The organism is Kribbella ginsengisoli, assembly GCF_039537185.1.
GTDB classification, from domain to species: domain Bacteria; phylum Actinomycetota; class Actinomycetes; order Propionibacteriales; family Kribbellaceae; genus Kribbella; species Kribbella koreensis.
This window is the reverse complement of sequence record NZ_BAABAA010000006.1, coordinates 111574-167843: the sequence shown is the minus strand read 5'-3', so window position 1 is coordinate 167843 and position 56270 is coordinate 111574. Positions and strand designations below refer to the sequence as shown.

General features: G+C 67.7%; 55 protein-coding genes, 2 tRNA genes and 1 pseudogene (2 of these 58 only partly in view). 34 read left to right on the top strand and 24 right to left on the bottom strand.

The window, feature by feature from the left end:
* Nucleotides 1-359: the 3' portion of a GNAT family N-acetyltransferase gene (locus ABD768_RS21745; protein WP_344843325.1), read on the top strand. The gene continues 97 nt to the left of window position 1, outside the view; only the last 359 of its 456 coding nucleotides appear in the window; its start codon lies beyond the left edge, outside the window; it ends in the stop codon at nucleotides 357-359.
* Here the strand turns inward: ABD768_RS21745 and ABD768_RS21740 are convergent.
* Nucleotides 356-973 (bottom strand): hypothetical protein, encoded by a 618-nt coding sequence (locus ABD768_RS21740; protein WP_343968010.1) that lies wholly within the window; start codon nucleotides 971-973, stop codon nucleotides 356-358. The two genes, ABD768_RS21745 and ABD768_RS21740, sit on opposite strands and share 4 nt — an antisense overlap.
* 53 nt (nucleotides 974-1026) lie before the next feature.
* On the opposite strand from ABD768_RS21740, the gene ABD768_RS21735 reads away from it, so the two are divergent.
* Nucleotides 1027-1830, top strand: a complete 804-nt coding sequence (locus ABD768_RS21735) for an aminotransferase class IV (protein WP_344843322.1) — start codon at nucleotides 1027-1029, stop codon at nucleotides 1828-1830.
* Here ABD768_RS21735 and ABD768_RS21730 read toward each other — a convergent pair.
* Nucleotides 1805-3241: a CCA tRNA nucleotidyltransferase gene (locus ABD768_RS21730; protein ID WP_343968214.1), complete on the bottom strand. Its 1437-nt coding sequence runs from the start codon at nucleotides 3239-3241 to the stop codon at nucleotides 1805-1807. The two genes, ABD768_RS21735 and ABD768_RS21730, sit on opposite strands and share 26 nt — an antisense overlap.
* 63 nt (nucleotides 3242-3304) lie before the next feature.
* Between ABD768_RS21730 and ABD768_RS21725 the strand changes: the two genes are divergently transcribed.
* From ABD768_RS21725 to ABD768_RS21685, 9 genes are all read left to right on the top strand, one after another.
* Nucleotides 3305-5638, top strand: a complete 2334-nt coding sequence (locus ABD768_RS21725; RefSeq protein ID WP_344843319.1) for a hypothetical protein — start codon at nucleotides 3305-3307, stop codon at nucleotides 5636-5638.
* On the top strand, nucleotides 5631-7280 hold the full coding sequence (gene murJ / locus ABD768_RS21720; protein ID WP_344843317.1) for a murein biosynthesis integral membrane protein MurJ: 1650 nt from the start codon (nucleotides 5631-5633) through the stop codon (nucleotides 7278-7280). Before ABD768_RS21725 ends, murJ begins: the two co-directional genes overlap by 8 nt.
* A gap of 180 nt (nucleotides 7281-7460) precedes the next feature.
* Nucleotides 7461-9137 (top strand): protein kinase family protein, encoded by a 1677-nt coding sequence (locus ABD768_RS21715; RefSeq protein ID WP_343968002.1) that lies wholly within the window; start codon nucleotides 7461-7463, stop codon nucleotides 9135-9137.
* 71 nt (nucleotides 9138-9208) lie between these two features.
* Nucleotides 9209-9811 (top strand): RNA polymerase sigma factor SigM, encoded by a 603-nt coding sequence (gene sigM, locus ABD768_RS21710; protein WP_343968000.1) that lies wholly within the window; start codon nucleotides 9209-9211, stop codon nucleotides 9809-9811.
* Between the two features lie 109 nt (nucleotides 9812-9920).
* The gene (locus ABD768_RS21705; protein WP_343967998.1) at nucleotides 9921-10682 is read left to right on the top strand and encodes an anti-sigma factor family protein; all 762 of its coding nucleotides are present in this window, start codon (nucleotides 9921-9923) and stop codon (nucleotides 10680-10682) included.
* Between the two features lie 154 nt (nucleotides 10683-10836).
* Nucleotides 10837-11823, top strand: a complete 987-nt coding sequence (gene trxB, locus ABD768_RS21700) for a thioredoxin-disulfide reductase (protein WP_344843313.1) — start codon at nucleotides 10837-10839, stop codon at nucleotides 11821-11823.
* Between the two features lie 51 nt (nucleotides 11824-11874).
* Nucleotides 11875-12204, top strand: a complete 330-nt coding sequence (gene trxA, locus ABD768_RS21695) for a thioredoxin (protein ID WP_343967994.1) — start codon at nucleotides 11875-11877, stop codon at nucleotides 12202-12204.
* 59 nt (nucleotides 12205-12263) lie between these two features.
* Nucleotides 12264-13391 carry an N-acetylmuramoyl-L-alanine amidase gene (locus tag ABD768_RS21690; protein ID WP_343967992.1) on the top strand — a complete coding sequence of 376 codons (1128 nt, stop codon included), beginning with the start codon at nucleotides 12264-12266 and terminating at the stop codon, nucleotides 13389-13391.
* A gap of 67 nt (nucleotides 13392-13458) precedes the next feature.
* The gene (locus tag ABD768_RS21685; protein WP_344843310.1) at nucleotides 13459-14409 is read left to right on the top strand and encodes a DUF6528 family protein; all 951 of its coding nucleotides are present in this window, start codon (nucleotides 13459-13461) and stop codon (nucleotides 14407-14409) included.
* On the opposite strand, the gene ABD768_RS21680 is transcribed toward ABD768_RS21685, so the two are convergent.
* Nucleotides 14400-16538, bottom strand: a complete 2139-nt coding sequence (locus ABD768_RS21680) for an MMPL family transporter (protein WP_344843307.1) — start codon at nucleotides 16536-16538, stop codon at nucleotides 14400-14402. The two genes, ABD768_RS21685 and ABD768_RS21680, sit on opposite strands and share 10 nt — an antisense overlap.
* A gap of 70 nt (nucleotides 16539-16608) precedes the next feature.
* Here ABD768_RS21680 and ABD768_RS21675 point away from each other — a divergent pair, with 70 nt between their 5' ends.
* A complete protein-coding gene (locus ABD768_RS21675) occupies nucleotides 16609-16947 on the top strand; it encodes a PadR family transcriptional regulator (RefSeq protein WP_343967985.1) in 339 nt (112 codons plus the stop codon).
* On the opposite strand, the gene ABD768_RS21670 is transcribed toward ABD768_RS21675, so the two are convergent.
* The 4 genes from ABD768_RS21670 to ABD768_RS21655 are packed head-to-tail and all read right to left on the bottom strand — an operon-like array spanning nucleotide 16933 to nucleotide 18855.
* Nucleotides 16933-17598, bottom strand: coding sequence for a permease prefix domain 1-containing protein (locus tag ABD768_RS21670; RefSeq protein ID WP_344843304.1), 666 nt, complete (start codon nucleotides 17596-17598; stop codon nucleotides 16933-16935). The two genes, ABD768_RS21675 and ABD768_RS21670, sit on opposite strands and share 15 nt — an antisense overlap.
* Before the next feature lie 30 nt (nucleotides 17599-17628).
* Nucleotides 17629-18009 carry a DUF2784 domain-containing protein gene (locus tag ABD768_RS21665; protein WP_343967981.1) on the bottom strand — a complete coding sequence of 127 codons (381 nt, stop codon included), beginning with the start codon at nucleotides 18007-18009 and terminating at the stop codon, nucleotides 17629-17631.
* A complete protein-coding gene (locus ABD768_RS21660) occupies nucleotides 18006-18662 on the bottom strand; it encodes a GNAT family N-acetyltransferase (RefSeq protein WP_344843301.1) in 657 nt (218 codons plus the stop codon). The genes ABD768_RS21665 and ABD768_RS21660 overlap by 4 nt, the downstream gene beginning before the upstream one ends.
* A gap of 16 nt (nucleotides 18663-18678) precedes the next feature.
* Nucleotides 18679-18855, bottom strand: coding sequence for a hypothetical protein (locus tag ABD768_RS21655; protein ID WP_328331468.1), 177 nt, complete (start codon nucleotides 18853-18855; stop codon nucleotides 18679-18681).
* A 215-nt stretch (nucleotides 18856-19070) separates the two neighbouring features.
* On the opposite strand from ABD768_RS21655, the gene ABD768_RS21650 reads away from it, so the two are divergent.
* The 8 genes from ABD768_RS21650 (at nucleotide 19071) to ABD768_RS21615 (ending at nucleotide 25757) form a co-directional block, all read left to right on the top strand.
* On the top strand, nucleotides 19071-20381 hold the full coding sequence (locus ABD768_RS21650) for an aminotransferase-like domain-containing protein (RefSeq protein WP_343967976.1): 1311 nt from the start codon (nucleotides 19071-19073) through the stop codon (nucleotides 20379-20381).
* 107 nt (nucleotides 20382-20488) lie between these two features.
* Entirely contained in the window at nucleotides 20489-21436 is a 948-nt protein-coding gene (locus tag ABD768_RS21645; protein WP_344843298.1) for a D-alanine--D-alanine ligase family protein, read from the top strand.
* Nucleotides 21437-21524: 88 nt separating this feature from the next.
* On the top strand, nucleotides 21525-22367 hold the full coding sequence (locus tag ABD768_RS21640; RefSeq protein WP_344843296.1) for an SURF1 family protein: 843 nt from the start codon (nucleotides 21525-21527) through the stop codon (nucleotides 22365-22367).
* Nucleotides 22364-22705: a DUF3817 domain-containing protein gene (locus ABD768_RS21635; RefSeq protein ID WP_344843293.1), complete on the top strand. Its 342-nt coding sequence runs from the start codon at nucleotides 22364-22366 to the stop codon at nucleotides 22703-22705. The genes ABD768_RS21640 and ABD768_RS21635 overlap by 4 nt, the downstream gene beginning before the upstream one ends.
* A 102-nt stretch (nucleotides 22706-22807) precedes the next feature.
* On the top strand, nucleotides 22808-23581 hold the full coding sequence (locus ABD768_RS21630) for a class I SAM-dependent methyltransferase (protein WP_344843290.1): 774 nt from the start codon (nucleotides 22808-22810) through the stop codon (nucleotides 23579-23581).
* Between the two features lie 102 nt (nucleotides 23582-23683).
* A complete protein-coding gene (locus ABD768_RS21625; protein ID WP_344843288.1) occupies nucleotides 23684-24166 on the top strand; it encodes a nuclear transport factor 2 family protein in 483 nt (160 codons plus the stop codon).
* Between the two features lie 90 nt (nucleotides 24167-24256).
* The gene (locus ABD768_RS21620; protein WP_344843285.1) at nucleotides 24257-24811 is read left to right on the top strand and encodes a DEAD/DEAH box helicase family protein; all 555 of its coding nucleotides are present in this window, start codon (nucleotides 24257-24259) and stop codon (nucleotides 24809-24811) included.
* 124 nt (nucleotides 24812-24935) lie between these two features.
* On the top strand, nucleotides 24936-25757 hold the full coding sequence (locus ABD768_RS21615; protein ID WP_343967963.1) for an SCO6745 family protein: 822 nt from the start codon (nucleotides 24936-24938) through the stop codon (nucleotides 25755-25757).
* Between the two features lie 1417 nt (nucleotides 25758-27174).
* On the opposite strand, the gene ABD768_RS21610 is transcribed toward ABD768_RS21615, so the two are convergent.
* The 8 genes and pseudogenes from ABD768_RS21610 to rpmH form a co-directional block, all read right to left on the bottom strand.
* Entirely contained in the window at nucleotides 27175-28149 is a 975-nt protein-coding gene (locus tag ABD768_RS21610; protein WP_343967960.1) for a ParB/RepB/Spo0J family partition protein, read from the bottom strand.
* A gap of 310 nt (nucleotides 28150-28459) precedes the next feature.
* On the bottom strand, nucleotides 28460-29398 hold the full coding sequence (locus ABD768_RS21605) for a ParA family protein (RefSeq protein WP_343967958.1): 939 nt from the start codon (nucleotides 29396-29398) through the stop codon (nucleotides 28460-28462).
* A 1109-nt stretch (nucleotides 29399-30507) separates the two neighbouring features.
* Nucleotides 30508-31182, bottom strand: coding sequence for a 16S rRNA (guanine(527)-N(7))-methyltransferase RsmG (gene rsmG / locus ABD768_RS21600; protein ID WP_344843283.1), 675 nt, complete (start codon nucleotides 31180-31182; stop codon nucleotides 30508-30510).
* 52 nt (nucleotides 31183-31234) lie between these two features.
* Nucleotides 31235-31759, bottom strand: coding sequence for a Jag family protein (locus ABD768_RS21595; RefSeq protein ID WP_425558443.1), 525 nt, complete (start codon nucleotides 31757-31759; stop codon nucleotides 31235-31237).
* Nucleotides 31760-32097: 338 nt separating this feature from the next.
* A pseudogene (gene yidC, locus ABD768_RS21590) lies at nucleotides 32098-33015 on the bottom strand (membrane protein insertase YidC); the annotation flags it as partial.
* 66 nt (nucleotides 33016-33081) lie between these two features.
* On the bottom strand, nucleotides 33082-33393 hold the full coding sequence (yidD, locus tag ABD768_RS21585; RefSeq protein WP_328331490.1) for a membrane protein insertion efficiency factor YidD: 312 nt from the start codon (nucleotides 33391-33393) through the stop codon (nucleotides 33082-33084).
* Nucleotides 33390-33731 (bottom strand): ribonuclease P protein component, encoded by a 342-nt coding sequence (gene rnpA, locus ABD768_RS21580; protein WP_343967950.1) that lies wholly within the window; start codon nucleotides 33729-33731, stop codon nucleotides 33390-33392. Before rnpA ends, yidD begins: the two co-directional genes overlap by 4 nt.
* A gap of 30 nt (nucleotides 33732-33761) precedes the next feature.
* Nucleotides 33762-33899, bottom strand: coding sequence for a 50S ribosomal protein L34 (gene rpmH / locus ABD768_RS21575; protein ID WP_083933330.1), 138 nt, complete (start codon nucleotides 33897-33899; stop codon nucleotides 33762-33764).
* Nucleotides 33900-34540: 641 nt separating this feature from the next.
* On the opposite strand from rpmH, the gene dnaA reads away from it, so the two are divergent.
* From dnaA to ABD768_RS21545, 6 genes are all read left to right on the top strand, one after another.
* Complete coding sequence (gene dnaA, locus ABD768_RS21570; protein WP_344843280.1) at nucleotides 34541-36250, top strand: chromosomal replication initiator protein DnaA; 1710 nt, start codon at nucleotides 34541-34543, stop codon at nucleotides 36248-36250.
* Nucleotides 36251-36761: 511 nt separating this feature from the next.
* Nucleotides 36762-37907 (top strand): DNA polymerase III subunit beta, encoded by a 1146-nt coding sequence (gene dnaN / locus ABD768_RS21565; protein WP_343967948.1) that lies wholly within the window; start codon nucleotides 36762-36764, stop codon nucleotides 37905-37907.
* A gap of 34 nt (nucleotides 37908-37941) precedes the next feature.
* Entirely contained in the window at nucleotides 37942-38862 is a 921-nt protein-coding gene (gene gnd / locus ABD768_RS21560; RefSeq protein ID WP_344843277.1) for a phosphogluconate dehydrogenase (NAD(+)-dependent, decarboxylating), read from the top strand.
* 76 nt (nucleotides 38863-38938) lie between these two features.
* Entirely contained in the window at nucleotides 38939-40081 is a 1143-nt protein-coding gene (recF, locus tag ABD768_RS21555) for a DNA replication/repair protein RecF (RefSeq protein WP_343967944.1), read from the top strand.
* On the top strand, nucleotides 40074-40628 hold the full coding sequence (locus tag ABD768_RS21550; protein ID WP_343967942.1) for a DciA family protein: 555 nt from the start codon (nucleotides 40074-40076) through the stop codon (nucleotides 40626-40628). The genes recF and ABD768_RS21550 overlap by 8 nt, the downstream gene beginning before the upstream one ends.
* A gap of 636 nt (nucleotides 40629-41264) precedes the next feature.
* On the top strand, nucleotides 41265-42599 hold the full coding sequence (locus ABD768_RS21545; protein WP_344843273.1) for a hypothetical protein: 1335 nt from the start codon (nucleotides 41265-41267) through the stop codon (nucleotides 42597-42599).
* A gap of 11 nt (nucleotides 42600-42610) precedes the next feature.
* Here the strand turns inward: ABD768_RS21545 and ABD768_RS21540 are convergent, their stop codons facing one another.
* From ABD768_RS21540 to ABD768_RS21530, 3 genes are read right to left on the bottom strand one after another with little or no spacing between them, the layout of a single operon-like run.
* Complete coding sequence (locus ABD768_RS21540; protein ID WP_343967938.1) at nucleotides 42611-43168, bottom strand: hypothetical protein; 558 nt, start codon at nucleotides 43166-43168, stop codon at nucleotides 42611-42613.
* Complete coding sequence (locus ABD768_RS21535; protein WP_343967937.1) at nucleotides 43165-43761, bottom strand: hypothetical protein; 597 nt, start codon at nucleotides 43759-43761, stop codon at nucleotides 43165-43167. Before ABD768_RS21535 ends, ABD768_RS21540 begins: the two co-directional genes overlap by 4 nt.
* Nucleotides 43758-44384 carry a hypothetical protein gene (locus ABD768_RS21530; RefSeq protein WP_343967935.1) on the bottom strand — a complete coding sequence of 209 codons (627 nt, stop codon included), beginning with the start codon at nucleotides 44382-44384 and terminating at the stop codon, nucleotides 43758-43760. The genes ABD768_RS21535 and ABD768_RS21530 overlap by 4 nt, the downstream gene beginning before the upstream one ends.
* 281 nt (nucleotides 44385-44665) lie before the next feature.
* On the opposite strand from ABD768_RS21530, the gene gyrB reads away from it, so the two are divergent.
* The 6 genes from gyrB (at nucleotide 44666) to ABD768_RS21500 (ending at nucleotide 50969) form a co-directional block, all read left to right on the top strand.
* Nucleotides 44666-46744, top strand: a complete 2079-nt coding sequence (gene gyrB / locus ABD768_RS21525; protein WP_425552082.1) for a DNA topoisomerase (ATP-hydrolyzing) subunit B — start codon at nucleotides 44666-44668, stop codon at nucleotides 46742-46744.
* Nucleotides 46745-46888: 144 nt separating this feature from the next.
* Entirely contained in the window at nucleotides 46889-49477 is a 2589-nt protein-coding gene (gene gyrA, locus ABD768_RS21520; RefSeq protein WP_425558446.1) for a DNA gyrase subunit A, read from the top strand.
* The gene (locus ABD768_RS21515) at nucleotides 49477-50535 is read left to right on the top strand and encodes a DUF3566 domain-containing protein (protein WP_343967928.1); all 1059 of its coding nucleotides are present in this window, start codon (nucleotides 49477-49479) and stop codon (nucleotides 50533-50535) included. Before gyrA ends, ABD768_RS21515 begins: the two co-directional genes overlap by 1 nt.
* A 109-nt stretch (nucleotides 50536-50644) precedes the next feature.
* Nucleotides 50645-50718, top strand: a tRNA-Ile gene (locus ABD768_RS21510).
* Nucleotides 50719-50751: 33 nt separating this feature from the next.
* Entirely contained in the window at nucleotides 50752-50883 is a 132-nt protein-coding gene (locus ABD768_RS21505; RefSeq protein WP_425552081.1) for a DLW-39 family protein, read from the top strand.
* 13 nt (nucleotides 50884-50896) lie between these two features.
* Nucleotides 50897-50969: transfer RNA gene (locus ABD768_RS21500), tRNA-Ala, on the top strand.
* A 68-nt stretch (nucleotides 50970-51037) separates the two neighbouring features.
* Here ABD768_RS21500 and ABD768_RS21495 read toward each other — a convergent pair.
* From ABD768_RS21495 to ABD768_RS21485, 3 genes are read right to left on the bottom strand one after another with little or no spacing between them, the layout of a single operon-like run.
* The gene (locus tag ABD768_RS21495; RefSeq protein WP_344843265.1) at nucleotides 51038-51352 is read right to left on the bottom strand and encodes a hypothetical protein; all 315 of its coding nucleotides are present in this window, start codon (nucleotides 51350-51352) and stop codon (nucleotides 51038-51040) included.
* 26 nt (nucleotides 51353-51378) lie between these two features.
* Entirely contained in the window at nucleotides 51379-52590 is a 1212-nt protein-coding gene (locus tag ABD768_RS21490; protein WP_344843263.1) for an RNA polymerase sigma factor, read from the bottom strand.
* Nucleotides 52590-52991: a YciI family protein gene (locus ABD768_RS21485; RefSeq protein WP_343967922.1), complete on the bottom strand. Its 402-nt coding sequence runs from the start codon at nucleotides 52989-52991 to the stop codon at nucleotides 52590-52592. Before ABD768_RS21485 ends, ABD768_RS21490 begins: the two co-directional genes overlap by 1 nt.
* A gap of 165 nt (nucleotides 52992-53156) precedes the next feature.
* Between ABD768_RS21485 and ABD768_RS21480 the strand changes: the two genes are divergently transcribed.
* A complete protein-coding gene (locus ABD768_RS21480) occupies nucleotides 53157-53522 on the top strand; it encodes a nuclear transport factor 2 family protein (protein WP_344843259.1) in 366 nt (121 codons plus the stop codon).
* On the opposite strand, the gene ABD768_RS21475 is transcribed toward ABD768_RS21480, so the two are convergent.
* The gene (locus ABD768_RS21475) at nucleotides 53519-54412 is read right to left on the bottom strand and encodes an AraC family transcriptional regulator (protein WP_344843254.1); all 894 of its coding nucleotides are present in this window, start codon (nucleotides 54410-54412) and stop codon (nucleotides 53519-53521) included. The two genes, ABD768_RS21480 and ABD768_RS21475, sit on opposite strands and share 4 nt — an antisense overlap.
* A 141-nt stretch (nucleotides 54413-54553) precedes the next feature.
* On the opposite strand from ABD768_RS21475, the gene ABD768_RS21470 reads away from it, so the two are divergent.
* Nucleotides 54554-55636 carry an aldo/keto reductase gene (locus ABD768_RS21470; protein ID WP_344843251.1) on the top strand — a complete coding sequence of 361 codons (1083 nt, stop codon included), beginning with the start codon at nucleotides 54554-54556 and terminating at the stop codon, nucleotides 55634-55636.
* On the opposite strand, the gene ABD768_RS21465 is transcribed toward ABD768_RS21470, so the two are convergent.
* A complete protein-coding gene (locus ABD768_RS21465; RefSeq protein WP_344843249.1) occupies nucleotides 55630-56055 on the bottom strand; it encodes a GNAT family N-acetyltransferase in 426 nt (141 codons plus the stop codon). The genes ABD768_RS21470 and ABD768_RS21465 overlap by 7 nt on opposite strands.
* Before the next feature lie 187 nt (nucleotides 56056-56242).
* A protein-coding gene (locus ABD768_RS21460; protein WP_344843246.1) for a PIG-L family deacetylase crosses the window boundary here: on the bottom strand, nucleotides 56243-56270 show its 3' end. It continues 1088 nt past the right edge of the window; only the last 28 of its 1116 coding nucleotides appear in the window; its start codon lies off the right edge, out of view; it ends in the stop codon at nucleotides 56243-56245.

Here is a 56270-nt window from a genome sequence, read left to right as displayed (position 1 = left end):
TCTACGGCGAAGACCAGCCCCTCGTCGCCCTGCATCCCTACATCGAGTTCATCCTGCTCACCCTCGACGGCACCCCCGTCGGCTGCGTCGGCCTGCAACCGATCTCCCCCGGCCTCGGCGAGATCAAGCGCATGTACGTCGAACCGACGTCCCGCGGCTGGGGCCTGTCCCGCCTCCTCCTGGCCGAGATCGAGGCCCACGCCCGCACCCGGGGCCTGACCACCCTCCGCCTCGAAACCGGCACCAGACAACTCGAAGCCATCGCCCTCTACACCCACCACGGCTACGCCGAGACCCCGCGCTACCCACCCTTCGAGAACGAAGCAGTCTCCCGCTGCTTCGCCAAACACCTGGACTAGTCGGGCAAGTCCAGGACGAGGTGGTTGCCTTCGGGGTGGAAACCGAGGTTCTTGAGGTAGCCGTCGGAGGCGTTCATCCGGGGTGGGGCGAGGACCTGGTGGAAGCCATGGTCGGTGAAGACGTCACTGCGGCGGTAGACGAACTCGCCGGGGGTGAAGTCGCGGTACTCGGGGAGGACGTAGTCGAGGTCGATCTGGGCGCGGCCGGAGCCGGCGTCGTGGGCCAGGACTACGCCGACGGTGCGTTCGCCGCGTTGGACCAGGAAGGCGTAGGGGCTGGTGGCTGACGTGAAGCCCGGGTTGAACTTGGAGATGTCCTTCTGGTGCGCGGTCAGCACGTGAGTGAGGTAGGCGTCGCCACTGTTCACCTCGAGGACCGCGTACTCCAGGTCGTCGTGACGATGCCGGAGCAGCCGCCACATGTGCACGAGGTTGATCACGGCGAGGACGGCGTTCATGCCGACCATCGGCCACACCGGGATGGCGAGATTGAAGCCGACCAGGATGACGCAGCCGATCAGGTTCAGCACCCGCAGTCGCAGGATCCGGGTCTGCAGCAACGACACGACGACCAGGGCCGACCCGCCCCACCCGATGATGCTCAAGAGGTCCACGGCGTGAGACTAGACCAGGTAGCGCAGTGGACTGATGCCAGCAGACTGGGCCTGTGACCCACCTCGTACAGCTGAACGACACACCGCTCGCGCTCGACGACCCAGCGTTGCTGAGCGCGGCCGGCTACGGCCACTTCACCTCGATGCAGGTCCGCGACGGCAAGGTCCGCGGCCTCGACCTGCACCTGGACCGCCTCGACCGCAGCTCCCGCGAGCTCTTCGGCCACGGCGTCGCCGCTGACCGCGTGCTGACCTACCTCCGTACTGCGCTCGCAAGCTCGCCGTCAGGAGACCTCTCGATCCGCGTCAACGCGTTCACCAGGGACCGCTCCTTCATCGACGGCACCCCGGTCGAACCCGACCTGCTGCTGACGCTGACCGACCCCATCGAGCCCACCTCCGAGCCGCCGCGCCTGCTAGCCGTCGAGCACGAGCGGACCGCGCCGCACCTCAAGCACACCGGTACCTTCTCGCTGACCCACGAGATCCGCCGAGCCCGCCTGGCCGGGTACGACAACGCGCTCTTCTACAACCGCGCGGGCCACGTCTCCGAGGCGTCCATCTGGAACATCTGCTTCGCTGTCGACGACCGAATCGTCTGGCCGGCCGCCGAGGTGCTGCCCGGCATCACCATGCTCAGCCTCCGGGCAGCCCTCGATGTTGCACGTGAAACTGTCGACATTCCGCTGTCAGCCCTCGGCGACTACCGGGCCGCGTACCTGACCAACTCGATCGACCCGGCGCTCCCGGTCGCCTCCATCACGAGCCCGGCCGGCAGTACGGAGTACAAGCCGGACCCGGCGTCGGCCGACCTGATCGCGAACGCCTACCTCAGGATCCCGTGGCAGGAGATCTAGTGCTCCACCACTCCAGGAGCTTCTGGCCGGCGACTTCCTCTCCGAGCGGGCCCTCGTCCATCCGGAGTTCCATCAGGAACTTGTAGGCCTCGCCGACTTCACGGCCGGCGGCGATGCCGAGCAGTTGCATGATCTGGTTGCCGTCGAGGTCGGGGCGGATGGAGTCGAGTTCCTCCTGCTCCTGCAGGCGCTCGATCCGCTTCTCCAGATCGTCGTACGCCGTCCGGAGCGCCTCGGCCTTGCGCCGGTTGCGGGTGGTGGAGTCGGCCCGGGTCAGCACGTGCAGGCGGCTGAGCAGGTCGCCGGCGTCGCGGACGTACCGGCGTACGGCGGAATCGGTCCACTCGCCGGTGCCGTAGCCGTGGAAGCGCAGGTGCAGCTCGACCAGCTTGCCCACCTGGTCGATCTGCTCGTTGCTGAACCGCAGCGCCTTCATCCGCTTCTTCGCCAGCTTCGCGCCGACCACGTCGTGGTGGTGGAAGGTGACTTTGTTGCCGTCCTCGAACCGGCGGGTCTTCGGCTTGCCGATGTCGTGGATCAGCGCGGCGAACCGGACCACGAAGTCGGGCAGCTCGACGCCGAGCCGGGGCTCCAGGTCGATCGCCTGCTCGAGCACGGTCAGCGAGTGCTCGTACACGTCCTTGTGCCGGTGGTGCTCGTCCAGCTCCAGCCGCAGCGCGGGCAGCTCGGGCAGCACGTGATCGGCGATCCCGGTCGAGACCAGCAGGTCGAGACCGATCCGCGGGTACGGCGCGCAGACCAGCTTGATCAGCTCGTCGCGGACCCGCTCGGCCGACACGATCGTGATCCGCTCGGCCATCTCCTTCATCGCGGTCACCACGGCCGGGTCGGGCGTGAAGCCGAGCTGGGCGGCGAACCGGGCCGCGCGCATCATCCGGAGCGGGTCGTCGGAGAACGAGTCCTCGGGCGAGCCAGGGGTCCGGATCACCTTGTTGGCGACGTCCTCGAGCCCGCCGTACAGGTCGACGAACTGGTGCGACGGGAGCATCACCGCCATCGCGTTCATGGCGAAGTCGCGGCGGGCCAGGTCGCCCTGCAGGCTGTCGCCGTAGGCAACCTCCGGTTTGCGCGAGGTGGGATCGTAGGACTCCGACCGGTAGGTCGTGATCTCCAGAACCCAGTCGTCCTTCTGACAACCGATGGTGCCGAACGCCTTGCCGATGTCCCAGACGTGGTCCGCCCAGCCGGCCAGCAACCGCTCCACCGCGTCCGGCCGGGCCGACGTGGCGAAGTCGAGATCCTTGCTCCCACGACCGAGGAGAATGTCCCGGACAGGACCTCCGACCAAGGCGATCTCATGGCCGGCCGCGGCGAACCGGGCACCCAGTTCGTCGACCACCGGAGCGATCTTCAGCAACGACTGGACACCTTGCCGCTGTACCGCGGACAACGATCCGGCAGAGGCTGAGCGGTCGGGAGTAATGGACACGGGAGACTAGGTTACGGTGACGGCGTGTTCAGACGGCGACTGAGGCTCTCCGCGGCGGCGGGCGCGAGCCTGCTGATCGCTGCGTCGGCCGCCGCGCTGGCCCCGGCGCAGGCGGCCGCGACCGCGGCGGAAGACAACCCGATGGTCGATGTCACCATCGATTCCTTCAGCCCGTCGACCCCTGCGCCCGGCCAGGCGGTCACCATCACGGGACGCGTCACGAACACCAGCCAGACCACCTTCGAGGGCTCCCAGGCGACCGCCTGTATCGAGCGCGACCGGCTGTCGACGGCCGCCCAGGTCGCGGCCATCCCGACCGAGGCGGACGTCCCGGTCAAGGACCGCAACGACTGCTCCGGCCTGACCAACCCCGAAGCGTCCACCTTCCAGGAGTTCGACGCTCCGCTGGCCCCCAAGGACTCGGTCCCGTTCACCTTGGTCGTGCCGTGGAGCGAGTGGAAGATCTCGAGCGAGCCCGGCGTCTACTCGGTCGGCGTCCGGTTCCGTGGCAACGTCAGCAAGACGGACCGGACCACCGCCGGGCTGACCCGGATCCTGATGCCGGTGATCCCGAAGACGCCGTTGCCCGGCCGCGTGAACACCGCTGTGGTGCTGCCGTTGACGCATCGGCCGACGCTGCTCGCCGACCACCTCTTCGCCAACGACTCGCTCGCCGAGGCGATGGCGCCGACCGGCCAGCTCGGCAGGCTGCTCGCCCTCGGCCAGAAGCGGCTCGTCACCTGGCTGGTCGATCCGGCGATGATCGACGAGGCGCGCACGATCGCCGAGTCCGACAGCTACAAGGTCGCGGCCGGCCCGGGCCAGACGAAGGCCGGTACCGGCCGCGCGATCGTCAAGGCGTGGCTGGAGGCGTTCGACAAGAGCCGCAACGTCAACCCGACCGTCCTGCTCCCGTACGGCGATCCCGACATCGCGAGCCTCGCCGCCGCCGGTGACGCAGCCGACAAGATCATCAGCAGCGCCCGGTCGGCCAGCGAGCGGTACAACCTGCGGATGCCGCTGTCCGAGCAGGGCAACCCGTCCGGCCTCTGGCTCGGGGACCGGCAGGTCGACTCCAAGACGCTGGCCGCCGGCTCCTTCGGGTTCGCCGCGCAGCGCGACGACGACGTGAACATCCTGCCGAGCTCGGCCTGGGCCGCCAACGAGCGGCCGAAGCTGCAGCCCAGCCCGGTGTACAAGGTGCTGACTCCAGAGGCGCCGGCCCCGAAGTACGTCAAGGCAGTGATCGCGGACTCCGCTCTGCTGGCCGGCGGTCCCGACCCTGCGAGCGCGAAGCAGCCGCTCCAGTTGCAGCAGCGGTTCGCGGCGGAGACCTCGCTGCTCGCCGGCAAGGCCGGTACGTCGACAGTGGTCGTCGTACCGCCTCGCGGCTGGGACAACGACGGCCTGTCGACCTCTGCCGTCCTGCAGACGATGTCCACCTCGCCCTGGATCACGCCGGTCGGGATCAACCAGGTCACCAGCCTTGCTGCCGGCCAGACGAAGGCTCCGGCCGCTCCGGCTGAGACGTCCGGCCTCTCGGGCGGGCAGCTGGACAAGATCCGGGACCTGAGCAGCACGACCTCGACGTACGAATCGCTGCTGTCGGACCCGGCCGCGCAGACCCCGTTGAGCATGACCCAGGGACTGCTCCGGTCGGCCTCGCTCGAATGGAGCGCCACTCCGAACGAAGCGCAGCGCTTCGTCAACTACCAGCGCAACGCCGTCGCCGCGCAGCTGAAGAAAGTCCACCTGGTCACCAACAAGAGCAAGGGCCAGCACGACGGCATCAAGGTCAACCTCTCCGGCAGCAAGGGCAGTTTCCCGCTGACCGTCGAGAACGGGCTGGACGTGACGATCCGGGTCGGCCTGGAGGTCACCGCGACCGGCAACCGGAACGACCTGAAGATCGCCCAGCTGCACACCTTGCTGCTGCCGGCCGGTCAGAAGGGCACCTTCCAGGTCAAGGCGAGCGCCGAGCAGAACGGCGTCATCAACGCCACCGCGCAGCTGGTGACGGCGGGGAAGCAGCCGGTCGGCGACTCGCAGCCGCTGGTGATCCAGGCGGCGCAGTACGGCAGCGTCGGCTGGATCCTGGTCGGCGCCGCGGTCGCGCTGCTGTTCGGTACGTCGATCGTCCGGATCTACCGGCGAGTGCGCTCCGAACGCCGCAACCCGACGCCGAAGCCCGAGGCCGACGCGCTGCATCCGGAGCCGCTGCCGCTCGAGGACCTCGGCCAGGACGACCCGGCCACCAGCCCGAACGGCGCCTCACACTCTGACGCCCCGGCACCGCTCGTGCCTGGGCAGAGCGATCTCGAAAGCCTGAAAGAAGGAGTCGGAACGAAGGATGGCTGACCGCACCCTGCGCTCCGCGGCGGTGATGGCAGCCGGAACGGTGCTGTCCCGCCTGCTCGGATTCGTCCGGATCGCCCTGCTCGCCGCCGCCATCGGCACCGCGCTGCGCGGCGACATCTTCACCGCCGCCAACACGATCCCGAACAGCCTCTACATCCTGCTGGCCGGCGGCATCTTCAACACCGTGCTGGTGCCGCAACTGGTCCGCGCGATCAAGAACCACGACGACGGCGGCCAGGACTTCACCAACCGGCTGCTGACCTTCGGCTTCCTGGTGCTGGCCGTGGTCACCGTGGCCTGTGTGGTGCTGGCGCCGCAGATCTCGGAGCTCTACCTGCCGAAGGAGCTGCACGACCCGTCGCGGCTGGCCGAGAAGAACTCGATGATCATGTTCGCCCGGCTCTGCCTGCCGCAGATCTTCTTCTACGGCGCGTTCGTCCTGGTCGGCCAGGTGCTGAACGCCCGGCGCCGGTTCGGCCCGATGATGTGGGCGCCGATCGCGAACAACGTGGTCGCGTGCGCCTCGATCGTGATCTTCCTGCTGGTCTACCGGGCCGGCGACAACCCGCCGACCTTCAGCCACGGCGAGGAGCTGCTGCTCGGCCTCGGCCACACGCTGGGCATCGCCGTGCAATTGCTGGTGCTGCTGCCGTACCTGAAGGCCAGTGGCCACACCTATGTGCCTAAGTTCGGGCTGCGCGGCACCGGCCTCGGCCAGACCGCCAAGCTCGGCACCTGGACCGTTCTCTTCGTCGCGGTCAACCAGGTGACGCTGGTGGTCGTCACCAAGCTGGCGATCGCCGGTAGCGCCTCGAACGATCCCGGTGCCAAGGCCGGTCTGTTCGCCTACAGCACCGCCATGCTGATCATCCTGGTGCCACACGGCATCGTCACCGTCTCACTGGCCACGGCCGCGCTGCCGCAGATGTCGGCGCTGGCGGCGGCGGGTGACGTGACCGAGGTGGCCCGGCTGTCGGCCCGGTCGATCCGCCAGACGCTGGCGATCGTCGTACCGGCGGCCGCGGCGATGATCGCCTTCGCCTATCCGATCGTGACGGTGATCGCCGGCTACGGGTCCGGTAAGAACAACCTGCAGTTGATGGCGTACACGCTGATGACGCTCGCGCTGGGGATCGTGCCGTTCACGGTCCAGTACTTCCAGCTGCGCACCTTCTACGCGTTCGAGGACACCCGGACGCCGTTCTTCATGCAGTGCGCGATCGCCGCGACGAACATCGCCGCCGCGCTGATCGGCGTACGGGTCCTGCTGGACGAGCAGCACCTGAGGTTCAGCGGCGTGGTGCTCGGTGCCGCGTATGCGCTGGCGTACCTGGTCGCCGTGCTGATGTCCCGCCGCGTGCTCCGCCGCCGGGTCCCCCGGGTGGCCGGCTCGGGCATCGGGCTGCCGCTGCTCGCGATGGTGATCGCCGCCGTGGCCGGGGCAGGCATCGGCCGCGGGGTGCTGACCGTGTTCGACTCCGCCGTCGACTGGACCGGCCCGCTCGCGGCGGTCGTCCAGCTCGCCGTCGGCGGCGTCGTGATGCTCCCGGTGTACGTCGGTGTGGCGCGGGTACTCCGTATCCACGAGGTCACCGACGTGGTGGCCGCGGTCACATCGAAGCTCCCCGGCCGCTCCCGGTAGGCCCTGATCGGCCGCTTGTGCACTCGTGCACCACTTGTCCGGTCAGCGGGGCACTAGCATGGGGGCTGCGATCGGACCGCCAACCGTTCGCACCTGCCTGGATCAGCCGAATTCGGCCGCCGACCGGATCCAGGGCGGAGACGCAGGACGACCAGTGCATCGAGGAGGGCGAGAGACACCGTGTCGAACCAGACCGTCAGTCCTGGTGCCCTGCTCGCCGGCCGGTACCGGATCGCCGAGTTGCTCGCGGAGATCGACGGTGCGCGGGTGTGGCGAGCAGTGGACGAGGTGCTCAGCCGGGCAGTGGTCGTAGACGTCCTGCCGGTTGGCGACCCGAGGACGAACCAACTCTTCGACGCGGCCCGGCGTGCCGCGGCAGCAGCGGACCCGCGGTTCCTCCGGGTGCTCGACTGCGACATGCACGAAGGCGTGACGTACTGCGTCCGTGAGTGGGCCGGTGGCCGGCCCCTCGAGCGGATGCTCAGCGCTGGACCGCTGACCGGCCAGCAGGCCGGCTGGCTGGCCCGCGAGGTCTCCGAGGCACTGGAGAACCTGCACCGCACCGGCCACTCGCACGGCTCAATCAGCCCCTCCACCGTCGTCGTGACCGACGCCGGAGCCATCAAGGTCGTCGGACTCGCCACTGAGGCCGCCCTGCGCTCCACCGGGCCCGGTTCGCCGGAGGAGGACGTCCGGGCGCTCGGCGAGCTGCTGTACGCCTCTCTGACCGGGCGCTGGCCCGGTCCGGCCCCGGCCTGGGGTCTCCAGCCCGCTCCGGTCGAGCACGGTCGGCTGCTGAGCCCGCGCCAGGTGCGCGCCGGCGTACCGCGCTCGCTGGACGACATCTCGGACCGGTTGCTCGGTGACCCGCCGCGGCACCACTCCGTCCCGATCACCAGCGCGGCAGGCCTGTCCGCTGCGCTGTCCGGGGTCATCGGCAGTTCGCACGAGCCGCCGAGCCAGATGGACGAGACGGTCGCGGTCGCCCGGCAGAACGGCAGCGTCGACGACGCCACCCAGATCGCGCCGCCGATCCAGGCGCCGCCCGCACTCGACCCGACGCCGCAGATCCCGGAGTACCAGCAGAGCGCCTACGCCGAGAACAACGGCCGCGTCCCCGCTCAACCGGCCTACGCCGCAGCAGCGGAGACCCGGCCGGTACGCCGCCAAGCCCCGCCCCCGCAAAACGGTGGCCGGCGTAAGCCGCCGGCCGACGAGCCGAAGCAGCGCGGCAGCTGGGGTGGCCGGATCCTGATCCTGCTCGCCGTCCTGGCGCTGCTGTCCGTGGTCGCGATGGCGCAGTTCCTGGTCAAGGGCGCGATCAACAAGGACCAGGGCAACGACAGCAAGACCAACCCGCCACCCGCGGCCAGCTCGCCACCGCCGTCGGCGTCCGGCGCCCCGGCGAAGATCGTCGCCGCCAAGGACTTCGACCCCGAGCCACAGGGCAACGGCGAGGAACACCCCAAGGACGTCGGCAAGACCTACGACGGCGATGCCAGTACGACCTGGACCACGATGTCGTACAAGAACAAGCCCAACTTCGGCGGCAGCAAGGACGGCGTCGGCATCATCTACGACCTCGGCGCGCTCACCGATGTCTCCAAGGTGACGGTCACTCTGGTCGGCGACGGCACCAGTCTCGAGCTGATGGTGCCGAAGGCGGACCCGAACGTCTCCGCACCCGCGGTCAGCGGCTGGAAGTCGGTAGCGTCACTCGGGGATCAGGGCGAACAGGCTGTGCTGACGCCGGCCGCGCCCGTCAAGACCCGCTATGTGCTGGTGTGGCTGACCAAGATCCCGAAGGACGGTACCGGGTACCGCGGCGAGATCGCGGAGGTCTCGGTCCAGAAATGACCTCTGACATCACTCGGATAGGCCCCCCTGTAGATGGCGGGCCCTCGGCTCTGCCGCCGGGCTACGACACGATGGACGACCACGAGCTGCTCCGGCTGCACGTGGCCGGCAACCCGGACACCTTCGGCATCCTGGTCAAGCGGCACCGCGACCGGATGTGGGCGGTCGCGATCCGCACCCTCGGCGAGCCCGAGGAGGCGGCCGACGCGCTGCAGGAGGCGTTCATCTCGGCGTTCCGCCGGGCCGACTCGTTCCGTGGCGACGCCAAGGTGACCACCTGGCTGCACCGGATCGTGGTGAACGCCTGTCTGGACCGGATCCGCCGCCGGCAGGTCCGCCAGGCCGACCCGCTGCCCGAGGACGAGGACCGCGCGGCCGAGCTGGCGGGGCCGGTCGAGGAGGACGCGGCCGAGGTCCGCGAGCGCCGTCTCGACGTACTGAATGCTTTGAAGCAGATCAACGTCGACCAGCGCAGCGCGCTCGTCCTGGTCGACATGGAGGGCTACTCGATCGAGGAGGCGGCCGCGATTCTGGGCTGTGCGCCGGGCACGGTGAAGAGCCGCTGCGCCCGCGGGCGGGCCCGGTTGCTGCCGTTGCTGCGCCATTGGCAGACCACCCGCGGCGGCTCCGACGTACCGGCGAAGACTGCCGCGGAATCAGTGGGAACCGAATGACCGCCGTCCCCGTCGAAGCAGAGTCGCCATCCTGCGACCCCGTGATCGCCGACCGGAGCTTTTCACCGATGACCACTCTGCGCACCTCCCGTGAGGAGGCGAGTTCCCGATGACCGAATCCGGTCTGCCGACCAGTGAGCACCTCGAGCACCTGGACACGGACACCATCGCCGACCTGATCGAGAACCTGCTCCCCGCACCCGACGCGCATCGCGCTCGTGAACACGTGAAGGCCTGCCCGGACTGTCAGCAGACGTACGACGCGCTGCTGCAACTGACCGAGGACCTGGCCGACGAGGGCCGCGCCGACATCCCGATGCCGACCGCCGTCGCCGAGCACCTCGACTCCGTCATCGTCTCCGAGTCCGTACTCCGCGCCTCCACGGTCGGCGTCCACTCGCTGGTCCAGATGCGCGAAGAGCCACGTCGTCATCTCCCCAAGCTCGTGCTGGCCGCCGCCGGCGTGCTCGCGATCGCGGGGATCGGCGTCGGCGTCGCGCTCGGCACCGCCGGCCACGGCAACGAAGGCGCCGCCGGGATCAACCCGACCGTGCCGATCGACTCGATCCCGTCGCTGTCGACCGACCAGGTCGGACCGAACGTGCAGCGCTGGCTCGAGAACGCCAACGGCCCGCTGCTGCACGCCACCCCGACCGAGGTCGACTGCGCCCGGAGCTTCGCGGCCGGCCGGTCCAACCCGGACCTGCGGCTGGTCCAGCAGGCCAAGGTCGACGGCAAGCGGGCGACGGTGATCGGCGTCCAGGGCAGTTCGCCGAGCGACATCCAGATCACCGTGGTCACCGGTTGCAACACGTCCGGTGGCGTCGCCACGCCGGTTTACGAGACCACGGTGACGTTGCGCAACCGTTGATTCCAGGCGGTGAGCCGATTGGGTAGCCGATCACGTCCATGGGTACCGTGTTTTCTACATTCCCACCCCACCACCCCGGTCAGGGGGGAATGGTCGGCCTCAAGGATCCGTTGAGTACGACGTACCCAGTCTCGACGACCCGAGGAACGCCTGAATGAGCGAGGCAGAAGTCCGCAACGTCATCATCATCGGTTCCGGCCCAGCCGGTTACACGGCTGCCGTCTACGCCGCGCGCGCCCAGCTGGCGCCGCTGGTCTTCGAAGGTTCCGTCACGGCCGGTGGCGCGTTGATGACCACCACCGAGGTGGAGAACTACCCGGGCTTCTCCGCAGGCATCATGGGCCCCGCGCTGATGGACGAGATGCGCACCCAGGCGGAGCGCTTCGGCGCCGAGCTGGTCGCCGACGACATCGTCGCGGTCGACCTGACCGGTGAGATCAAGTCCGTCACCGACTCGGCCGGCACCGTGCACCGCGCCAAGGCCGTCATCCTCGCGATGGGCTCCGGCTACCGCAAGCTCGGCCTCGAGCACGAGGATCGGCTGTCCGGACACGGAGTGTCCTGGTGTGCGACCTGTGACGGGTTCTTCTTCCGTCAGCACGAGATCGCCGTGATCGGCGGTGGCGACACCGCGATCGAGGAGGCGACCTTCCTGACCCGGTTCGCCGACAAGGTCACCATCGTGCACCGTCGCGACGAGCTGCGCGCCTCGAAGATCATGGCCGAGCGGGCCTTCGCGAACGAGAAGATCGAGTTCGCGTGGAACTCCGAGGTGGCCGAGATCAAGGGCGACGAGAAGCTGACCGGCATCGTGCTGCGCGACACCGTCACCGGTGAGACCCGCGAGCTGCCGGTGACCGGCCTGTTCATCGCGATCGGGCACGACCCGCGCTCGGAGCTGGTCAAGGGCCAGGTGCACCTGGACGAGGACGGCTACGTGCTGGTCCAGCCCGACAGCACCCGGACCAACCTGCCCGGTGTGTTCGCCGCGGGCGACCTGGTCGACCACACCTACCGCCAGGCCATCACGGCGGCCGGCACCGGCTGTTCCGCGGCTCTGGACGCCGAGCGCTTCCTGGCCACGCTGGAGTTCGAGGCGACCGCCGCGGCCGCTGAGGCCACCGAGCCGGTCACGGTCTGACTCCGAACCACCCTTCGCCACTTCGAGCAGCAAACCCTTAAGGAGATCGCCATGGGCGACAAGATGAACGCAGTCACGGACGCCGAGTTCGACGCCACCGTGCTGAAGAGCGACAAGCCGGTGCTGGTGGACTTCTGGGCCGAGTGGTGCGGACCGTGTCGTCAGGTCTCGCCGATCCTGGAGGAGCTGGCCGGCGAGCACAGCGACAAGGTGACCTTTCTCAAGATGAACGTCGACGAGAACCCGGTCACCCCGAGTACTTACCGCGTCACCGGCATCCCTACCATCAATGTCTACGTGAACGGTGAACTGGCCAAGTCCATCGTGGGCGCGAAGCCGAAGGCTGCGCTGCTCCGGGAGCTGGCTGACTTCACCGGCTGAGACACTGCTTTAGGCGCCCCCGTGAGGGGACGTTTTCCGCCGCATGGCAAGGAGCATTGATGGCAGCCTCCCAAGGCATCTACCGAATCGGCGACAGTGGTGAAGCCGTCGCAGAGATCATCGGAAAGCTGCAGCGACTGGGGCTGCTGCAGCCGGGCGGTCACGACGTCTACGACGAAGCGACCGCCCATGCCGTGCGGGGGTTCCAGCAGCAACGCGGGCTGATGATCGACGGCATCGTCGGCCCGCAGACGTACCGCGCGATCGACGACGCCCGTTGGCGGCTGGGTGACCGGCTGCTGACGTACGTCGTCTCGCACCCGCTCACCGGCGACGACGTCCAGGCCCTGCAGGCGAAACTGCAGGAGCTGGGCTTCGCGGTCGCCCGGGTGGACGGCATCTTCGCGGCCGACACCCAGCGCGCGGTGACCGAGTTCCAGCGCAACATGGGCCTGCCTGCCGACGGCACGTGTGGCCCCTCGACGTTCAAGGCGCTGCAGCGGATCCGCCCGATGGCGACCGGCGGTCGTCCTGACGCTTTGCGCGCCTCGGAGGCGGTCCGCGCGGCCGGCCCGCGTCTGTCGGGCAAGACGGTCGTGATCGACCCCGGCCATGGTGGTTTCGACTACGGCTGGGAAGGCTTCGGGCTGCGCGAGTCGGACGTGGCGTACGACCTGGCTTCGCGGATCGAAGGCCGGCTGGGCGCTACCGGCGTACGGGCCTATCTTTCGCGGGGTCGCGATCAGGGGCCGGACGAGTTGGCGCGGGCTGCTTTCGCCAACGAGACGGACGCGAATCTGTGCGTCTCGCTGCACACCGACGGGTCGATGAACCCGGAGGCGCAGGGCATCGCGACGTACTACTACGGCAGCGACCTGCACGGCGCTTCCTCCAGCGTCGGCGAGCAGTTCGCCGGGTTGGTGCAGCGCGAGATCGTCGCTCGCACCGATCTGCTGAACTGCCGCACCCACCAGAAGACCTGGGACCTGCTGCGGCGGACCAAGATGCCCGCGGTCCGGCTCGAGATCGGGTACGTGACGAACCCGCACGACTCGTCGCGGCTCGCGGATCCGGCCTTCCGCGACGTGATCGCCGAGGCGATCGTGGTCGCGATCCAGCGCGTCTACCTGCCGCCGGAGCAGGACGCGTCGACCGGCATGCTGCACTTCGGTCAACTCACCGTCTGAGATCGCCAGTTTCTGACGTCTCCACTACCGTTGTTGGTAGGAAACCAACCTGGGGTGGTGGAGAACTGTGGTCCGGATTCTCGGCGCGGTCGGCCTGCTGGCGGCCCTCCTGGTACCAGTTGGTCAACCGGCCCAAGCAGCTGAGGCAGGTCGTCTGGTCGCGGTGACCGACCAGCAGTCCGAGAACGGCCCGGATGCGCGGATCCGCTTGCTGGACCCTGCTGTCTACAACTGGAACACCGCCGCGGCTCTGAAGTGGTCCTGGTCGCCGACCACCGCCAACGGCTTCAGCGGCCTCACCTCCGCCTGGGGACTCCCGTCCGACGTGAAACTGCGGATGGACCGCGCCGGCGCCTACGTGGCCGTGGTCTCCGACTCCCGGGGCCTCGCCGGCCTGATCACCTATCCCGGCGGCCAACGAATCTGGGCTCTCAACGTCGGCTCCGCGAACAACCCGCACAGCGTCGAGCTACTCCCCGACGGCAACGTCGCAGTGGCCGCGAGCGCCGGCGGTTTCCTCCGCGTCTACACAGCGTCGCAAGGCTCGTCTTCCAGCAAGTACGCCTCGTACCCGCTGCCGGACGCGCACGGCGTGACCTGGGATCCGACTCAGCAGGTCCTCTGGGTGCTCGGCGGCAATCGTCTGGCGGCGTTGAAGATCAAGGGCACCGCCGCGGCGCCGGTACTGGAGGAATCGAAGGTGGTGACGCTGCCGACCGGCGGTGGCCACGACCTGACGCCGGTACTGGAGAACCACGACCTGCTCTGGGTCTCGACCGGCTCGAAGGTCTACCAGGTCAGCAAGTCGTCCGGTGCGATCGTGTCCACCGAGAACGTCGGCGGTATCAAGAGTGCGAACAGCATGCCCAATGCCCAGCAGGTCCGCACCACACCGAAGGCCGGGTGCTACACGTCCTGGTGCACGGACACGGTGCAGTTCGCAGTACCGGCGGCGACGCGGACCTTGGCCGGCGCACAGATCTACAAGGCCCGCGTCTGGAGCTCCCGCTACGAGTGAACGAGCTGCTCGGCCGGTACTGCGTCCGCCTCCTCCGCGCGCTCGAGCGCTATCACCGGAAGCAGCCGGTCCAACCAGCGAGGCAGCCACCACGCGCGAGCGCCCATCAGGCGTAGTACCGCCGGAACGATGACGCACCGGATCAGCAACGCGTCGAGCAGGACGGCCACCGCGAGCCCGAGGCCGAACTGGTTCAGCATCCGATCCGGGCTGAGCAGGAAGGCGCCGAAGACGACGATCATGATCGCCGCTGCCGCCGTGATCACGCTGCCGGTGTTGGCGAGACCCTCACGGACCGCCTCCCGGGCATCACCGCTCCGCCGCCACTCCTCGTGGATGCGGGAGATCAGGAACACCTCGTAGTCCATCGACAGGCCGAACACGATCGCGAAGATCATCACCGGCACGAACGCCTCGATCGGCCCTTGCTGCGCGCCGAACCAGCCGTGCTGGAAGACCAGCGTGATGACGCCCAGTGAAGCGCCGATGCTGAGCAGGTTGAGCACTGCCGCCTTCAACGGGATCAGCAGCGAGCGGAAGACCGCCATCAGCAGCAGCGCGGACAGACCGACCACGACCAGGACGAAGATCGGCAGCCGCTTGCTGACCGCACTGGCGAAGTCATCCGCGGCGGCCGTCGATCCACCGATCAGGTAGGTCGCCTTGGTCTCGTTCGCGAGCGGCGGCAGCGTCTCGTCGCGCAACCGCTGGACGAGGTCACTTGTCTCCTTGTCCTGCGGTCCCGACTTGGGGAAGGCAAGCATCGTCGCGACTTTGCCATCGGCCAGGAGTTGCGGAGCGGTGACACCGGCGATGCCCGGATCCTTTGCCAGCAAGGCGTTGAGGTCCTTGGCCGCCTTCGGGGTGCCCTCGGACATCACGATCAGCGGACCGTTGAAGCCGGGGCCGAAGCCGCTCGCCAGCAGGTCGTACGCCTTGCGGCTGGTCTTGGCCGGAGCGTCCGTACTCGCGTCAGCGAACCCGAGTCGCAGGTCGAGGGCCGGCAAGCAGAGCGCGACGAGCGCCACCGTCCCGAGCACGAGCGGCACCCACGGTCCGCGCTGGACTGTCGTCGCCAGTTTGCGCCAGCCGTCGCCCTGGTGGCGGCGCGACTTGGCCGCGTGCTTGCGGATGCTGCGTTCGATCCGCTTGCCGAACAAGGTGAGCAACGCCGGCAGCAGACTGACGGCGGCGAGCATCGTCATCAACACGGTGACCGTGACGCCGAGCGCGAGGCCTTGCAGTGACCCGAGTCCGAGCGCCAGCAGGCCGAGGAGGGCGATCACCACAGTGCAGCCGGCGAAGATCACCGAGCGGCCGGCGGTGTCGAGGGCGATCCGGGCGGCCTTCGCCCGGTCGGCGCCCTTGAGCAGCTCACCGCGGTACCGGGAGAAGATCAGCAGCGCATAGTCGATGCCGACGCCGAACCCGACCAGCATCATCACCGGAGCCGTGTAGCTGGGGATGGTGAAGACGTGCGAGGCGATCACGAGCAGACCGAGCGTGCCGCCGACCGCGAAGACGGCGGTCAGGAGCGGGAGACTCGCGGCGAGCAGTGAGCCGAAGAGGAAGACGAGAATCACCAGCGCAGCAAGGATTCCGGCGCCTTCGGAGGCTCCGCCCGCACTCTCCTCGGCGCTGCGGACCAGGTCACCACCGAGCTCGACCTGCAGCCCGTCGGTCGCGATCCCCTGCGCCTTGTGGATGATCGCCCGTACGTCCGCGGCGGGCATGTCCGCCGCGGCGACGTCGAGGTCGACCGTCGCGTACGCCGTCTTGCCGTCGGCCGACAGGGAGCCCTTCGCCGTGAAGGGATCGGCGACGGCCGCGACGTGCGGCAACTCGCCGACCTCGGCCAGCATCCCGGCGATCCGGGTCTTGGCCGACGAGGCAGCCAAGCCGTTCTCGTCGTACAGGACGATCTGGACCGAGTCGGTCGCGCCCTGTGGCTGGTGCTCGCGGAAGATGTCGATCACCCGTTGCGAGTCCGTCCCCGGCAGCGAGTTCGTGTTCTTGTAGGCGCTCCCGATCAGCGTCGCTCCCGCGGTCACCACGATCAACGCGACCAGCCACAGCGTCACGGCCAGCCCCGCCCGCCGCATCGCCCACCCCGCTACCCGGTGCACCATCGTTTCTCCCTACATGTAGCGCGTCTACTTATACACACGACGGTAGCACCTGTATGAGTAGACTGACTACATGAAGGCGGATGCGCTCCGAGGGCACCTGGACCCGATGATCCTGGCGGTGGTCGAGTCAGAACCGCTGCACGGCTACGCGATCATGGAAGCGCTGCTGGAGCGCAGCGGCGGCGAGCTGGACCTGCCGACCGGCACGCTCTACCCGGCGCTGCGGCGACTCGAGCGAGCCGGCTACCTGGCCAGCGAGTGGAGCACTGTGGGCGGCCGCAAGCGGCGGACGTACCAGCTCACGTCAGCCGGTCAGAAGATGCTCGCCACCGGCAAGACCGAGTGGGAGACGTTCCGCGCCGTCGTCGAGGGCGTACTCCGGCCCAAGGGCGCGTCAGGCCAGGCGTAGACAGCGGTGGGCCGCACGGCTCACCAGCAGCAGCGGCCCGACCACGAACACGAAGACGACCAGCAGTCCGGTCGCGTCGGTCTCGTTGACGATCGCGCTGGCCGTGCTGAGCAGCAGCGCGACGATGCTCACCGCGGCACAACTCGACAGCGCGAATCGGGCCGTCACCCTGGTCACGCGCTCACGGACCGCCGGGTAGCGCAGCCCGATGCCGGTGGCGATCAGCGCGAGCATGCCGCCCGCGATCGACAGTCCGCCGGCCAGCATCACCAACTGGTTGAGGAAGAGGACGACCGGGGCGTCAGAGTCAGGGTGCTGGTTCCAGACCCAGAGACCCTCCTGCCAGACGATCGGCTGGGCGATCATGACGAGCAGGAGCAGTACCGCCGTACGCCGCCCTTGCGCGATCCCCAGTTCGGACCGGTACCCCGGTACGACCTCGGCCAGGTCGCCGAAGTCTTCGACAGCTCGCTCAGCAGCCTCCGCTGGGCTCAGCCCGTCGGCTTCGTAGGCCTCGGTGGCGTCGACCAGGCTGTCCCGCGCCTCCGCCATCAGGTCGGCCTTACGCCGGCGCGGTCCACTCAGCGCGCGGCTCAGACCGGTCAGGTACGTCTCGACCGGGTCCTGGACGACGGTTCCGTGACTGGACACAGCTACCAGTATGGGGACGAGCGGACCGGATCACGTCCGGGTCTCCACTGAGCGAGCCCTGGTTCGCCGGCTGACGAAGTACAGGCCGAGGTAGGAGATGACCAGCAGCGCGAAGCCGACCTTCTCCGCGACCCAGGTGTAGCCGGCCGGGTAGACGGTGCCGTCGATGTAGTGCTGGATGAAGCCGCCGGCGTACGGCTGCTCGCCACCCTCGCGGCGCCAGTGCTTCTCCAGCGCCGTGATCGGGCAGCCGAAGTCGAGGATCACGATCGCCAGGTTCCAGGCGCCGACGAACAGATGCGCCCAGATCACCCGCCGCCACTTCCACGCCAGGAAGCCGCCGATCAGGAAGAACACCAGCAGGGCACCGTGCACGATCGCGACCAGATCGGCGAGCACCCGGTAGATCATGACGACGGTTTGCGGGTCAGGGTGTCGCGCACGGCCGCCGGCGCGGGCCGGGCGGGCTCGGGCCGGATCGCGCCCATCAGGCGCTCGACCGCGGCCTCCATCTCGCTGCGCCAGGTGATGACGGAGCGGAGATCGAGCCGGAGTCGCGGATTGCGCGGATGCTCGCGTACTACGCCGAACCCGACTGCCTGGAGGAAGTCGGTCGGCCAGACGCAGGCCGGTCCGTGCCACTGGGAGTCGCCGAAGGCCTCGACCGCCCGGAAGCCGCGCTTGAGCACATCCTTGGCGACGGCCTGGATGAGGACCTTGCCGAGTCCCATGCCCAGGTACCGAGGCAGGATGCGCCCTGTTGCCAGTACGACGGCGTCGGGGCTCGGTGGAGCGGTGGGGAAGGCCTGGATCCGGGGCAGGTACGCCGCGGGGGCGTAGAGGGCGAACCCGGCGGGTGCGTCGTCGACGTACAGGACGACTCCGGCCGTACCCCAGTCCAGCAGCAACTGGGAGAGCCAGGCTTCCTTCTCGAGATGGGTGTCACCGGTGCGGCTCGCCTGGCGCGCTGCGACCGGATCGAGCTCCCAGAAAACACAGGAACGGCATGGCACCGGCAGCTCGTCGAGGTTGGCGAGCGTGAGCGGTTCCAGCCGTCGTGCCATCAGCGCATCCGGTCGGTCACCGGGCAGCCGGCGCCGGGGTCCTGGCGTCGGGGGTCTCCGCCGCCTCCGGAGCGACGTACCGCTGTTGCACCTTGGCCGCCGGCTGCCGTCTGAACAGCTCGCCCGCGAACCCGGCGAGGACGCCGAACAGTAGTCCGCCGAGCGCCAGTCCGATCGCCTTGCCCATGCTCATCCGATCCCGCCTTCCGCACCACTCCAGGTCGTGCTCCAGGGCCAGTGGTCATCTCAGCCACCAGTCGGCACCATGGTCGAACCTGCCCCTATAAGGCATGGTAGTGAGAGGTAGCGCCGATCGGCAGTCCGGGCACGCGAACACGCTCGGCTACTTCGGCGTAGCCTGGTGCCTTCCCCGGCATGCCCCTCGTCGCCTGTTCTTGGAGCCGCTCCGTGAGTGCTGACCTGCCTGATGTCCGGCAGACCCGTCTCGACAACTACGTCGACCGGTACGCAGCACGGACCAAGGGTATGACCGCATCGGAGATCCGGGCGCTGTTCTCGGTCGCGAGCCGCCCGGAGGTGGTCTCGCTGGCGGGCGGAATGCCCAATATCGCAGGGCTTCCGCTCGATGTGGTCGGTGGCGCGGTCCGCGATCTGGTGGTCGACAACGGCGCGGTCGCGATGCAGTACGGCTCCGGCCAGGGCGACCCGACGCTGCGCGACCAGATCTGCGACGTGATGCGGCTGGAGGGTATCGACGCGCATCCGGACGACATCGTCGTCACTGTGGGTAGCCAGCAGGCGGTCGATCTGGTCACCCGCGTGTTCTGTGATCCTGGCGACGTGGTGATCTGCGAGGCCCCGTCGTACGTCGGTGCGCTCGGTGTTTTCCGGGCGTACCAGTGTGAGGTCGTTCACGTTGCGATGGACGACGACGGTGTGGTGCCGGAGGCGCTGGAGCAGGCGATCGCCGCGGTCCGGGCGGCCGGCAAGAAGATCAAGTTCTTCTACACGATCCCGAACTTCCACAACCCGGCCGGCATCTCGCTGTCCGACGAGCGCCGCCGGCGGGTGCTGGAGATCTGTCAGCGGGCCGATCTGCTGATCCTCGAGGACAACCCGTACGGGCTGCTCGGGTTCGACGGTGAGCCGCAGCGCGCGTTGCGGGCCGACGATCGCGAAGGGGTCATCTATCTCGGCTCCTTCTCCAAGACCTTCGCCCCGGGCTTCCGGGTCGGCTGGGCGGTGGCGCCGCATGCGGTGCGGGAGAAACTCGTGCTGGCGCAGGAGTCCGCGACGCTGTGCCCACCGATCTTCAGTCAGCTGGCGATCTCGTCGTACCTGATGCGGCACGACTGGCTCGGCCAGGTGAAGCAGTTCCGGGAGATGTACCGCGAGCGCCGGGACGCGATGCTCGCGGCGCTGGCCGACAAGATGCCTGCGGCAACGACCTGGACCCGGCCTGGTGGTGGGTTCTATGTCTGGCTGACCCTGCCGGACGGGCTCGACTCGAAGGCGATGCTGCCGCGCGCGGTCACCGCCCGGGTCGCGTACGTCCCCGGCACCGCCTTCTTCGCCGACGGTTTCGGCTCCCAGTGCATGCGGCTGTCCTACTGTCATCCGACGCCTGAGCGGATCACCGAAGGGGTCGCCCGGCTCGCCGCGGTGATCAACGAGGAGCTCGAGCTGCGGCAGACGTTCGGTCCGCTGAAGCCCGGCGCGGGCCGGGACTACGACGCGCCAGGGCCAGAGCTTAGTTAAGGATTTGCCGGGCACCGGTCTGACCGGCCCGGTGGTGGCGGTACCGTTCAAATGGGCCTCGGGACCGGCGCCCGCCGGAGTCGCCCACTAGCGATCGGGAAGTTTCTATGAGTGATCTGGGTCGAGTGCTGGTACTGGCCGGCGGACTGTCGCACGAACGGGATGTCTCGCTGCGCTCCGGCCGGCGCGTCGCCGACGCTCTGCGCAGCGTCGGGGTCGAGGTCGAGCAACGCGACGTCGACGCGAGCCTGGTCGAACGACTGCGCAACGACCCGCCTGACGCGGTCTTCCCGGTCCTGCATGGCGTCACAGGCGAGGACGGCGCGCTCCGCCAGGTGCTCGACCTGTATCGGGTGCCTTACGTGGGTGCCGATGCGGAGGCTTGCCGGACCGCCTTCGACAAACCGGTTGCCGCGACGATGGTGACCTCGGCCGGGCTGCACACGCCGCCTTCCGTCGTACTGGGTCATGACACTTTCCGCGAGCTGGGCGCCGCCGCGCTGATGGAGGCGGTGATCGGTCAGATCGGGCTGCCGCTGGTGGTGAAGCCGGCTCGGGGTGGATCGGCGCTCGGGGCTTCGATCGTGCGGGCGGCCGATGAGCTGCCTTCGGCGATGGTGAATTGCTATGCGTACGGGCCGGTCGCGTTGATCGAGCGGTACGTCGATGGCGTCGAGGTGGCTGTCACCGTGGTGGACACGGGTGATGGCCCGCGCGCGTTGCCGGCTGTTGAGATCCGGCCTGACTCCGGGTTCTACGACTACGAGGCTCGGTATACGGCGGGGGCTACGCAGTTCGTCGTACCGGCCCGGCTCGAGGCCTCGGTTGCGCAGGCTTGTGCTGCGGCGGCCGTGACTGCCCACACTGCTTTGGGATTGCGGGATCTGTCGCGCTCGGACCTCGTCGTCGACGCTGACGGGGTGCCGTGGTTCCTCGAGGTGAACGTGGCGCCGGGGATGACCGAGACGTCGTTGGTGCCTTTGGCCGCGGAGGCAGCCGGTATCGAGCTCGGGGTGCTGTGTCGCGATCTGCTGGCCGCGGCCGCTGCTCGTTGAGTCACTGATGTCTGTCGCGCCTCCTACCTCGCCTGTGGCCTCGTCGCTGGCGCGACCCTTGTGGAGAACGGTCTTCACGCCGCGTTGGATGGCGCTGCTGCTCCTTGCGCTCGCGATCGCCGCCACCATGTCGGTACTCGGCGTTTGGCAGCTGGACGTCTATCACTCGAAGACCGCGGCAGCGACGGCGAAGCGGGCCGAGGGTGCGCCGGTACCGCTGAACACACTCTTCTCGATCGACGAAGGACTGACCTCGAAGGCCGTCGGGCGGAAGGTGACCGTCACTGGGACCTGGGGACCGGCCGCTGACCAGCTATACATCTCAGACCGCCGGCTGGGTGACAAGAACGGCTTCTGGGTGGTCTCGCCCGTCATGCTGGATTCGACCGGGAGTGCCGACGCCTCGACCGGTGCCGTGATGGTCGTCCGTGGCTGGGTACCGACTGTCGCGGACCCTGCGGTGAAGCCACTGACCGGCCGGGTCGAGCTGACCGGCGCCGTTGCCCAGTCCGAGGCCCAGGACGCATCCGGCGACGCAGCCAAAGGCCGCACTCTTCAGTCCCTGCGGATCCCGACCATCGTGGACCTGGTCGACTACCGCATCTACGACGCCTTCGTCGTGCTCTCCTCGATCGACAAGCCCGCTGCTTCCTCGGCTGCTCTGTCTCCCGCGATCGTCCCCGCTCCATCCCCGCCGACCGACCACGCCGGTCTCCGCAACGTCGCTTACGCCTTCCAGTGGTGGATCTTCGCCGCCTTCACCCTGTGGATGTGGGGCCGCATGGTCCTCGACGCCCACCGCTCCGACGACAGCGACGCGGCTGGGTCGGACGACGCTGACGAGCGCGACCCGGACGACGACCGGCCTCGCTCGGGCGAGTCGGACCAGGCCGATGGCCGGCTGGAGTCAAGCGGTACCGTTTCAGCGTGACCTCCCCCGCAGACCCCGCCACGTCCGCCCTGTCCCCAGCAGTGAAGGGCGCACTCACCCGGTACCGCGTGATCGCCTACGTCGTCGGCGTCATGCTGCTCGTTCTGGTGTTCGTCGCGATGCCGCTCAAGTACCTCGGCGACAACCCCTCGGCGATGAACGTGGTCGGCCCGCTACACGGCTTCCTCTACGTCGTCTACCTGCTCGGCGCCTTCGACCTCGCCCGCCGGGTCCGCTGGAGCCTCCCCCGCCTCGTCCTGGTCGCGCTCGCCGGCACCATCCCCTTCCTCTCCTTCTACGCGGAGCGCAAGGTCACCCACGAGCTCACCCGTTCCTGACCCACCGCGGGGGCGGCAGCTTCGCCTCACCCGCGGTCCCCGGCGCCAGCCTCAGCGGTAAATGCAGTGCGGCGTCTCCAGCTCTGACCTAGCTTCAGCCGCATGACCGACTCACTCGAGCAAGTCACCGAAGCCAACCGCGCCAGCTGGAACCAGATCGCCCCCGTCCGCCAAGGCCAACCCGCCGAGTTCTTCGGAGCGGGCGGCCTGGCCCTCGAAGACTTCGAGCTGGCCCTGGCCGGCGACGTCCGCGGTAAACGCGTCCTCCAGCTCGCCTGCTCCTGCGGCGACCAGGTCCTCTCCTGGTCCGCCCTCGGCGCGACCGCCGTCGGCGTAGACATCTCTGAAGTGGCCCTCGCCATCGCTCGGCAGAAGTCCACCGACGCAGGCATCCCAGCCGATTTCCGCCGCGCCGACATGTTCGACCTGCCGGCCGACCTCGTCGATCTCGACCTCATCTACTTCAGCTGGGGCGCGATCTGCTGGGCCCCCGACCTCAGCCGTCTGGCCGACATCCTCGCCACCCGTCTCCGTCCCGGCGGCTCAGTCCTCATCGCGGACCACCACCCCCTCTGGGAAGTCCTGGCAGTCCGCGGCGACAACCACCTCGCGGTCACCGGCGACTACTTCGGCCGCACCACTCCCCGCGCCGAAACCGACGACGCCAAACTCCCCTTCGGTGCCCGCGGCACTGCCACCCCGCCACCCTTCAACGCCTTCGTCTGGCCCACCAGCGACGTGGTCATGGCCCTCCTCAACGCCGGCCTCCGCCTGGACGCCTTCACCGAACACTCCACCCCCGACGGCTACGCCGGCCTAGGACCGACCACCGCCCACCTCCCGGCCTACTACGTCATCAAAGCCACCAAACCCTGACCCCAACCGCGATGTTTCACATGAAACATTCCGGCCGATACGTCGCCAAGTAGCTATGTCGACAAATCCCGCAGCCACCCTCCCGACTAGGACCCCCCTCAGATGTCGAGCCGAGAAGCCATCAAAACCCTCATCCTCAGGTACGCCGAACTGGTAGACGCCGGCGACTTCGAAGCCCTAGGAGCCCTACTCGCCAACGCCACCTTCACCGGCACCACCTCCGTGACCGGCGCAGCAGCCATCACCCAGAACTTCACCAACACCGTCATCCGCTACCCCGACGGCACCCCCCGCACCCGCCACATAGTCACCAACTTCTTCATCGAGGTGGACGAGCCGTCCGGCACCGCCACCTCCCGCAGCACCTTCACCGCCTACCAAGCCCTCCCCGACTTCCCCCTCCAACCCATAGCCGTCGGCCACTACGACGACACCTTCACCAGAACCACCACCTGGCACTTCACCACCCGCCAGGTAACCATCGACCTCCCCGGCACCCTCACCCACCACATCAAGTCCGGGCCCACCCACCAGTCCTCCGCCAGCTCCTCCACACCCGCGAATGGCTCACAGGCCTCCCGATGACCAACTCTCAAAGCCGCCGCGCAGTCCCAGCAGACGCACCAGCAGTGGCGAAACTCCTAGTTCCCGCTCCCCCCGGCCCTGTGACAGCCGATGCCTAGGACCGTCTTCCTTTCCGGGCCTGCCGGCTCCGGGAAGACGACCGTCCTCCGACTGAGCTACGCGGAGAAGGTCGCGACGTGGGGTCGCACCGCTGCGGTCGACACCGACCAACTGTTCCTCATGGTCGATCCCCAGTGGGACCTGCCGTATGACGACGCACGTACCGCACTGGTCCTGCGCCAGTGCGTCCAGCTCGCCGAGTCGTTCTTCGCGGCCGACTACGAGAACGTGCTCATCGCAGGCAACAGCATCCACGACGCCATCGACCTGAACGCGGTCATCCCGGACCTGCTGCGCCTCGGCCAGGTCTTCCACTGCTCCCTGACGCCCACCACGGAAGCGGTGCTCCGCCGAACAGCCAACGATCCAGACCGCTCACCGGCCCATCTACTGGACGACCACCGCAATCTGCGGACCAAACGGTCCCCTTGGTCGGCTCCCGTCGACAACTCAGTCCTCACTCCGCTGGAAACTCTCCAGGAGGTCGCACATCTGGTCGCATCCGGCGAGGGCCAGATCCATGGCCTGCTGCCAACCCCTCGCTGACGTTCCACGTGAAACGGCGGCGCTTCGGTGGGGAGATTCGGGCACTTTGTCGAAAGGGCGTGAGGTGGTTCGTAGAGAGGGTGAGGGACCGGCAGCGGGCCGGTTCGGGATGAGGAGAACTGCGATGGCGAGCGTGGCGCAGCAGCTGAAGGACTTGTTCGTTCCGATTCACGAGGTCGCCTATATGGCGGACGAGCCGAACGAGGAGCTGCAGGCGCTGGGCTACGAGGGCTACTGGCCGCTGTACTTCGCCTCGCGGTCGGCGCCGCTCGGCCGGGTGCCTGCTGAGGTGGTGGACGCGCTGTTCTACAACTTCGCTCCGGGCGAGGTCGCCGCCTGCATCCCCGCCGTCTGGGACGTCGCAACACCGGAGGCCGTACTCGCCGCCCGCCAGCGCGGCTGCGTCGCCGCACTCCGCAACATCCTGGGCGAGCTGGCCCACAGCCCGGTGGTCGCCCGGGCAGCCGAACTCTTCCTGAAGGCGGCGGTGAGCGTTCCCGTCGAGGGCAGGATGCTCTTCGCCGGCCTCCGTTCCCTCCCCGTACCCGAGGAGCCGCTCGCTCGTCTCTGGCACGCAGCCACGCTCCTTCGTGAACACCGCGGCGACGGCCACCTGGCCGCGTTGATCGCCAACGGCATCAACGGACAGGAGTCGCACGTACTCCTGGCCCTCTTCTGGGACATGAAGCCCCGCGACTTCGGCCGCCTCGATCCCCTCAGCGACGCGCAACTGGAAGAAGTCATCGACGGCCTACGCCAGCGCGGCCTGGTCGACAACGACGGCTGGTTCACCCCAGCCGGCCGAAAGCTCAGGACCGACATCGAAGACCTCACCGACGAACTAGCCGCCCCGGCGTACACCTGCCTCTCAGCCCAAGAAATAGCAGAACTCACCACCGGCCTCGCTCCCCTAGTCGAAAAGATCAAAGCCGCCAGCCCGTTCTGACCAGCCACCCCACTCCCCGTCGCCCCACCCAAGCGTCGCCCCCACCCCCGCACCCACCCAAGCACCGACCCGCGCCGCCCCACATATCGAAGCTCCGGCCCGCGCTGTCCCACCCAACGAAGCGCTGATCCGCGCCAACGCCCCAAACGGAGCGGGTCCTGTGCCGTCGCACCCAATGGAGCGCCGGCCCACGCAGCGAAGCGCTGGTCGGCGTCGACGCCCCAGACGGTCCGGGTCCTGTGCCGTCGCACCCAACAGAGCGCCGGCCTGTACCGTCGCACCCGCGGAGCGCTATCCGTGTCGACGCCCCAACCGGAGCGCCGGCCCGCGCCGTCCCACCTACTGAGGCGCTGGCCTCCGTCGACGTACCTCACCGCGCGCTGGCGTGGGTCGTTGCACTACCTGCCTCGCCGACCCTGCTGAGGCGCCGTGGCCGCTACCGCGCCGATCGTCTCCGCCGTCACCCTTGAGAGAGCCGCGCGACTAGCGGCAACCAGAGCCCCGCCAGTCGCGGGCACAGACGCCCGAGCTAGCTGCGACCAGAGGCCTAGCTCGTGATGTTAGTGCGCCACTCATCAAGCAGGCCGTTCGTGCAGGCGGCAACCTCAGCGAGGAGGAAGTGGCGCGGCAACAATCTCAAGCAGTTCCGGCAGCGTGGCAGCCCGAGCTCATCGGGCGGGTTCCAATGGAGCGGTACACAGGTCGACGGCGACACAGAAGTTCACAGGCCGCCGGACCCGCGATCGTCGGGAACCGACGGTGTCAACACCGTCAAGCAAACCGTCCCGTAGGACGCCGTGTGGCATTGACGGGACCGCACATGGCGTTGGGTTGTCGAGCGCGGCGGGGCCCGCACCGAGGTAGCGGCCGGTCAGACGGCGGTCCATCCGAAGCCCAGACCCGACTGAAGCCGTGCCCAACCACGGCTGTACCAGATCGAAGCCGGGCCTGATCGACGCCGGGCCTGATCGAAGCCCGTTCTCGAGGCGGCGGGTCTGACCGAAGCCCGAACCCGATTGAAGCCGTGCCCTCCGCGGCCGTGCCAGATTGAAGCCTGGCCCTGATCGAAGCCGGGACCCGACCGAAGCCTGGCCCTGATCGAAGCCGGGACCCGACCGAAGCCGGACCGAGGGAAGCGCGGACCTGACGGGAGCCCGGGGCCGATTGAAGCCGGGCCCGGTTTAGGCCGGTCTCGATCGTGGCGGCGGGTCTGACCGAGGCGGGAGCCGGGCTGACGTTGGGGCCGCACCGGCGTGGGGGCCGCTGGCAAGGGTTGGGATCGGCGGGAAGAGGGCGCCCAGTTGGGGGGTTGATCGTCCCGGCGCCCGGCCAGACTGGGTGAATGGCGTCGGGTTGTGGTCGGGCGGGGGCGGATCCTCGGCGAGGCGCGGTTCTTCGGACTCGGGGAGTTCTGTGGTTAGGACTCGGGGGAATCTGTTGGGTCGGTGGAAGTCTTGTTCGGGTCCATCAGGGTGACGATTCGTTCCAGGTCGTCGATGGTGGCGAACTCGACGGTGATGCGGCCCTTGGTCTTGCCCAGGTCTACCTTGACTCGGGTTTCGAACCGGTCGGAGAGACGGTCGGCCAAGTCGACCAGGCGCGGGGCTACCGGCTTGTTGCGGCGGCGGGCGGGGGTCGGGTCGTCGGCGGACATGTCGCCCATCGCGACGATCTCTTCGACGGTACGGACCGACATGCCTTCGGCGACGATTCGCTGGGCTAGGCGTTCGATGGCGTCGCCGCTGGGCAGGCCTAGGAGTGCACGCGCGTGGCCGGCCGAGAGGACACCGGCGGCTACTCGGCGCTGGACCGATGCCGGGAGCTTCAGCAGGCGCAGGGTGTTGGAGATCTGCGGGCGGGAGCGGCCGATCCGGCTGGCCAGGACCTCCTGGGTGCAGTCGAAGTCGTCGAGCATCTGCTGGTAGGCCGCGGCTTCTTCCAGCGGGTTCAGCTGGCTGCGGTGCAGGTTCTCCAGCAGCGCGTCACGGAGCATGACGTCGTCTGAGGTGTCCCGGACGATCGCCGGGATCGTGGTGAGGCCGGCCAGCTGGGTCGCGCGCCAGCGGCGTTCACCCATCACCAGCTCGTACGTCGTATCGGTCAGCCGCCGGACGACGATCGGCTGCAGCAGGCCGATCTCCTTGACCGAGTGCACCAGCTCCGCCATCGCGTCCTCGTCGAAGACACTGCGGGGCTGCTTCGGGTTCGGGGTGATCTTCTCGACGTCGATCTCGGCGAACTCCGCACCGGGGACGGCAGCGAGCTCGGGGCCGGCCTGGACCGGCGGTGCCCCCGGAATCGAGCTGGACTTGCTGCCCAGGCTGTTGGTTGTGCCGGGAGCAGGCGTGCTGGGAATCAGCGCACCGAGTCCGCGTCCGAGTCGGGTGTTCATCGCTGCTCCCTCGAGTTCAAGTGCTTCGGATCGATCAAGTGTCGTCGACAGCAACTGCGCCACGGTAGCTGGTCTCAGGTGACGGCCGCAGAGCCGGTCCCCCTCCTGTGGAGAACTCCGTCACCAGGAACCCGTTTCACGTGGAACACCAGCTCCCTCGATGGCCGGGTTTCACGTGGAACCTCAGTCGAGCCGTGGTTCGGTTTCACATGGAACACCCACTGGATCACCAGTCCGGTTTCACGTGAAACGCCTAGTAGTACAACGAACGGCTCGCCAGCAGGGCCGGCGAGCCGTCAGTCAGTTCTGGTCAGGAAGCGTTGTTGCGCATCGCGATCTCGCGCGACGCCTCCAGGTAGGACAGCGCGCCGGCCGAGGCCGGGTCGTACGCGAGTACGGTCTGGCCGTGGCTCGGCGCTTCAGAGATCCGGACCGAGCGCGGCACGGCCGTGCGCAGCACCGAGTCCTGGAAGTGGTTGCGTACTTCGGTCGCCACCTCGCCGGCCAGCTTGGTGCGGGCGTCGTACATGGTGAGCAGGATTGTCGACACATCGAGAGTTGGGTTCAGGTGCGACTTCACCATGTCGATATGGCGGAGCAACTGGGACAGACCCTCGAGCGCGTAGTACTCGCTCTGGATCGGAACCAGTACCTCACGGGCCGCGGTCAGCGCGTTCACGGTCAGCAGGCCGAGCGACGGCGGGCAGTCGATGAAGACGTAGTCGTACCTCTCGCCCGCGGCCTCGGTCTCGGCCAGGTGCTGATCGAGCGCCTTCTTCAGCCGGCTCTCGCGAGCGACGATGCTGACGAGCTCGATCTCCGCGCCAGCCAGGTCGATCGTGGCCGGGACGACCACGATGCCAGGGTGCTCGGCGCAGGGAGCCAGCAGCTTGCTCAGCGGCTCCCCCTCGATGACGGCCTCGTAGACACCGGGGGTGCCTTCCGAGTGCTCGATCCCGAGGGCCGTCGAGGCGTTGCCCTGGGGGTCGAGGTCGATCACCAGGATGCGCGCGCCGTACAGCGCGAGGCCGGCGGCGACGTTGACGGTTGTTGTGGTCTTGCCGACGCCACCCTTTTGGTTGGCGACCACGAAGACCCGGGTCTCTGCGGGCAGCGGGAACTCGCGGCCCATCGTGCGTCCTTCATTCACCAGCAGGGTCCGTTCGGTGGCGGCGGCGATCGGAGTTTCGAGAAGTCGTCGCTGAAGCTCGTCCGAGGTGGCCCGCGCGGCGATCTGTGCGGCAGTCATAGCGCCCATTCCGATAGGTGCGGTACTTGGCCCGAAGAGGATGTCGGTGGGGGTCGGAGCGGCTCTGCCCCCAGGTTTATCCACAGCCCTCTGTGGATGAGTTCCCGCGTAGGGAGGCGTTTCCAGGGGGTAGTCATCCACAGGCCGGGGCGATTCGGGGAACTCTTCCTCAGACCGCTCGGCGGCGGCCGTTTCGGACGAAACGGCCTCTGGAGTTTCACGTGAAACGGCTTCTGACGGCGTCGCCTCCGGCTCGTCACCGAGCCCGATCGAAGCGGCCGCCTGAAGCGCGGACTGCCCTTCCGGGGTCCTGTCAAAGTCTCGCTCGCCCGACCCGTCCAACTCAACCTGTCCGCCAGAATCAACCGACGATTCCGGCCGCGCCGGCGGGGTGAACACCGGAGCCGCCGGCAACCCGTGCGCCGGCGCATCCCTAGTAGGCTCCGCCTCGGCAGGTCCGGCGCTGGTGGGCTCGGCCTCCACAAGTCCCGCGTCGCTGGATGCAGCGGTGGGCGCCGGGGAAGGCTGGGTAGCTTGTCCGCCCGAACTAACGGCGGGCACGGCACCGGATGCAACTCCGGGGAGGGCGGGTACCTCGGCGGCTTCAGGTGTCTCGGCCCGTGCGGCGGCCGTACCGGCGGCGGGCACAGGCCCGGCGGCGGCTGCTGCAGCTGGCTCGGCTGTGGCCGCCTCTGGCTCGGCTACGGCTGCCGGTGCCTGCTCATCGGCTGTCGGGCTGCTGGTGGCGACCGTCGATTCCGAGGCTGAGTCGGGCGCAGGGACGTCCGACGTGGAGACGCCAGACGTCAGACCGTCAGGCTCGGAACGGTTAGGCGCAGAGGCTTCGGACGTGGAGACGTCAGACGGACCGTCAGGCGCGGAACGGCTAGGCGCAAGGGCTTCGGACGTCGGCAGGTCTGACGTGGGAGCGCCCGGCCCGGAGTCCTCGGTCCTCAGGTCCTCGGCGTTCGACTCCTCGGACTTGGGGGTGGGGTCTGCAGGGATTTGGGTGGGGGTGGGGTTGTCGGCGGGCCAGCCGATTCCTTGGGTGGGTCGGGGTTGTCCGGTGCTTTTCTCAGGCCATCCGAGGGCGCGACTCACGTACCCGATCACCTCCCGCGTCTCCGCTGCTGCGATCCCCGCGCAGCACGTCCGGCCACAATACTCACGACTGTCGTCGGCTGGGCCAGTTCATCGACACCTAGTTGGTGGACGTGCCATTCTTCGGCGCCGAGAGCCTCCAGTTCTGCTTCGGAGGCAGCTAGTTCCTCTTCCGCAGAAGCACCTTTCATCGCCAGCATCAGACCGCCCTCGGCAGTCAGCGGCAGGCACCAGCCGGCCAGCTTGCCGAGCGGAGCGACCGCGCGCGACGCCACCACGTCGTACGGCGCCTGGCCGCGGGCGGCACCTTCAGCGCCAGACCGGGTGCCGGGGATCAGATCTTCAGCACGAGCGCGGACGACGACGGCGTTGGTGCAGCCGAGCAGCTCCACCACCTCGTCCAAGAACGTGGTGCGCCGGAGCAGCGGCTCGACGAGCGACACCTGGAGATCAGGACGAACAAGGGCGAGCACGATCCCCGGCAGGCCCGCGCCGGTGCCGATGTCGGCGACCGTGGACTCCTCGGGGATCAAGCGCTCCAGCACCGCACAGTTCAGCAGGTGCCGATCCCAGAGCTTCGGCACCTCGCGCGGACCGATCAGTCCGCGCAGGGTTCCTTCGGTCGCCAGCAGCTCGGCGTACGCCGCAAGCCGCTCCGCCGCTCGTGGGTACAGCTTCTCCACGAGCGGCGGTGTTTCACGTGAAACGTCGTCCGTCACGAGCAGGACACGGCGATCACGCGGGCTGGACGACGACCCGGCGACGCGGCTCCTCGCCCTCGGACTCGCTGGTCAGGCCGGCGGCGGCCACGACGTCATGGACGACCTTGCGCTCGAACGGCGTCATCGGGGCGAGCTTGACCGCCTCGCCCGAGGCCTTCACCTCGTCGACGGCCTTGCGTCCGACCTCTTCCAGTTCGGTCTTCCGGTTGGCCCGGTAGTTCGACACGTCCAGCATCAGCCGCGAACGCTCACCGGTCTCCCGGTAGACGGCCAGCCGGGTCAGCTCCTGAAGCGCCTCGAGCACCTTGCCGTTCTCGCCGACCAGGTTGCTCAGGTCTGCGCCGACGATCGAGACCGCCGCGCGGTCGCCGTCGATGTCCATATCGATGTCGCCATCGAGATCCGCGATGTCCAGCAGCTCTTCCAGGTAGTCAGCCGCGATGTCGCTCTCGGCCTCCAGTGCCTTCAGGCGGTCAGCCGCCTGGTCTGCCGGCGCGGACTTCTCCGCCGCCTCGGTGTTCTGCATGCCGTCGCTCACGGCCACTCCTTCACGTTTCGAGATCCGCCCCACGGGGACCCAGGTCGTACACAGCAGAGAAAACGGGGTGCCGGGTCAGCCGGCCGTCCGGACGGCGAACGTCAGGAACGGCCGCCGGAGCCTCCACCTGGCTTCTTCTGCGCGGCTTTCTTCTGGGCGGCTTGGCGAGCGGCGCGTGACTTCGCGGCCGGCTGTCGCTTCGCTCCCGAGGTCTGTCCGGACGTCTGCTTGGCCGCGGCCTTCTTGACCGGCTGCTGGCCGTTGCTCGTCGCCTTCGGGGTGTCCTGCACCTTCGGCGTGTCCTGCACCGAGGACTCATTGGCCGCCGGGGCGACGGTCTTCCGGGTGCTCCGCGACTGACGCTTCGGCTGCTGCCGGTTCGCCGGGCGACGGTCGGTCGCGACCGAGCCGTCCTCCGCGGCGCCACCGAGGCCCTCGTCGGCCGGCCGGCCCGCCTTCAGGTTGTGCTCGCGCTTGCGAGCCTCCATCGCGTCGAACGCCGGCGTGCCAGGAGCAGGGTTGCGGCGGATCACGTAGAACTGCTGGCCCATCGTCCACAGGTTCGAGACGAACCAGTAGATCAGCACACCGATCGGGAAGTTGAAGCCACCGATCAGGAAGAAGACCGGGAAGACGTAGAGCATGATCTTCTGCATCTGCGCCGCCTGGCCCTCCAGGGCCTCCTTCGGCATGTTCTTGCGCATCAGCTGCAGCTGGGTGGTGAACATCGTCGCGGTCATCAGGATGATCAGCACGATGGCGACCACCTTGACGTTGCCGGCGCCGTCGCCGTTCGCCTTCAGGAAGGTCTGCGAGATCTCCGCGCCGAAGATCTTCGCGTGCTGCAGCGAGTTGACGTGATCCTTCATGATCTCGCTGTGCCACTTGCCCTTCGACGCGTAGTCGAGGACCCGGAACAGCGCCAGGAAGATCGGCGACTGCAGCAGCAGCGGCAGGCACGAGGAGAACGGGTTGGTCCCGGTCTCCTTGTACAGCTTCATCATTTCCTGACCGAGCTTCTCCCGGTCGTGGCCGTACTTCTTCTGCAGCTCCTTCATCTTCGGCTGCAGCAGCTGCATGTTCCGGCTGGAGCGGATCTGCCGCACGAACAGCGGGATCAGCAGCGTCCGGATGACGATGGTCAGGCCGGCGATGGACAACGCCCAGGCCCAGCCGCTGTCCGGATCGAACACCTGTGACAGCAGCCAGTGCCATCCCACCAGCAGCGCCGACACCGCCCAGTACAGGGGCGTCATCACGGCGTTGAAAATGTCTACGATCCCGTCCCACAACGCGAGTTCGGGGATGGCCAGAAGAGTCACTCAAGCACCTCGCTGCACAGGCCCACCGTCGGTAGACGGCTCGGGCTGGTTGGCGGAGACTGCATCTCCGCGCTGGTCGACATCTGTGGGTGGAACGGGGTCGTAGCCGCCGGGGTTCCACGGGTGGCAGCGGGCGAGTCTCCTCGCCGCCAGCCAGCTACCGCGCACCGCGCCGTGGCGTTCGACCGCTTCCAGGGCGTAAGCAGAACAACTGGGGTAGAACCGGCACACCTGCCCGTACATCGGGCTGACGAACTTCCGGTACAACTTCAGGAAACCGATGATCCCGTACTTGACGGGCGCGATCTTCATCGCAGGACCCGGGACAACGCGGCCTGCACGTCGGCCGTCAGCTCCTCGAACGACGAAGAGCCCGACGGCGGCAGCGCCCGGACAACGGTCAGGCTGCCGGCCGGCAGGCCGGGGAGCTGCGCCGCCATCACAGCGCGCAGACGGCGGTGGACGCGGTTCCGCAGAACCGCATTGCCCACCGCCTTGTTCACCACGAATCCGATACGAGCAGGCTCGGTCGCCGGATCGGTCCCTGGCAACAGATGGACCACCACGGCACGCCGACCGGCGCGGCGTCCGGTACGGACGGCGCGACGGAAGTCGTCGGACCGGCGTAACCGGTTCGACGCGGGTAACACGAGGTGGTCACCGTCGCCAGCTCAACGGCGTCAGGCCGCGAGGCGCTGGCGACCCTTCGCACGACGCGTTGCGAGGATGGCGCGACCCGCACGGGTGCGCATCCGAAGACGGAAGCCGTGCTTCTTGTGCCGACGCCGGTTGTTCGGCTGGAACGTCCGCTTGCTCACTGGAATGACTCCGGTTACTCGAGATCACATTTGTCGACAAATCCACTGATAGATCTGTCCCTGGTGCAGGTCCTGGCCCACCGCTCGAGAGACACCCGTAGAAGAACGGTCCCGGAGGGAGCGCAGCACGAAACGGCCGGTTCAATACCGACTGATCCACGGTACGTGGCGGCCTGTGGACAGGTCAAACCAGCCGTCCCCATAGTTTTCCACAGGCCTGTGGATGGAACGGCCTGTCAGAGGCCGGTCACAGCCAGGTCACCACCACTACCCACGGCGACAGTTCGGGCAGACTCCAAACACGACTACGCTCCGGCGTCTACCCGACACGCCGCAAGTTGCCCCCAATTTACGCCCCATAGCCTGTGGATGACGGCTTGAAGCGGCATGGGCGGACTTGTTAGCGTCAGCCCCTCACACCAGAGGTCCCACACCCCGAGACCGGTAACCAACAGGCTCCGCGCTTCGTTCACAACTGTGGACAACGATGTGGACAATGAGGAAAACCGGCTGAGGAGAAAGCAACTGCTACGTGCGGCCGACCGGCGGCACGGGTGGGGTGCCGGGTCGAATGGTCGCGTTGTACCGGGGACCAGCCCGGGAGCGGCGGCCACCGCAGCGAAGGATTCGGGGAGCAACGCGTGGTCGAGGACCAGTCCGCCAGTGCGGAAAGCAAGGCGGAAGTGAATGATCTGGACGTTGCCTGGACCAGGGTCCTCGCCGGACTGCCACCCAACCAGCGCGCCTGGCTGACGAATTCGCGGCCGGTGACGCTGCACGAGAGCACCGCGATCGTCGCCGTACCGGACGATTTCACCCGGGGGCAGCTGGAGACCAGGCTGCGGCCCGACCTGGAGCGCATCCTCACCGAGAGCTTCGGCCGCGACATCCGGATCGCCGTCACGGTCGACCCGTCGCTCGATCCCGAGCTTCGCGAGCCGGCGCCGGCGCCGCAGCCCGTCGTACGGGAGCAAGCTCCGGTCTATCAGTCGCCGATCAACCAGCCGCCGAACCGGCCGCTGACCCAGCCGTTCGGTCAGCCCGTCGAGCAGCCGTACGAGCAGCCGCAGCACCAGCCGATGCAGCAGCCGTACGAGCAACCACAGCAACAACCGGCGCAGCACCCGATGCACCAACCGCTCCAGCACCAGCAGGCTGAGCAGCCGGCCGCGGCCCCTGCGCTGCAGGAGCCGACGCATCGTCCACAGCAACCTGAACCGATCCAGCAGATCCAGCAGCCGCCCCCACCGCTTTCGGTCGCGCCGCCGCCGAACGGTTCGGCCCAGTTCCAGCCGCCGACCGACTCGCAAGGTGAGGCACGGCTCAACCCGAAGTACACGTTCGAGACCTTCGTCATCGGTAGCTCGAACCGGTTCGCCCACGCGGCTGCTGTCGCCGTGGCCGAGGCGCCGGGCAAGGCGTACAACCCGCAGCTCATCTACGGGGACTCCGGGCTGGGAAAAACGCACCTTCTGCATGCGATCGGGCACTACGTCCGCAGTCTCTACACCGGCGCCCGGGTCAGGTACGTCTCCAGCGAAGAGTTCACCAACGACTTCATCAACGCGATCCGCGACGACAAGGCGGCCCAGTTCCAGCGCCGCTACCGCGACGTCGACGTGCTGCTGATCGACGACATCCAGTTCCTGGAAGGCAAGATCCAGACCCAGGAAGAGTTCTTCCACACGTTCAACACGCTGCACAACGCGAACAAGCAGATCGTGATCAGCTCCGACCGGGCACCGAAGCGGCTCGAGGCGCTGGAGGACCGGCTGCGGAACAGGTTCGAGTGGGGTCTGATCACCGACATCCAGCCGCCCGACCTCGAGACCCGGATCGCGATCCTGCGCAAGAAGGCCGCCACCGAGCGGCTGACCGCGCCGCCGGAGGTGCTCGAGTTCATCGCGAGCAAGGTGCAGACGAACATCCGTGAGCTCGAGGGCGCGCTGATCCGGGTGACCGCGTTCGCCAGCCTCAACCGGCAGCCGGTCGATCTGTCGCTGGCCGAGATCGTGCTCAAGGACCTGATCCCTGAAGGCAGCAAGCCCGAGGTGACGGCCAGCATGATCATGGGCCAGACCGCCTCGTACTTCGGATTGTCGATCGACGACCTGTGTGGTTCGAGCCGCAGCCGCGTGCTCGTGACGGCCCGGCAGATCGCCATGTACCTGTGCCGCGAACTGACCGATCTGTCCCTGCCGAAGATCGGTCAGCAGTTCGGCGGCCGCGACCACACCACCGTCATGCACGCCGAGCGGAAGATCCGCCAGCTGATGTCGGAACGGCGCAGCGTCTTCAACCAGGTGACCGAGTTGACCAACCGGATCAAGCACCAGGCCAAGCAGCAATGAGGTGCCGTGTGACCGGGTCGAAAAGCGTGTACGCCGAGCGCTACGACGCGGTCACACGAACCACACAGGCTGGGGACAGAGCTGTGGATAACTGTGGGTATCTCGGTGGACACAGGCCACTTCGCTGTGGATTGGCTGTGTGGAGAGAATCCGTCGTACCCAGGTATCCACGGATCGCCCCCAATCCGTCCACAGCCCGCCCACAGGGCAAAACCGGGTCTGACCTGCGAACTCGTCGCTTTTCCACAAGATCCACAGGTGCGAAGAACCCTATGGAATCCCTAATGAGGCTCCAGACCGAAAAAGTTTCTGGCCGGCCTTCCTGGGGAAAACTCCGATTTCGCCCCTGCCAGAGCGCCGACGAGACAGGCCTGTCAGGCTGTCCCCACGAGCACCTGGATGCTCTTGACGCGACCCGCCCGAACCGCCACGTCAAGCCCGGTTGGCGCACATCACATCTGTCCGTGGCAGGATCTGCCTGGCACACAGCCGAAACAGGAGGCACCCAGCGGTGAAGTTTCGCGTCGAGCGCGACGTACTGGCCGAGTCGGTGGCCTGGGCGGCGCGCAGTTTGCCCAGTCGTCCGAGCGTTCCGATCCTTGCCGGACTGTTGGTCGAGGCCGAGGAAGGCCAGATCACTCTGTCCGGCTTCGACTACGAGACCTCCGTCCGGGTGACCGTTCCCGCTCAGGTGGCCGATGCCGGCAAGTGCCTGATCTCCGGCCGGCTGGTCGCCGACATCTCGAAGAGTCTCCCGAACCAGCCCGTGGACGTCTCGGTGGACGGCGCCAAGGCGCAAGTCACCTGCGGCACCTCGCGGTTCACGCTCCAAACGCTTCCCACAGAGGAATATCCGGCTCTGCCGGATCTTCCGGCCGCCTCCGGTACCGTCCGCAGCGACGTTTTCGCTCAGGCGGTCGCGCAGGTCGTCACCGCGGCCGGTCGTGAGGACACCTTGCCGGTGCTCACCGGCGTACGGGTCGAGATCGAGGGGTCAACCATCTCGTTGCTGGCCACCGACCGGTACCGGTTGGCGATCCGCGAGCTCGAATGGAACCCGCAGAGCCCAGATGCCTCTGCTGCAGCCCTTATCCCGGCCCGCGTCCTTTCGGAAACCGCGAAGGCGATGACCGGAACCGACATCATCGTCTCCCTGGCAGCGCCGGGCAGCGGCGAAGGCATCGTCGGCTTCGAGGGCGAGGTCTCCGGCGGCAACCGGCGGGCGACCACCCGATTGCTCGACGGCGAGTTCCCGAAGGTGCGCGGCATCATCCCGACCGACGCGGCGATCGCGACCCGGGTCCGGATCGACACCGCGACCCTGGTCGAGGCCGTCAAGCGAGTCGCCCTGGTGGCTGAGCGCAACGCACCGGTCCGGCTGACGTTCTCCGACGACACCGTGACGCTGGACGCCGGCAGCGGCGACGAAGCGCAGGCGTCGGAGTCGATCGAGGCGCGCGTGGTTGGCGAGCCGGTTACCGTGGGATTCAACCCGACGTACCTGCTCGACGGTCTGAACGCGATCGGCACCCCGGTCGCGCACCTGGCCTTCACGCAGGCGACGAAGCCGGCCGAACTGACCGGCGTGAAGGATTTCGACGGCGACCCGATCAGCGAGTTCCGGTACGTGCTGATGCCGGTTCGCCTGAACAGCTGATCAGCGCAACGCCAACAGAACAAGGGGATTCACGATGGAGCTCGGCCTTGTCGGTCTCGGCAAGATGGGCGGCAACATGCGCGAGCGGATTCGCGGCGCAGGCCTGACCGTCGTCGGTTTCGATCACAACCAAGCCATCTCCGATGCGACAGATCTGGCCGATATGGTCGGCAAGCTGACCGCGACCGGCCAGCCGAAGATCGTCTGGGTGATGGTGCCGGTCCAGGCCATCGACCCGGTGCTGACCGAGCTGGCCGAACTGCTCTCCGAAGGCGACATCGTGATCGACGGCGGCAACAGCCGCTGGACCGATGACATCCGGCGCGCCGAACTGCTGTCCCACAAGGGCATCAAGTTCGTCGACTGCGGAGTGTCCGGTGGCGTCTGGGGTCTGGAGAACGGCTACGCGCTGATGTGCGGTGGCGACACCGACACGGTCACCACGCTGATGCCGATCTTCACCGCCCTCAAGCCCGAGGGCGAGTTCGGTTTCGTGCACGCCGGCAAGGTCGGCGCCGGCCACTTCGCCAAGATGGTCCACAACGGCATCGAGTACGCGATCATGCAGGCGTACGCCGAGGGGTTCGAGCTGCTCGAGGCCGCGGAGATCGTCGAGAACGTGCCCGAGGCGTTCGACTCCTGGCGTGAGGGCACGGTGATCCGGTCCTGGCTGCTCGACCTGATGGTCAACGCGCTCAAGGAAGACACCCACCTGGACAAGATCCGCGGCTACGCCGACGATTCGGGCGAAGGCCGCTGGACCGTCGAGGCCGCGATCGACCACGCCGTACCGGTGCCGGCGATCGCCGCGTCACTGTTCGCGCGGTTCGCGTCCCGCCAGGAGGACTCCCCCGCGATGAAGGCGATCGCCGCGATGCGCAACCAGTTCGGTGGCCACGCGGTCAAGGGTGCGGCGGCCGACCCGTCGTACGCCACCCCGCCGATCCAGCACTGAGCACGTGATCCGGGTCGCCGACGTGATCGGTGACCCGGATCTGTTGTCTTAGGAACCGCCCAGCAGAGGAATTCAGGTGTTTGTCACCGCGCTCGGACTGCTCGACTTCCGGTCGTACCAGCAGGCGGAGGTCCAGCTCCAGGCGGGCGTGACCGCTTTCGTCGGTCCGAACGGCCAGGGCAAGACCAACCTGGTGGAGGCCATCCACTACACCGCGACCCTCGGTTCGCACCGGGTCGCCAGCGACGCGCCCCTGGTCCGGGCCGGCGCTCCGCGCGCGATCGTGCGGACCGAGATCCGCTCCGATCACGAACGCGATCTGATCGTCGAGCTGGAAATCAATCCTGGGAGGGCAAATCGGGCCCGGGTGAACCGTTCGCCGGTCCCCCGGCCGCGCGAAGTGCTCGGATTGCTCCGTACGGTGCTTTTTGCGCCCGAAGATCTCGCGCTGGTGAAGGGCGATCCGTCCGAGCGCCGCCATTTCCTGGACGAGTTGCTCACCCTGCGGTCACCCCGGTTCGCCGGCGTCCGGCAGGACTACGACCGGATCCTCAAGCAGCGGAACTCGTTGCTGAAGAGTGCCGCGGTGGCCAGACGCCAGAATCGTTCCGGTGGCGCGATCGAGGGCCAGTTGCGCACTCTCGATGTGTGGGATTCGCACCTGGTCACCACCGGATCGGAGCTCCTGGCGGCGCGGCTCGATCTGCTGGAATCCCTTCGCCCGTTGGTTTCCGGGTCGTACGATGCTGTTGCCCGGGGCAAGGGTGATGCGCGGCTGGAGTACAAGTCGTCGGTGCCGTTGGAGCCCGGCGTGGCGAGTCGGGAGCAGCTCGCCGAGGTGTTGCAGAACGCGGTACAGGACCGGCGTACCGATGAGCTCGAACGGGGTGTCTCGCTGGTCGGTCCGCATCGCGACGACGTCGTACTCGGGCTCGGGGACTTGCCTGCGAAGGGGTATGCGAGTCACGGTGAGTCCTGGTCGTTCGCGCTCGCGTTGCGGCTGGCATCGTACGAGTTGCTGAGGTCGGACGGGGGTGAGCCGGTGCTGATTCTGGACGACGTGTTCGCCGAGCTCGACACGAGCCGGCGCGACCGGCTGGCCGAACTCGTCGCGCCCGCGGAGCAGGTTCTCGTCACGGCGGCCGTCGGCGCGGATGTACCGGCGGAGCTGCAGGGTGCCCGGTTCGAGGTCGGCGGGGGCTCGGTCCGTCGTGTCTGAAGGCCAGAATTCCTCTGAGAGCGGCTTCGAGAGCGAGGCCGTCGAGGAGCCTGAGCACGACAAACGCGGCCTGGAGCTGGCGAAAGCGCTCGCCAGCCGGCTCAAAGGGGCGGGCCCGATCCAGCCTGTCAAGAAGACTCGCCGGCGTCGCCCGACCGGCAACCAGGTCAGCGGCTCCCGTCCCGACGACCGCGACCCGCAGTCGCTCACCAACACCCTCGGCCGGCTGATGCGCGACCAGGGCTGGGAGGTCGACGTCGCCGTGCACGGCGTGATGGCTCGCTGGCCGTCCATCGTCGGCCCGGAGATGGCCTCGCACTGCCAGCCGGAGAGCTACACGGACACCGAGCTCACGGTCCGTACCGACTCCACCGCATGGGCCACTCAGGTCCGCCTACTCGCCCCTGATCTGGTACGCCGCCTCAACGCCGAGCTAGGCGATGGCACCGTCACCCGGGTCAAGGTCGAAGGCCCCAACGCCCCCAGTTGGCGCAAGGGCCCGCGCACTGTCCGTGGCGGCCGCGGACCGCGCGATACCTATGGCTGATCACCGTTGCAGCTTGCTGCAGATGTAATGCCAAGAGCACGCTCAACGGCTGATAATGCGAGCTGGAATAGGCGGCATACAGGGCCAAGGATGACCAGCAGAATAGGAAAGTGCATGCACTGGAAGCGATTGACATCGGCCGCGGCAGCAATCGCAGTGGCCGCAGCGTCGACATCCGTGATCACTACCCAGGCGAGTGCGTCGGGGACCCCACCGCCGCCCGTGTATCCCAAGCGGTCCTTCCACATCAGTGTCGCGGAGGGCTCTTCCAAGGGTGAACTCACCTTCTTCAATCGGTCCGTTGGAATCGCTGGCGTACAAGACGCCCGGACCGATACTGGCGGCCCTCGCGGTGCGCGATACACAAAATTCACCTGGAAAGGGACGTCGGTATATAGCCCGGTGACAGAAGGAACGTCTTCCTTTCACCTCACTCTTCCGGCCAACCAACCGGGCGGTGCGATTGGAGTTGAGGTCTGGTTTTACGAGACTGACGGCGGCCATTCACGAGCCATTGGACATCAGACCGTGAGACGGTAACTTCGACTTACCAGTGGCTCTATCGCACTGGCGGGTCCTTCGGCGGTTCTTCAGCAGCCTGCCGGAAGGCCCGCCTCTCCCCTAGGATCGTCCACGATGCGCACGATCGTTGACGGTTTTCGAGAGCTGATCCACCTGGTCGGAGACACCTTCCGGTTGTGGTGGCGCAACCTGTTGCCGTTGACGACCTGGTTCCTGGCCGGGTACGTCGGGTTTCGGGCGTCGATCCAGGCCTCGATCTGGCTGGACGAGCATCAGCACTCGAGTCTCGCAGTCGGGTTGTTTGCGACGGGTGTGCTGATTCAGATCGCTGCCACGGTGGGGATGATCCGGACCTGCGCGACCTCGCTCTACCGCTGGCGAGATGCCGCCAGCAACAAGGCGGAGGAGACCTCGGACCCGACCCAGCAAGGGCTGATGGAGCTGTTGGCCATCACCTTGTTGCCACTCGTCGCGGTCTGGTCGGCCTGGGGATTCCTGGACGACCGGCTCAAGGCGCTGTCGGTCAGCAATCTGGTCCAGCGTGGCATGGGGTCCGGCGCGGGCTTCTTCGATGTACACAACGGCGCCTGGCATTCCTTCGTGCCGGCCATCGTGATCCTGCTCGTCCTCCGCCGGGTGCTGGAGGCAGTTGGCAATCGCTGGCCGAGCCGGCCGCTCAGCTTCGCCCAGATCTGGGCCGAGGCGTTCTTCGTACTGCTCACCGTCGTGGTCACGCCGTACGCCGTCGGCGACTTCAAGGACTGGATCGCCAATCGAGACTTCTGGTACTTCGCCAGCGGCTGGTGGGACGGACTGAAGGACTTCTTCGCCGGGATCCACATCCCGATCCCAGCCGGCATCGAGTTCCTCTGGGGCTTCTTCTGGGACAGCCTCTGGCCGCTGTTCAAGTCCGGTGTGGCCGAGCCGCTGACCTGGCTGGCGATCACCACCGTCGTCTTCGGACATCGGGTGCTGACCAGCAGCGGAGTGTTCCGCGGGACCAGGATCGAGCGTCGCTTCGGCGGCCAGCTGGCCGCCGCGGACGATGCGCCGAAGCCGAATCGCCTGGTGGCGCTCACCAACCAAGCGCCGAACCTGCTGCTGGGTGGACTGCGGGAGAAGTTCTATCCGACGCTGACCGCCTTCCGCCTGCTGGTCCGGGTCGGACCGGTCTTCCTCGGGGTCGTCTGCACGGTCTACACCTTGTGGCTGCTCGCCGACGACTGGGCGTTCGCCGGTGTCATCCGGTTGATCGGTGTGCACGGCTCCGACTGGGGCCTGATGAACAACGAGATCGCTCAAGCCGTCACCGACGTGGTCTTCGAGACGCTGCGAATCGCCCTGCTGGCGGCGGCCTTCGACCTCTGCATCTCGGTCAGCGCCGAGCGTCGCAGCGAGGCCACGGCCGCCGCAGAAGAGCCCGCCGAAGCAGAGCCCGCCAAAGCCTGACGGACGACGGATCAGCGGGTCAGCAGGACCCGGCGGAAGTCGGTCCGGGTCTCGACCTGGATTCCACTCAGATGCGGCACGGCCGACCTCGGTACGACGAAGACCTGCGCGAGCTGACCCGCCTTGTTCCGCGCGAATGGGTGGTCGTCGTCGCTGCACCTGGTCGGCAGGGCGAACCCGAAGGCGTCCTGGCTCGGCCACACGTTGCCCCGGTCGTCACGCAGCACGGAGGTACAGGAGAAGCCACTGGCGCCCAGCTTCACACCGTCCAGCGGTGTGATCGCGACCATGGCGACGATGATCACCGAGCCGGCCGGCTGGTCGAGGGAGATCGTCTTCATCTCCTCGTTGACCAGTTGGGTGTACTCCTCCAGCGACTCCAACTTCCATTGCACCCGGTCGATCGTGACCGGTCCCTGCTGGACCACCTCGGTCACCGTGCCGCTCTTGTAGACCTTCTCGGTGTCGCCGAGATAGGTCCGCAGGAGCAGGAGCGCGCTGGTCGCGGCGAGCGCGAGTAGCAGCGAGATCTGCACGGTCAGCCGGACGGCACGTTGCGACGACTTCATGAGGCGACCCGCTTCACGCTCTTGGGAATCAGGTACTCCGGCGCCGCCGCGTCGATCAGCCGCTGAGCGACCTGCTCGTCGGGGATGCCGAGATCGATCTCGACGTCCTGTGCCAGCACGTTGAAGAGCTGGGTCGTCTTCACCTGCAAGGCCAACCCGGTGACATCGGCCGGATTCACCTCGAAGACGACCGCGCCGACCACACCGAAACCAGGGTCGGCGAAGTCGAGCTGGGTGCCGTACGTTCCCGAGATCGGCCGGTAGACAGTGCCCTTGTCCGTGGTCAATTTGAGGTCTCGGCCAGGGGTCGGCGCGGTGCCCTGCACAGTGTCGTACTCGAGCGCGACGAAGATTCCGTTGGACTCGATCGCCTTCTCACCGCTGCTGTCGTCGGGCAGATACGCCCGCGCGAACTTCAGCCGGTCCACGGAGACGGACGATCCGCCGAACGGCACCGCCTGTCCGATACCGCCGTGCTTGACCACCCGGCTGCTGTCGTCGAACACGTGCTCCGGATCGGCCAGCCGGGTCAGACCACCGAGCAGGACGAACAGGATGCCGACGAGCACGGTGGCCGGCCGATACAGCTTCATTCGGTCTCCGTCGTGATCTTCGTCGGTACTCGGACGACGGCCTGTGCTGTCGGCGCTCCCCAGTACTTGGCGGCCGACGCCCCCTGCAACTCGTCGGCCGTCCCGAAGTTCTCGGCCAGAACGCCGATCTCGATCTTGTCGGTGCTGTACCTGGGTGAGACCTCGAACTTCGCGACGCACTTCTCGGCCGGCAGCCCGTAGACCAGGACGTAACCGATGACGTCCTTGCAGCCGATGTTCGTGGGCTTGATCGGATCCTTGCCGGGAAGGACCCAGCGCAACAGGTCCTCCTGCGGGAACGAGACGCTGGTGTGCGTCTCCTCGTCGATGTTCTTGATCTGCAGCTCGACCTCGAGCCGGGCCTTGGCGGGCTCGTACTGCGTCTTCGGTGTCCTGATGATGGTGGCGCCGGTGAACCCCACCTCGAACCGGCCGGCCTTCAAGGTGGTCGGTGCGTCGAGGGTGTCGACGCTGCGGCCCTTGTGTTCCTTCCAGCCGCCGGTGAAGAAGATGACGACGGCCAGGACCAGGACCAGACCGACGGCGATCAGCCATTTCCGGCGGTGCCGGTGGATCACCCGGTCGGCGATCATGGCGTCGATGACGTCGTCGAGACTTTCCACGGCAGCGATCTTAGGGGGCGGTGGGGCCGGTGGTCGCCGGGTCAGCAGGTCTCGGTTCCCAGACAGTCAGGGGCGATCCGGTCAGAAGCCACTGAGCGCCGTGAGCGCTTTCGGAGCCCCCTCCCCGCGTGGGGGGACATGGCGAGGAGTCCGAAAAGACGCCCTGTCCACAGTTTTAGCCGTCCGGTGGCAGGTTCTGCTTCGGTCGACGGGTAAGATGGAGCTGTTGAGAAAGCCACCCCACCGATGAGCACCGGAGGGGCGGCTTCTACTGTGCATCGATGCCCCGCGCACGCGGGGTCCGAGGAGGACAACAGCCGGTGACCGACGAGCCGACCGAGATCGACGAAACAACGTCCGCCGAGAGCACCGGTATCGAAGAAGCACCCCTCACAGCGATCACCCGAAGTGCGGTCGAGCGTGAGTACGACGCGAGCGCGATCCAGGTCCTCGAAGGACTGGACGCCGTGCGTAAGCGCCCGGGTATGTACATCGGTTCCACCGGTGAGCGGGGCCTGCACCACCTAGTCTACGAGGTCGTCGACAACGCCGTGGACGAGGCGCTGGCCGGCTTCTGCGACAAGATCGTGGTCACCCTGCTCCCCGACGGCGGCGTCCGCGTGGTCGACAACGGCCGCGGCATCCCGGTCGACATCGTCGAGTCCGAGGGCAAGCCGGCCGTCACGGTCGTGCTGACCGTGCTGCACGCCGGCGGCAAGTTCGGCGGCGGCGGGTACAAGGTCTCCGGTGGTCTGCACGGCGTCGGTGTCTCGGTCGTCAACGCGCTGTCCAGCCGGCTGCGGGTCGACGTCCGCAAGAACGGCAAGACCTATATGCAGTCCTTCACCATCGGCGTACCGGACGAGGACCTGAAAGAGATCGGCCCCTCGACCGACGACGGCACCACGATCACCTTCTGGCCGAGCCCGGACGTCTTCGAGACGACGGTCTATTCGTACGAGACGCTGGCCACCCGCTTCCGCGAGTACGCCTTCCTGAACAAGGGCCTCGAGCTCGTCATCCGCGACGAGCGTCCGGACCACACCGAGGACGGCAACCCGACCGAGCAGTCCTTCAAGTACGACGACGGCCTGGTCGACTACGTGAAGTACCTGACCGGCATCCGGGAGACCGTGCACCGCGACGTGATCGCGTTCGAGGCGGCCACCGGCGAGGACTCGCTCAGCCTCGAGGTCGCGATGCAGTGGAGCGGCTCGTTCCAGGAGTCCGTGCACACCTTCGCGAACGCGATCAACACGCACGAGGGCGGCACCCACGAAGAGGGCTTCCGGGCCGCGCTCACCTCGCTGGTCAACTCGTTCGGCGAGGACCAGGGCATGATCAAGAAGAAGGAGGACAGGCTCACCGGCGACGACATCCGGGAGGGCCTGACCGCGATCATCTCGGTCAAGCTGGCCGAGCCGCAGTTCGAGGGCCAGACCAAGACCAAGCTCGGCAACACCGAGGTCAAGGGTTTCGTCCAGCGGGTCGTGAACGACCGGCTGGGCGCGTGGTTCGAGCAGAACCCGCAAGAAGGCAAGGAGATCATCCGCAAGGCCACCGCGGCCGCGAGTGCCCGGATCGCCGCCCGCAAGGCGCGCGACCTGGCCCGCAACCGCAAGGGCCTGCTGGGTGGCGGCGGGCTGCCGGGCAAGTTGTCCGACTGCCAGTCGACCAACCCGGAGGAGTGCGAGGTCTACATCGTCGAGGGTGACTCGGCCGGTGGCTCCGCGAAGGGCGGCCGCGATCCGAAGTACCAGGCGATCCTGCCGATCCGGGGCAAGATCCTGAACGTCGAGAAGGCGCGGATCGACCGGGTGCTGCAGAACAACGAGGTGCTCGCGATCATCTCGGCGCTCGGCACCGGGATCCACGAGGACTTCGACGAGGAGAAGCTCCGGTACCACAAGATCGTGATCATGGCCGACGCCGACGTCGACGGCCAGCACATCCGGACGCTGCTGCTCACCTTGCTGTTCCGGTTCATGCGGCCGCTGATCGAGCGCGGTCACGTGTACGCCGCGCAGCCGCCGCTCTACAAGATCCGCTGGAGCGGCCAGCCGCACGAGCTGGCCTACACCGAGCGGGAGAAGGACGGCCTGCTGGAGGCCGGTATCGAGGCCGGCAAAAAGCTGCCGAAGGACAACGCGATCCAGCGCTACAAGGGTCTGGGCGAGATGAACGCGCAGGAGCTGTGGGAGACCACGATGGACCCGGCCAACCGGGTGCTGCTGCAGATCACCCTGGACGACGCCGCCCGCGCCGACGAGACCTTCGCGACGCTGATGGGCGACGACATCGAGGCCCGCCGCAACTTCATCCAGCGCAACGCCAAGGACGTCCGGTTCCTTGACATCTGAGGGCTGCCCGGGCCGTGCCCGGGCACCTCTCGCGCAGCGCCGACCTCACCGACGTACTGACACGAACGGGACGAGCACCAGATGACCGAGACCCCCATTTCTCCGGGACACGACCGGATCGAGCCCCTCGATCTGCAGACGGAGATGCAGCAGTCGTACCTGGACTACGCGATGGCCGTCATCGTCGGCCGGGCGCTGCCCGAGGTCCGCGACGGCCTCAAGCCGGTGCACCGCCGGATCCTCTACGCGATGTACGACGGCGGCTACCGCCCCGACCGCGGCTTCTCCAAGTGCTCCCGCGTCGTCGGTGACGTGATGGGTCAGTACCACCCGCACGGCGACTCGGCGATCTACGACACCCTGGTCCGGCTGGCGCAGCCGTGGGTGATGCGGGCGCCGATGATCCAGGGCCAGGGCAACTTCGGTTCACCGGGTAACGACCCGGCCGCCGCGATGCGGTACACGGAGTGCCGGCTGGCCCCGCTGGCGATGGAGATGGTGCGCGACATCGACCAGGAGACGGTCGACTTCCGCCCCAACTACGACGGCCGCTCGCAGGAGCCGGTGATCCTGCCCAGCCGCTTCCCGAACCTGCTGGTGAACGGCTCGGCCGGTATCGCCGTCGGTATGGCGACGATGATCCCGCCGCACAACCTGCGCGAGGTCGCCGCCGCGGCCCAGTGGTGCCTGGAGCACCCGGAGGCCACCCAGGAAGAGGTCCTGGCGGCGTGCATGGAGAACATCAAGGGCCCGGACTTCCCGAACGGCGCCCTGATCGTCGGCTACAAGGGCATCGACGACGCCTACCGCACCGGCCGTGGCTCGGTCACGATGCGCGCGGTCGTGGACGTCGAGGAGGACGCCAAGGGCCGGACCAGCCTGGTGGTCAGCCAGCTGCCGTACATGGTCAACCCGGACAACCTGGCGCAGAAGATCGCCGAGCTGGTCAACACCGGCAAGATGACCGGCATCGCCGACATCCGCGACGACACCTCGTCGCGGACCGGCCAGCGCCTGGTGATCGTGCTGAAGCGTGACGCCCAGCCGCGGGTCGTACTGAACAACCTCTACAAGCACACGCAGCTGCAGGACACCTTCGGCTGCAACATGCTCGCGCTGGTCGACGGCGTGCCGCGCACGCTCAGCCTGGACCTGTTCATCACGCACTGGATCGACCACCAGATCGAGGTCATCCAGCGCAGGACCCGGTACCGCCTGCGCGAGGCCGAGAAGCAGGCGCATATCTACCGCGGACTGGTGAAGGCGCTCGACGCGCTGGACGAGGTCATCGCGCTGATCCGCCGCAGCCCGGACGTCGACGACGCCCGCACCGGCTTGATGTCGCTGCTGGAGATCGACGAGATCCAGGCCCAGGCGATCCTGGACATGCAGCTGCGCCGGCTGGCCGCCCTGGAGCGGCAGAAGATCGTCGACCGGCTGAACGAGCTCGAGGTCGTCATCGCCGACCTCGAGGACATCCTGGCCGACCCGGTCCGGCAGCGGCACATCGTCCGCGACGAGCTGGCCGAGATCGTCGAGCGGTACGGCGACGAGCGGCGGACCGAGATCATCGCGGCCGACGGCGACCTGTCCGTGCAGGACCTGGTACCGGACGAGGAGGTCGTCGTCACGATCACCCGTGGCGGGTACGCGAAGCGCACCAAGACCGATCTGTACCGCACCCAGAACCGCGGCGGTAAGGGCGTCCGGGGCGCGACGATGCGGGCCGAGGACGAGATCGGCCACTTCTTCGCCACCACCAACCACCACTGGATGCTGTTCTTCACCACCAAGGGCCGGGTCTACCGGGCCAAGGTGTGGCAGCTGCCCGAGTCCGCGCGCGACGCCAAGGGCTCGCACGTGGCCGGCCTGCTGTCGTTCCAGCCGGACGAGGAGATCGCCCAGGTCCTGACGCTGCGCGACTACGAGCAAGAGCCGTACCTGCTGCTCGCCACCAAGCGCGGCCTGGTCAAGAAGACGGCGCTGACCGACTACGACTCGGCCCGGCAGAGCGGCATCATCGCGGTCAACTTCCGCGACGAGGACGACGAGCTGATCGGCGCCGAGCTGGCGTCGGCCGAGGACGACCTGATGCTGGTCTCCAAGAAGGGCCAGTCGATCCGCTTCACCGCGAACGACGAGCAGCTGCGGCCGATGGGCCGGGCCACCTCGGGTGTGACCGGGATGAAGTTCCGCGACGGCGACGAGTTGCTGTCGATGGCGGTCATCCGGGCCGGCTCGGAGGAGGACACCCAGTTCGTCTTCACGGTGACCGATGCGGGTTACGCCAAGCGTTCGCGGGTATCGGAGTACCGACAGCAGGGTCGCGGCGGTCTGGGCATCAAGGCGGTGAAGTTGAACGACGAGCGTGGTTCGCTGGTGGGTGCGCTGATCGTCGTCGACAGCGACCAGGTGCTGGCGATCAAGAACAGCGGCCAGGTCGTGCGCAGCCGGGTCGACAGTGTTCCGGTCAAGGGCCGCGACACGATGGGCGTGAAGTTCGCCGGCGTCGGCGAGTCCGACGCGGTGGTCGCGATCGCGCGTAACACCGACCTCACGGTCAGTGACGACGAGGCAGCGGACATCGAAGGCAGCGAAGAAGTTGCCCAGGATGTGGACGGTTCGACAACCGAAACCCCCTCCGAGAGCGTCAGCACTGATGACCAGCATTCGACGGACGTCGACGGCGCGGCTACGGTCGAAGACGACGAAGCCGGCCAGGAGGGTACCTGATGACCAACCGCGCGAGGCCGACCTGGCCTGATGGAGCGGACAGCCCCAATCCCCAGCGACCGCAGAACGGCGCCGGGAAGGGACAGTCCACCCCACCTGCCACTCCGGCCTCCAACGGTCGTAGCAGTTCGAACGGCAACGGCCAGACCAGATCCGGTACTGCGAACGGCCAGCGGCCCGGCGATGCGCGTCAGCCGCGTCCGGGTGGGCCGGCGGCGACCCCCTCGAGCGCAGGCTCGACCGGTACGCCGTCACGGCCGCCGCAGCAGCCACCGGTGAGGCCGGCCGCAACGCCGGCGAGCGCGGGGACTGCTGGGAGTGCGCGGCCGGGTGCCGTGTCGGGTCGGCCGGCGGCTACGCCGTTCCCGGCCAACCCGAGTACGCCTGGACGGCCGGAGCCGCGGCTGCCGAGCGGTGGCAAGGTGGGTGATGGGGGCGTATCGGCGTACGGGCAGACCGGGAAGCTGGCGACGCCCACGCATACTCCGACGGAGAGCTTCAGCGACAAGCTGAACGCGGCCAAGCAGGCAGTGCTCGGCCGGGCCAGCGCGCTGAAGGACTCCGCGACCTCGGTGACCTCTGGGGCGCTGGGGACGCAGACCGCGGAGCCGAAGGCGAAGATCGAGCAGCGCGAGGACTTCACGCCGGCCGTCGAGGCCGCGCCGAAGCCCTCGGGCCGGCCGCAGACCCGGAAGGCGCGGCTGCGGCTGACCCGGCTCGACCCGTGGTCGGTGATGAAGACCGCGTTCCTGCTCTCGATCGCGTTCGGCATCGTCACCTGGGTGGCCGTCTTCATCATCTGGTCGGCGATCGGCGCGGCCGGTGTGTTCGACAACATCAACAACACGGTCCGCGAGGTCCTGGGCAACCAGGAAGGCGCCGACCCGTTCCAGATCGAGGACTACATCAACACCGGCAAGGTGATGGGTTTCACCACCCTGCTGGCCTGCGCCGATGTGCTGATCATCACGGCGCTGGCGACCCTCGGATCGTTCCTCTACAACATCGCGGCCACCCTGTTGGGCGGCCTCGAGGTGACGCTCGCGTCGGAGGACTGAGACCTGACTTCTGGATTCGGCCGGGTGCTGATCGCGCTCGGCCGAATCCAATTTGGGAGCCAGGCATCCGGTGCGGTAATCTCTCCCAGGTTCGTAACCCGCAGTTCGCGGGCCTATAGCTCAGTTGGTTAGAGCGCTGCCCTGATAAGGCAGAGGTCACAGGTTCAAATCCTGTTAGGCCCACCCTGATCGACATCGATCCAAGGAGAATCCCCGGTGCTGAAGAAGATTCTGGTGGTACTACTGGCCAGCGTCGGTGGATACTTCGTCTACAAGAAGACCCAGCAGGCCCGCGCCGAGCAGGACCTCTGGGCCGAGGCCGTCGACCCGGTCACCCCGGGCCGCTGATTCTCACCCCCACGGGGGCGTAGCTCAACTGGCAGAGCACTGCCTTTGCAAGGCAGGGGTTAGGGGTTCGAGTCCCCTCGTCTCCACCCCAAGCCGGTTCCTCATCGGAACCGGCTTTCTGCTTTGTACGCCGAAGCCCACGCGCCCGCCGTCATCATCGTCCGCTGCGTATGGCTCGGGTGGCTGAGGGGAGTTCTCGGCCGAGGGCTAGTCGGCGCCATAGGAGTTGGTAGCTACTTGGGCGGCCCTTGCCTTGAGTGGGAGGGGTTTTAGTTCTGAGGGTGAAGGCCAGCAGGTTGATCAGTAGTTGGCCGCCTAGGAGGAGGCAGGTGCTGGTGATGAAGTGCGGGGTGCTGGCGTTGGTTGCTTGGTTGTAGAGGGTGTAGGCGATGCCGACGACCATGGCTGCGAAGGCGACTACGTAGGTTGCGGCGAAGACTCTTCCCTTGCGTCCTGCGGGCCAGTTCATGGCGGGACAGTAGTCCTCTTCGAGGATCAGAGGGCGGCGGCCTTGCGGAGGAGTACTGAGCGTTCTTGGGGGTTGGTGCAGAGGCGGGCGGCTAGTTCTAGTTCGGTGCGGGCTTCGGAGTGGCGGCCTAGGCGGGTCAGTAGTTCGCCTCGGACGGTGGGGAGGAGGTGGGAGCCGGGGAGGCGGTTCGAAGCCGCCAGCGCGTCGACCATCGGGAGGGCTACAGCTGGGCCTGAGGCCATGGCTACGGCTACAGCTCGGTTGAGGTCGACTATCGGGGAGGGGGCGACTCGGCCTAGGGCTTCGTAGAGGACGACTATTCGGTCCCAGTCGGTGGCTTCTACCGAGGGGGCTGAGGCGTGGGTAGCGGCGATGGCGGCTTGCAGGCCGTACGGGCCCAGGCCGCGGGGTGATGCCTTGGCGAGGGCGGCCAGGCCTCGGCGTACCGCGGAGAGGTCCCAGCGTCTGCGGTCCTGGTCCTCGAGGAGGATGGGGGAACCGTCGTCGGCGGTTCGGGCTGGGAAGCGGGCGGCAGTTAGTTCGCAGAGGGCTAGCAGGCCGTGTACTTCCGGCTCGTCAGGTTGTAGGGCGGCCAGGGTGCGGGCCAGGCGGATTGCCTCGTACGCGACGTCGCGGCGAACCAATTGATCGCCGGACGTGGCCGTCGAGCCTTCGGTGAAGATCAGGTAGATGGCGCTGAGGACACCACCCAACCGTTCGCGGCGCTCATCGGCGGGCGGCAACTCGAAGGGCACGCCGGCCGCGGCGATCGTCTTCTTCGCCCTGGTGATCCGGGCTTGCACAGTAGGGACCGAGACGAGGAAGGCGCGGGCGATCTGCTCGGTGGTCAGGCCGCCGACCACCCGGAGGGTCAACGCCACGCGAGCTTCTGGCGAAAGTACCGGATGGCAGCTGATGAACATCAGCGACAGGATGTCGTCGTCGATCCGGTCGGGGTCGATCTCTTCCTCGATCACCGGGGCGGGCACCAGTTGGGCGTAGCGGTCCTTGAGGGCGGCCCGGCGGCGGATCGCGTCGATCGCCCGGCGCCGGGCCGTGGCCATCAACCAGCCGGCCGGACTGGCCGGCGGGTTCAGCGGCCACGACACCAGCGCCTCGGCCACCGCCTCCTGGGCGGCATCCTCGGCCAGCCCGAAATCGCCGGTGAACCGGGTCAGCGCGGCAACGATCCGCGCCGACTCGATCCGCCAGACGGCCCCGACCTCGGCAGGATCCATCAGTTCCGGTCGCTCCCGGCGTCGACGGACTCCTCGAGGCCCGGGGGCAGCTCGTCGTCCCCGGCCACTCGCCGGACCTCGATCTTGCTGCCGGTGGCCGCCGGCACCCGCCTGGCCCACTCGACCGCTTCCTCCTTCGAGGCGACATCGAGCAGGAAATAGCCGCCGAACAGCTCCTTGGTCTCGCCGTACGGCCCGTCCGTGACCACTGGGGTCTCGCCGCTGAAGTCGACCACGACGCTCTCTTCCGGAACGTCGAGCCCTTCGGCCGCGAGCAGTACGCCGGCCTTCTCCAGGTCCTCGATGAACTGGCGAGTCGTCGTCATCAGCTCTTCGATGTCGGCCATCATGGCCGCGTTCGACTCGTCGGTACCCCGCATGATCAGCATGTACTTCGACATCGTCTGCTCCCTGTCCAGCGGGGCCGCCTCTCGGCCCTCGCACCCCCAGGTCGAACGGCCGACCCAGCGATCGACACCGCTCTCCAGAAACTTTCGCCGTGACACCCAACCCGCCCGGAAACCCTAGCGCCGCAGCGGCTCCACCGAACTGGAAAGGTTCGGGACATGAGCGACGAGAACCCGCAGGTGCTGGCCGAGCTGAGCGCGCGGGAGCCGATCTTCCACCGACTCGAGCTGGGCACGACCAGAGCTGACTTCGAGGCGCAGACCGTGGACGACTACTGGGAGATCGGCGCATCGGGACAGCGGTACGACCGGGAATTCATCTGGAGCGTGCTGGAGCGCCGGTACGCCGAGGGCGCGCCGGATGAGTGGGAGACCGACGAGTTCGAGTGCCGTGAGCTTGCGGCGGGCACGTACTTGCTGACGTACCGGCTTCGCCAGGGAGCGCGCGTGACTCGGCGGGCGAGCGTCTGGCGCAGAAGCGAGGGTGGGTGGCAGGCGGTCTATCACCAAGGGACCGTGGTTTAGGGCAGGTGGGGGGTGGTTGTGCGGAGGCGGGCTGCGTCTTGGCCTGGTGGGGTGCCGAAGAGGCGGCGGTATTCGCGGTTGAACTGAGAGGGGCTGTCGTAGCCGACCAGGTGGCCGATGCCGGCGATGTCGCTGGGGTGGGAGGCGAGCAGGGAGCGGGCTTCCTGGAGGCGGATGCGCTTCTGGAACTGGAGCGGGCTCAGCGCGGTGATGGCGCGGAAGTGGCGATGGAAGGCGGCTGGGCTCATGCCGGCCAGGCTGGCCAGGTCGGCGATGCGCATGGGTTCGGCGTAGTTGTCGCGGATCCAGCGGATGGCCCGGCTGATGTGGGTGAGGCTGCTGTCGGCCAGGCCGATCTGGCGGATCACGTCGGCGTACGGGCCGGTCAGTAGACGCCAGAGGATCTCGCGCTCGATCATCGGGGCCAGGACCGGGATGTCGGCCGGGGAGTCGAGTAGGCGGAGCAGGCGGGCTGCTGCATCGAGGAGCTCCGGCGAGGCGGGGCCTGTGGCCATGGCGGGGCCGCTGGACGTAGTACCGGGTCTTGCTGACTCCAGGAGGAGTGGGGCGATGGTGGCGGGGCGTAGTACCAGGCCGAGGCCTAGTGAGGGCTGATCTGGTGAGGCCTCGATGAAGTGGCCGGTGACGGGGAGGTCGGCGGTGACGATGAGGACGTCGCCCGCGCGGTACTCGTAGACCTTGTCGCCCAGCAGGAGTTGCTTGGCGCCCTGAGCCATCACCACCAGGAGCGGTTCGGTGAGCGAGTACTCCGGGTCCGACGACTCCATCCTGGCCAGCAGCAGGCCGTCGATCGGGGTGCGCATGTCCGGCGTCGTATGAACGCTGATGCGATCGCGGATCTCGGCGAGGAGCAGGTCTGGGTCAGCCACGATCCCATCAAAGCATCTGAAAGCCTGATCCGGACGCCGCCGATCGGATTAGGCAATAGCCAGCGAGGAACGGTCTACCGACATCCAGCCGCTGAGCGCTTCGATAGAGAGGTCACCTTCGAAGCAACTAGGAGCATGATCATGCAACTCGACCACTATGTAACCCTCGGCCGTTCGGGCCTCCGCGTCAGCCCGTTCGCCCTCGGCGCGATGACGTTCGGCGAGGATCCGGGCGGCGCTGGCACCACCGTCGAGGAGTCCGAGAAGATCCTCGCGACCTACCTCGACCTCGGCGGCAACTTCATCGACACGGCGAACTTCTACACCAACGGCCACTCGGAGAAGATCCTCGGCGACTACTTCGCCGCCCAGCCGGGTCGCCGCGAGCACGTCGTACTGGCCTCGAAGTTCTTCGGCAACATGTTCCCCGGCGACCCGAACGGCGGCGGCGCCGGCCGGACGTCGATCCGCGCGCAGCTCGACCAGACGCTGCGCCGCCTGCAGACCGACTACCTGGACGTGTACTACCTGCACAACTGGGATCGCCACACCCCGATCGAGGAGACGCTGAGCACGCTCGACGACCTCGTCCGGGCCGGCAAGATCCGCTACATCGGCTTCTCCAACACGCCTGCCTGGTTCACCGCCCAGGCGCAGACGACGGCTCTGCTCAAGAACTGGACGCCGTTGATCGTGCTCCAAGTCGAGTACTCGCTGCTGGCCCGCACGGTCGAGGGCGAGGTCGCGCCGTTCGCGCTCGACCAGGGCATCGCGCTGACGCCGTACAGCCCGCTGAGCCACGGTTTCCTCTCCGGCAAGTACCGCCGCGGTACCGAGGTCACCGACTCAGCCCGTACTGCGTACGTCGGCAGCCCCACCGAAGCCCAGTACGTCGTCATCGACGCCGTCGCCGCGATCGCCGACGAACTCGGAACCACCTCGGCAGCCGTCGCGCTGGCCTGGTTGCGTGCCCGCCAAGGCACCGTCGTACCGATCATCGGAGCGCGCCGCGTCGAGCACCTGGAGAACAACCTCGCCGCCCTCGCAGTGACCTTGACCCCCGAACAGCTGAACACCCTGGACGAGCTCTCCGCCCCGACTCTCAACTACCCCGCGCCGATGCACGGAGCGCCGCGCGCGATGCTCCAGTTCGCCGGCGCCACGGTCGACGGGGTGCAGTCGACGGTCTACCCGCCACTCCTGCAGAGCGACGTCCGCTACTGAGACTCAGCCGAGAAGACCTGGAAGCCACGGCTCTTATAGTTGCCGAGCGCGTGGGCGTGATCGTCGGAGGAGGTCTGCAGCCAGACCCGCTTGGTCGGCCGCCCGAGCTGCCACGCCAGCTCCGTCGCCCGGGTCAGGAACGCGGCCCCGAGCCCTCTCCCCTGGTACGCCGGAACGAGCCCGAACACCACAATGCCGACCTCGCCGTCGACGCTGACCTCCAACTCCAGGAGGCCCGCCGTCTCCCCCTGCACCCGGGCAAGCCAGCTCCGGATCGCGGGGTGGGACAGCTCGGCGCTCCATTCGTCGTCGCTCCACTCCAGCCGCCCGTGCGCCTTCAACGGCTCCCAGATCCGCACATAGGTCGACCGAACAACAGCGGCCTCGTCAGGCCCCACTTCGATCAACTCGACAGACACGTCCGACAACTCCCCCGGAACGAGTTGATCCGGGGACGTCATCTCCAGCCGGGTGATGATTTCGATGCCTCCGAGCGCTGGATCGATGTGGAGTTGAAGTGTGGAGGCGCAACAGGTGTGGGGCAAGAGGTAAGCGGCCCGGCAACGCGACCACCAGCCGGAGTCGGCGCGTTGCCGGGTGCGCGAATCAGCCGTCGGAGAGGTCGACCGAGATG

What these genes read in the sequence shown, in the direction of transcription:
- ABD768_RS21470 (WP_344843251.1), top strand. Translation starts at nt 54,554, where the DNA reads ATGCAACTCGACCACTATGTAACCCTCGGCCGTTCGGGCCTCCGCGTC.
- murJ (WP_344843317.1), top strand. Translation starts at nt 5,631, where the DNA reads ATGGCTGACCGCACCCTGCGCTCCGCGGCGGTGATGGCAGCCGGAACG.
- ABD768_RS21620 (WP_344843285.1), top strand. Translation starts at nt 24,257, where the DNA reads ATGCCTAGGACCGTCTTCCTTTCCGGGCCTGCCGGCTCCGGGAAGACG.
- gnd (WP_344843277.1), top strand. Translation starts at nt 37,942, where the DNA reads ATGGAGCTCGGCCTTGTCGGTCTCGGCAAGATGGGCGGCAACATGCGC.
- ABD768_RS21675 (WP_343967985.1), top strand. Translation starts at nt 16,609, where the DNA reads ATGAAGGCGGATGCGCTCCGAGGGCACCTGGACCCGATGATCCTGGCG.
- ABD768_RS21605 (WP_343967958.1), bottom strand. Translation starts at nt 29,398, where the DNA reads ATGACTGCCGCACAGATCGCCGCGCGGGCCACCTCGGACGAGCTTCAG.
- ABD768_RS21645 (WP_344843298.1), top strand. Translation starts at nt 20,489, where the DNA reads ATGAGTGATCTGGGTCGAGTGCTGGTACTGGCCGGCGGACTGTCGCAC.
- ABD768_RS21495 (WP_344843265.1), bottom strand. Translation starts at nt 51,352, where the DNA reads ATGAACTGGCCCGCAGGACGCAAGGGAAGAGTCTTCGCCGCAACCTAC.
- ABD768_RS21630 (WP_344843290.1), top strand. Translation starts at nt 22,808, where the DNA reads ATGACCGACTCACTCGAGCAAGTCACCGAAGCCAACCGCGCCAGCTGG.
- trxA (WP_343967994.1), top strand. Translation starts at nt 11,875, where the DNA reads ATGGGCGACAAGATGAACGCAGTCACGGACGCCGAGTTCGACGCCACC.
- ABD768_RS21610 (WP_343967960.1), bottom strand. Translation starts at nt 28,149, where the DNA reads ATGAACACCCGACTCGGACGCGGACTCGGTGCGCTGATTCCCAGCACG.
- ABD768_RS21515 (WP_343967928.1), top strand. Translation starts at nt 49,477, where the DNA reads ATGACCAACCGCGCGAGGCCGACCTGGCCTGATGGAGCGGACAGCCCC.
- ABD768_RS21655 (WP_328331468.1), bottom strand. Translation starts at nt 18,855, where the DNA reads ATGAGCATGGGCAAGGCGATCGGACTGGCGCTCGGCGGACTACTGTTC.
- ABD768_RS21540 (WP_343967938.1), bottom strand. Translation starts at nt 43,168, where the DNA reads ATGAAGTCGTCGCAACGTGCCGTCCGGCTGACCGTGCAGATCTCGCTG.
- ABD768_RS21640 (WP_344843296.1), top strand. Translation starts at nt 21,525, where the DNA reads ATGGCGCTGCTGCTCCTTGCGCTCGCGATCGCCGCCACCATGTCGGTA.
- ABD768_RS21485 (WP_343967922.1), bottom strand. Translation starts at nt 52,991, where the DNA reads ATGTCGAAGTACATGCTGATCATGCGGGGTACCGACGAGTCGAACGCG.
- yidD (WP_328331490.1), bottom strand. Translation starts at nt 33,393, where the DNA reads ATGAAGATCGCGCCCGTCAAGTACGGGATCATCGGTTTCCTGAAGTTG.
- ABD768_RS21625 (WP_344843288.1), top strand. Translation starts at nt 23,684, where the DNA reads ATGTCGAGCCGAGAAGCCATCAAAACCCTCATCCTCAGGTACGCCGAA.
- sigM (WP_343968000.1), top strand. Translation starts at nt 9,209, where the DNA reads ATGGACGACCACGAGCTGCTCCGGCTGCACGTGGCCGGCAACCCGGAC.
- gyrB (WP_425552082.1), top strand. Translation starts at nt 44,666, where the DNA reads ATGCCCCGCGCACGCGGGGTCCGAGGAGGACAACAGCCGGTGACCGAC.
- gyrA (WP_425558446.1), top strand. Translation starts at nt 46,889, where the DNA reads ATGCAGCAGTCGTACCTGGACTACGCGATGGCCGTCATCGTCGGCCGG.
- ABD768_RS21545 (WP_344843273.1), top strand. Translation starts at nt 41,265, where the DNA reads ATGCGCACGATCGTTGACGGTTTTCGAGAGCTGATCCACCTGGTCGGA.
- ABD768_RS21680 (WP_344843307.1), bottom strand. Translation starts at nt 16,538, where the DNA reads ATGGTGCACCGGGTAGCGGGGTGGGCGATGCGGCGGGCGGGGCTGGCC.
- ABD768_RS21490 (WP_344843263.1), bottom strand. Translation starts at nt 52,590, where the DNA reads ATGGATCCTGCCGAGGTCGGGGCCGTCTGGCGGATCGAGTCGGCGCGG.
- ABD768_RS21660 (WP_344843301.1), bottom strand. Translation starts at nt 18,662, where the DNA reads ATGGCACGACGGCTGGAACCGCTCACGCTCGCCAACCTCGACGAGCTG.
- trxB (WP_344843313.1), top strand. Translation starts at nt 10,837, where the DNA reads ATGAGCGAGGCAGAAGTCCGCAACGTCATCATCATCGGTTCCGGCCCA.
- ABD768_RS21535 (WP_343967937.1), bottom strand. Translation starts at nt 43,761, where the DNA reads ATGAAGCTGTATCGGCCGGCCACCGTGCTCGTCGGCATCCTGTTCGTC.
- ABD768_RS21690 (WP_343967992.1), top strand. Translation starts at nt 12,264, where the DNA reads ATGGCAGCCTCCCAAGGCATCTACCGAATCGGCGACAGTGGTGAAGCC.
- ABD768_RS21705 (WP_343967998.1), top strand. Translation starts at nt 9,921, where the DNA reads ATGACCGAATCCGGTCTGCCGACCAGTGAGCACCTCGAGCACCTGGAC.
- ABD768_RS21615 (WP_343967963.1), top strand. Translation starts at nt 24,936, where the DNA reads ATGGCGAGCGTGGCGCAGCAGCTGAAGGACTTGTTCGTTCCGATTCAC.
- ABD768_RS21480 (WP_344843259.1), top strand. Translation starts at nt 53,157, where the DNA reads ATGAGCGACGAGAACCCGCAGGTGCTGGCCGAGCTGAGCGCGCGGGAG.
- ABD768_RS21665 (WP_343967981.1), bottom strand. Translation starts at nt 18,009, where the DNA reads ATGATCTACCGGGTGCTCGCCGATCTGGTCGCGATCGTGCACGGTGCC.